Source organism: Nocardia brasiliensis, from assembly GCF_042691675.1.
In the GTDB taxonomy this organism is placed as follows: Bacteria; Actinomycetota; Actinomycetes; order Mycobacteriales; family Mycobacteriaceae; genus Nocardia; species Nocardia brasiliensis_D.
On record NZ_CP170507.1, the window covers coordinates 5,235,561 to 5,290,831 of the forward strand.

Genomic DNA, 55,271 nt, shown 5'->3' on the forward strand with positions numbered 1-55,271 from the left:
CCTGGTTCACCGGACCGAAACGCACCGTCGAGGACGCGCCGGATGCCGGTGCGTCGGGCGACGAGACGACGGTCAAAGCCTGAGTGGACAGCATTATCGGAACCGAAACGACGGCGGATGCGGGGTTTGTCGGTGTCGGTCGCTAGGTTCGTCGGCATGGAAAGGATCGACCCGGAGCACGATCCGGCCGTCGGGCGGATTGTGTTTCCGGGAAACCCGTGGCCGGCCGGGCACGCGATCGAGGAGTTCGCGTGGACCGGGCGGATCGACGAGAACGGCAATTTATGGTTCGATCTGCACCTGCGGTCGGCGGAATATGTCGCCGAAACGGCCACGAAAGGCGCTGCGGAGGCCGATGATTGGTCCTCGCCGGAGGTGTGGCGGAACTACGGCGCCTGCACGTTGTCCTCCACCTACTGGGGCGAGGACGACGGCACCGGATTTCTCGCCGCCACACCCGGAAATCCATTTCAATTGAAAACGTTGACGCCGCAACGTCTGACGGCCGATCCGCTGCCCCTCCTCGATATCGATCAACTCGAATATCTGGCCTTCAATATCTATCTACTCGGCCACGATTCCGTCGCCGACCAGGAGGTGTTCTTCACTCGCCGGCCGGACGGCAGGCACGACATCGACTGGCACGGCCGCATCGCCCTCACCTGTGTCGGCGACATCGAATTCAGCCACCGATTCCAGGCCGAAATCACCGCGACCCTCGATTACATCCGCTACCCCACCTCGCTGTCGGCAGTAGAGGCACACGACCTGCTGCGCGCCGTCCTGGACGCGCCGGAGTTGTTCGAGACAGGACTTGTCGACGGGCAACCCGCCTGGGTGCCGAAACGTTAGCGTTCTCCGCTGGCCGTTCGACTACGCGGCCGGATGTCCTGGCAGCACACAGGCGGTGTCGAGGCCGAGGACGCGATTGAGTCGACCGAAGGCCAGCCAGGAGCCGATGCTCATGCTCAGTTCCACGACTTCGACCTGGGAGTATTCGGCCAGCATCCTGGTCCAGAACTCATCATCGATACTGTGGTGGTCCAGGGCGTAGCGCTCGGCGTATTCGGCGGCGAGCCTGGTGCGTTCGTCGAAGGATTCGGTGCTGCGCCACTCGGTGACGGCGTCCGCGAATTCGGGTTCGACCTTGACGCCGTCACGTTCGGTGCGCCAATCCTGACAGAAGAGGCAGCCGTTGATCTGCGCGATGCGCAGGCGGGCGGCTTCGAATTCGCGTAACCCGAGGGTGCTGTGCGCATACACCGACATCGAGAACTGGGCGGCGGCAACGCCGATGCCCGGCACCATCTCGCCCCAGACGTAACCGATCGGGTCCTTGCCCTCGGGGATGTCGATGATCATGGGTTTTTCCTTCCGAGTTTGCCGACTGCCGGACGCAGCGGAATATCGAGTGCGTCGTAGAGTCCGGGCTCGGCCGCGGCCAGCCAATCGATGGCACTTACCAAACGGCCTACGGCAGTGGCGTTTCCGCCCGCGGCGCGGTTGCCGTTCTCGTCCGTCGCCGCGACGGTGACCTCGATGCGCGGGCGACCCTCGATGATCACCCGATGCGCACCGTCGCCGTCGGCGGGCGCGGGCCAATCCGGCGCACAGGACGGATGGATGCGGGTGACATGTTCGACGATGATGCGCGGTTCCCCCGCGACGATGCCCTGCACCTCGAACCGCACCGCGCCCTGGGTGCCCGCGGTGAACTCGCCCATCGACCGGGTGGTGATGGTGGCGTCGAGCGGCCGTCGATCCAGGGTCTCCCGGATCTCCTCGAGTTCGACGCCGAGCGCACGCGCCATCAGTCGGATCTGCCCGCCCCACACCATGGTCGGCACGGTCGGCGCGAGCATGGGTGGTTGATACTCCATCGGCTGGCCCATGCCGACGAGGTAGCGGACCGAGTCCGGCTGGTCGTAGCTGGAGTAGTCGAAGATCTCCTGGCAGCGGATCACGTCCACGGTGCCGCCGAGGCCGCTGATCAACAGTGGCAGCACATCATTGCCCCAGCCGGGGTCGACGCCGGAGACGAAGAGGGAACCGCCGCCGTCCGCGATCGCGGCCAGCACCGGGCCGCGGACCTCCGCCGGTGCGTTGCGCGGGTCGTAGAGCGCGTACAGCGCGGGCGTGACGACCACCGCACCGGCCCGGATCGCCCGCACGATATCGGCGAGTGCGTCGTCGGGGCGGATGTCACCGGACGCGGCGTACACAACCGCGCGCGGACCAGATGCCAGCACCGCGTCGATGTCATCGGTGGCGGCGACTCCGAGGTGGTGGTCGAGGCCGCTCAGCTCACCGGCGTCGCGCCCCACCTTGTCCGGGTTGCGCACGAGCACGTTCGTGAGTTTCAGTGCCGGGTGTGCCTCGACGGCGCTGATGGCCGCCCGGCCGACATTGCCGGTGCCCCAGACCACCGTGGAGATCATGCGGCGAGCGTAACAAGCGCTTGGTCGGGTCGACCTGGTTATCGCGAACCTGCTCAGCGCTCGGTTTGCCGGGTCGCGGTAGCGCCTGATTCCGGCACCGGGTACGCTGTCAACATCTCCGGTGCCGCGTGATTCGATCCGCGACCGTCTTTCCTCCGCAGAGCCCTCCCAAAGTTATCTGTAACCGTCGGTTACAGATAAATCTGCCAGCCGCTCCCGAGTCGCCCGATTCACGGCGACGCGCCAACGACGTGGCGTTTCATCGTCGACAATGGCAAATCGCCTCGTCGGCGCGACGTCTGACCAGGCTAGGGACAGGTGGTCGCCAGCGGCCCACCCCGCAATGCGGAGTCGATCAGTTGTTGCACCGCGCCGTCGACGAGTTGGTCGCCATGGGCAACGCGTCGTCCGGCGCAGAACGATTGGACACTGGCGTTGGTCGCACCCGGCAACGGAACGTTCTCGAACGCGATTTCGGTGTACAGGTGGTACGCGGGAAGTCCCGGCGGGATCGCGGGCGGGGCATTGAGATCGCGGATGAATGCCGACCACGGCAGCAGATCACGGCACCCCGGATACCGGTCGGCGCACTCCAAGGCGAGCACGATCCCCAGCTCAGGCGTCCCGACGTCGACATAGGTACCGACCTGCTCGAGACCGCCGAGGAACTTGACGTAGTGACGCTGGGCGAGTCCGCCCATGGAATGCCCGACCAGATCGACCCGCTCCGCACCGGTCTGCCGCCGAATCGCCGCTACCCGCTCGGCCACCGCCTGGGCGGACTCCGCGATCGGCGCGCTGCCGAACGGTGCGTTCTCGGTCGGATGGGCGCGCAGCACCATCCAGTAGGCGGTATACCCCCGCGAACCGAGCCACGTTCGCAAGACTTCCAATGGACCCACGTCGGTGCCGATCCCGCCGACCACCAATACCGGATTCGCCCCGCCGGGAGCCGCACCGGCCGACCCCACCCCGAATCCGGCTATCGCACAACACATCACCACGATCACCCGGACGATCCGAACGAGCATGTACACCGACCTGCCTTCAGAAACGTTCGCCAACCGCCGCCCCGAACTTACCGCCCGCCGCGGCCCACCGCCCGCCCCCTATTCCCCTGACACCCACCCCACGGTCCAACGTTGCCGTGTGCAAAGGGTTCCAAAATGGGCGAGGGTAGATTTGGGGAGCTCGGGCATGCGCTGCGGGTGGTTTCCGGCGTGGTGGTGCGTTAGTTTTCTTGCGAGAAGGGTGGTGATGATGATGACGGCGAAACCAATGGCACTCGGGTACCTGCGGCAGGACATTTCGGGTGCGCACCGGGCATGGGACGAAACTCAGATCCGTAGTCTCGCTAAGCGACTCGGGTACGACCTGGTCGACACTGTCGTACTCGGCTCGGACACCGACCACCGAATCCTGCACCTGCTCAACGTCGTCCGGACCAGTGGCGCCGAAGCGGTGATTGCCCCCAGCCTCGACCATCTGGACGGCACCGCCGACCCCCTGGTCGAAACCTGCGACGTGATCACCGTACGTCCCGAAAATACCTACGCCCGCTGGGCCTTCCCCCGGGCCCAGGCCGACAACTGAGCCGCGTCCGCACTTACGGGCATTCGAGCAGCAGATCGGCGGCGCGGACGACGACTTCGTGGCGGGTTCGCTCGTTGTGGTCGGCAGCGAGGAAGTGATTACCGATGGCTAGGCAGAAGGCGAGCATACTGCGGGCTTCGACCTCCGCCGGATCCGAATAGAGACTGCCGAAGAGCTCGCGCGCGTAGGCCATCCGGTCGTTGTCGACGCGGCGCAGGCGTTCGGCGACCGCTTCGTCGCGACGGGCCCAGTCGCGGATCGCGAGATCGATCGGCAGCATCCGATCATTGGAGAAGGTGAGCAGTCCGGCGCGGCGGATCTTCGTTCGCGCGTCACCGCCTTCGCGTTCCACCTGGGCACGTACCTCCGCGGTACTTTCCCGCTCCCAGGTGTCCAGCATTTCGTCCAGCAGCGCGTTCCGGTCGGCGAAGTGTCCATAGAAACCGCCCTTCGTGACGCCGAGCGCTTGCGCGAGGCTCTCGATGCGGACGGCATCGGGCCCGCCGGTTGCCAGCGCCAGCAGGCCCTGCTCGATCCAACTGCTCCGTGGTGTGCGAGTGACGGCGACCATACCTTCAGTATCGCCGACGGTGTTGACACCGCCGCATCGCACGTTACGATCGAAGTATACGGCACCGTATATTTGAAAGCCGTTGGGAAGTAAGCGAATTGCGAGGGCAACGATGCCCTCGCCAGCGTCAGGAGCGCAAGATGACCGTCGGTTTCGTGGCCTTTCACTACCCCGCGCCCGCCCATTTCGAGGAGTTCGTCGACCGGGTGCGCAAGGTCAGGGAGGTGATGCGGTCGGCGCCGGGATGCCTGGCCGTCGATTGCTGGGTCAGCGCCGAGGGCGACGCCGTGATCTCGACCGGCCAGTGGGAATCCGAGGAAGCCTGCGCGGCATCGTTCGCCGCCGTCGCGTCCGCCGACGTGGACGTCGAGTTCGACGAGCGAGAATGCCGCCCGCGCCACATCGTCAAACTGCTTTCCGTCTAGCCGGAGCGAGCACATGAAGCTGCCGAATACCGCGCACACCTCGCGCCCCTGGCGCATTCACGAAGTCGCAGGCGATTTCGAGCTCGAAGACGTCTGGGCCCTACCCACCCCCGGCGGTCCCGACGACTTCTCGCGTCTGGTCCACCACATAGCGTCCGGCAAGGATTCGAGCCAGTCCTCCCCCGCCTACCGGATACTTTTCGCGATCCGGTGGAAGCTCGGAGCGCTGCTCGGCTGGGACAAGGAGGACACCGGCATCGCCGCCCGCGTGCCCTCGCTGCGCGACCGTTTACCCGCCGACCTCCGCGACGCCCCACCCGGCCCGGTCTTCGAAAGCAAACCCTTCCACTCGGTCTTCCTGACCCACGACGAATGGGCCGCCGAAATCGCCAACACCACCGTGCACGCCATCATGCACATCGGCTGGGTCCCCGACGAATCCGGCGGCTACCGCGGCCAAATGGCCGTACTCGTCAAACCCAACGGTCTGTTCGGCAAGCTCTACATGACCGCCATCCAGCCGTTCCGCTACCTACTCGTCTACCCGGCCCTCATGCGCGCCGTCGAACGAGACTGGCAAGCCCGAACCGCCTAGCACCTTCGGCGCGGCCGTGTCCCGTTCGCCGCTACTTGTCGATGATTTCCAGGACGTCTCGGAGGGAGATCATGACGAAGGTGTCCTTGCCGTAGTTGATGGGTGTGCCGAGGTCCTTCGCGTAGCGGATCATGTCGTCGGGTTGGACGTCGAGGTCGCCGGGCTCGTGCGGGCCCACGGCGATGACCTGGCCTTCTTGGCTGTCCGTGGTGGATTGGTCGAGCGGCCGGACCAGTACCTGGTCATCGAGTGGCTGCACGTTTTCGGTTCCGGCGGTCGTCATGTCCTTGCTCACCTCGACGTAGGAGTGCACGGCCCCAGGGTCCATGGACCGATTCGACGATACCTCGCAAGATATTGCCGCACTGGGGCTTCCGCACTTTCCAAGCGAACGTCCGGTTTCGCGAGGGCGGCGGCGATACGATGCGCAGATGGCGCACCCTGCCCCGCCGGTTCCGGGGGCGACGGTCGCATCGGACCGTTCGCCCGCGGGTTCGCGCGGCACCGGGGTCGCCGAGGTGGTCGAACGGTTTGCCGAAGCGTGGCGGGAGGAGGCCGGCCCGCCGGATCTACGGGCCTATCTGCCGGACTCGCCCGCTATTCGGCGGGTGTCGTTGATCGAGTTGATCAAGGTCGATCTGGCGAACCGCTGGGGCCGCGGCGCGGCGCCGAAACGGCTGGCGGACTACGTGGCAGACCTGCCGGAACTGCGGACCTGGCCGCTGCCGCCGGATCTGATCTACGAGGAGTTCCACGTCCGGCGGCGGGCGGGCAGCTCGGTCCGGGTCGAGGAGTACACCGCGGCGTATCCCGCGCAGGCCGAGCAACTTTCGGAGATGCTGGCGACGGACGACTATCACAGCACGATGATGGCGGCCGTCGAACCGGTCCGGCTCGACGATATCGAGGCGGGGCAGAAGATCGACGACTTCGACCTGATGACGGGGCTCGGGCGGGGCGCCTTCGCGCGGGTCTTCCTGGCGCGGCAGCGGTCGATGCAGCGACTGGTCGCGGTGAAGATCTCCCGCGACAAGGGCTCCGAGCCGCAGACTTTGGCGCAGTTGGATCACGACTACATCGTTCGAGTCTTCGATCAGCGGGTCCTGGAGAGCCGCAAGTTGCGGCTGCTGTACATGCAGTATGTGCCGGGCGGGACGCTGTTCACCGTGCTCGAGCGGGTTCGGGTGACCCCACCGGAACAGCGCGACGGCACGCTGCTGCTCGATGTCATCGACTCGGTGCTGGCCGGGAAGGGGGAAATCCGGCCGAGCGAATCGCCGTTGCGCGCGGAACTGGCGGCGCTGTCGTGGCCGGAGACCATCGCCTGGCTCGGGCGGCGGCTGGCCGAGGCGCTCGACTACGCGGGCAATGCCGGTGTGCTGCACCGCGATATCAAACCGGCGAACGTGTTGCTCACCGCGGACGGCATTCCCAAGCTCGCCGACTTCAATATCAGCTTCAGCGGCAATGTTTCGGGAGACAGCCCGGTCGCCTACTTCGGTGGCTCGCTCGCCTACATGTCGCCCGAACAGCTGGCGGCGGTGCATCCCGACCGGGCGAACACGGCCGCGGATCTCGACACTCGAAGCGATCTCTACGCGCTCGCCGTTGTGCTGTGGGAATTGCTCACCGGCCGAAAGCCTTTCGACGACGACTCGGTGACCGGCGGCGATCGCACGGCCCTGGACGGCATGCTGGAGCGCCGCTCGGCAGGCCCGAATGCCCTGCCGTATCAAGACCTTCCGCCGGACTGTCCGGCAGCACTGCGGCGCGCGCTGGTGCGCGCACTCGACCCGGACCCGGACAACCGCTGGGCGCGTGGCGCGGACATGGCCCAGCAGTTGGAGGTCTGCCTCGACGCCAGGGCCCGCGACCTCGTCGATCCCCCGCCGACCAGCTGGCGGCTGCGGGCCCGGGTACTCATGCACCCGATCATGGCGCTCGCCATCGCCGTGCCGAACGCGCTGGCGATCTGGTACAGCTACAACCACAATCGGACGCTGATCATCGACAAGCTGGACGAGCAGGCGCAACACCGCTTCGACCAGATCGCGCTGACCACCTACGGGCTGTGCTTCCTGATCGGCTTCGTGGTCACCAACGTGCTGGTCGCCCACCTGTGGTCGATTTCGCGCGGGCTGCGCAACGGACAGTCCTACGACGCGGACACCCTGGCTCGCGCGCGCAACGACACGTTGTTGCTCGGCAAGCGAAATGTGCTCACCTGCTTCACGCTATGGGTCATCGCGGGCGTCGCGGTTCCGGTCTCCGTGCAGGTCTCCGGTAACCACATCACGGCCGAGTCCTACCTGCACTTCTTCATCACGCAGATCGTCTGCGGCGCCATCGCGATGGCGTACCCGTACTTCATGGTCAATTTCTACGCGGTGCGCTCGCTGTATCCGATGTTCCTCCGGCACGGCGGGCTCGGCGCCCAGGACGCGCGGCGACTCCAGCAACTCGACCGGCACAGCACCTATTTTCTCGCCATCGCCGCCGCCGTCCCGCTGCTCGGTGTCGCGGGCGCGACCTTCATACCGCCGGAGGACATTCCGGCCGTCATCGTGGCCCTGCGGGTGCTGTGCCTGGGCAGCGCGCTCGCGTTCATCGGCGGGTATTGGCTCTTCCGCATGCTGGAGCAGGATCTGGCCGCGCTGGAACGCATCGTCGCCCGCTCGGCTTGATTTGCTGCGCCTTTCCCGGCTGCGGCGAGTACGGTATACCCCGCCGCAACAGCGCAGGGACGGCACGACGCTTTCGGCGGAAAGGCGGGCATTGCATGAACGAGCCGTATTCGTCATGGGCTGCGCGGAATTCGCCCGAAGACCTACCGCTCGCCGCCCGCTACCAGAGCGCCGACCCGATCGTGCTGCGCGGCAGCAAGGTCTACCCGATGTACACCGAGCAGGTCGGGCCCGCGCCGACGGCGGTCACCGTGACGCTGCTGTCCGCGGCACCGCCGGCCGGACTGCGCGGTCTCGGCATGGGACTGTCGGTCGTCGATGGCTACGTCGCGCTCAACGGTCGCCGGCTGGCCGGGGTGGACGTGTGGTCCGATGCCCTCGTCGGCGGCATCAGCTTCGACATCATCGGCACCGCCCCCGGCACCCTGGTGACCCTGACACCGGTCTGGGTCGACAGTTTCGGCGAACAGAAGTCCTGGGTCGGCAACTACGGCATCGTCATCGAGAACACGCCCGACGGCCGGATCGTCCTGTGGTGCAGCATCGGCGAGGGGCCCGCGAATTTCGCGAACCTCGTCGTCGAAGTGCGTACCGCGCCGGTCCAGCAGCACGCGGAGCCGGTTCCGCGGTCCGCCCCGGAGACGCCGCTCCGGTCGGCGCCGAACCTGCCGACGAATCCGAGCGGCGCCTACCCGTCGCCTACGCAGAACAGTGCCCATCCCCCGACCATGCAGTCGGCACAGACGAACCCGGGGTACGCGCCGAGCGCGCAGCCGGTGCCGCTGGATGCGTATTCCCGTGTCACACAGCCACATCCGACCCCGGTATCGGAACAGCCCGGCCCCGCGCCCTACCTCGGCTCCGACGCCCAGTACGGCCCTGGTGTCCAGTCGGCGCCCACCCGGCCCATGCGGCAACCCGCCGCACCGGCCGACGAAGAGCCCGCCCCGGACACCAGCTATCGGACCGCCCTCTACGACCTAGGTGTCGCGATGTACAGCCGTGGCGAGGAGGACCAGGCGTGTGGTCTGTGGGCGCAGGCCGCCGACGCGGGTCATCCGGGCGCCGCCTACGACCTGGGCGTCGTGCACTTCCGCCGGGGCGACCTGGTGGACGCGGAACGGTGGTGGCGGGCCGCCGCGGACCGACGCGAACCGCGCGCGATGGCGGGACTCGCCGAACTCCTCGACCGCCAGGGCAATTACGCCGAGGCACGCGTCTGGCGGGCCTGCGCCGACGAAGAGCGCTCCACCAACGCCGATCAGGCCGTCGGGTCGGGTTGACCACCGCGTAGTTGCGCGCGTGCCTCCATCAACGCGAAACCCAGCAGGTTCGATCCCTGCCACCGGGCAGGATCCTCGGCCCGTGGGTCGTCGGCCGCCAGCCCGATACCCCAAACCCGGTCCACCGGACTAGCTTCCACCAGCACCCGCTCACCGGTCTCGAGCAGATACTCCAGTAGCTCCGCGTTCTGCCCGAACTTCGCGACATTGCCGCGCACCACGATCTCGTATCGGTGTGCGCTCCACACCTTCCCGTCGAATCCGCGCACCTCCCGTCCGAGCTCCTTGGCTGCCTTGGGCGTTTCCGCCGCAAGCACCCGTTCGGCATTCTCCGCGTCTGCGAACAGCACGGCCTTGCCCCACATCATGTAGTGCTCGGCCGATGCGAAGGTGTGCCCGTCCACCGTGAACGACGCGAGCCACCACTGACTCAAACAACTCGCCCCGACCCGCCCGGCACGCTCCGGCTGATGCCCCCAGAAGAACAGGAAGTCCAGCTTCTCGCCCGCACTTGTCACCCTGACCAGCTCGCTCACCGAACGCAGGCTCATGATCAGAGTGTGCCCTACGGACCCCAGCACCTGCCGCTGAATATTGGTGAGAGGCAGCGGACGGATGACCTGATCGCCATCCTCCGGCGGAACCTGCTCGACGCGGATGAGCTCGCCCACCGCTGATCAGGGGCGAATAATGCGGTGGCGGGAGGTGCGGGGCTGCGGTAGCTTGCGGGTATGGGCGGTTCAGAGATGAACGGGGCGTGCGCGGTCGGCGCGTATTTCATTCGGCTGCGCGCGGAGGCCTGGGCTCTGCCAGCGCACCGCACCGCCGCTGTGTCCCGACAGCACTGATCGGGAGCTGCGCCGGCGGTCGATGAGACCGCCGGATTTCTGTGCCCTGGCATGGGTCCGGGCGAATCACTTTTTCTGATTCGACCACTCCGTTCGGAGGACACCCATGTCCCGCAATCCCTCGCTGCCGCGTGCCCGCGATTCGCGTGCCGGTACTCGCCAGCGCTTGTCGCAGAATTTCCTCATCGATGTCGGCGCCGCCCGGTTGATCGTGCGCTCGTCCGGTGTCACCGCCGCGGATCTCGTGCTCGAGATCGGTCCCGGCGACGGCATGCTGACGAGGCAACTGCTCGGCGCCGCAGGCCGGATACGCGCCTACGAGAAAGATGGCTACTACGCCGAACGCCTGCGCAGGCGATATGCAGGCAACCATCGAATAATGCTGTTCCACAAAGATTTCCGGACCGTGCGCGCACCAAACGAACCGTTCGCGGTGGTGGCCAACGTGCCCTTCGCCGTCACGACCGACGTGCTGCGCTGGTGCCTGGCCGCCCGGCAGCTCACCTCGGCGACCCTGCTGACCCAATTAGAGTTCGCCCGTAAACATTCCGGCGACTACGGCCGGTGGACAAAGCTCACGGTCGCCCATTGGCCCACTGTCGCAACAACATTGGGCGCTCGCATCGGCCGCCACAGTTTCCGTCCGGTACCGAGTGTCGACACCGCGCTCTTGCGGCTGCACCGGCGCCCCCACCCACTCCTGCCGCACTCGGCACTCGACGACTATCGCCGGGTGGTGGAGCTCGGCTTCCGAGGGGTGGGCGGCTCGTTGGCGAGCTCATTGCGGACCCAGTTCCCGGCCCGCACCGTGCGGGCAGCGTGTACCGCAGCGGGGATCATGCTGGACGAACCGGTCGGTTTTATTCATCCGGACCGCTGGATGGCCCTCTACCGGGTATTACGTATCGAGCATCGCCAGGGCAACGCGCCCCGCTACACAAATGTATCGGATACATTCATGTATCAAACGCGGAAGGAAGCGATGTGACCAGCAATTTCGGTGACTACCAGTTCGAGATCTACTTCAAGGGCCTGAGCGGGGTGCTGCCCGAGCTGCCGATGACCTACGCGGAGCTGGAGGCCAGGGCGCAGCTGGCACTGCCGCCCGGCATCTGGTCCTACGTGGCGGGCGGCGCGGGCGACGAGTTCACCCAACGCACCAACGTGACGGCGTTCGAGAAGCTCGGGATCGTCCCCCGGATGCTGCGCGACACGAAGGTCCGCGACCTCTCGATCGAGCTGTTCGGCATGAAGCTACCCTCGCCCCTGTTCATGGCACCGATCGGCGTGATCGGGCTCTGCGCGCAGGACGGGCACGGCGATCTCGCGACCGCCGAGGCGGCGGCACGCACCGGCGTCCCGATGATGGCCTCCACGCTGACGGTCGACCCGCTCGAGGACGTCGCCACCCGCTTCGGCGACACCCCGGGCATGTTCCAGCTCTACACCCCGAAGGACCGCGACCTGGCGCAGAGTTTGGTCAGCCGCGCCGAGGCCGCGGGCTACAAAGCCATCGCGGTGACGCTGGATACCTGGGTACCCGGCTGGCGGCCCCGCGATCTGAGCACCTCGAACTTCCCGCAGCTGCGCGGACACTGCCTGGCGAACTACTTCAGCGACCCGGTGTTTCGCGGCATGCTCGCGAAGGCCCCCGAGGAGGACCTGCAAACCGCCGTCCTGACCTTTACCGCACAGTTCGGCAACCTGCTCACCTGGGACGACCTGCCGTGGCTGCGGTCACTGACCGATCTTCCCTTGATACTCAAGGGGATCTGTCACCCGGACGACACCCGCCGCGCCAAGGATGCGGGCGTGGACGGCATCTACTGCTCGAATCACGGTGGCAGGCAAGCCAATGGCGGCATCCCGGCGATCGAGCACCTGCCCGGCGTGGTCGCGGCCGCCGACGGGCTGCCGGTGCTGTTCGACTCCGGCGTCCGGTCCGGCTCCGACGTCGTCAAGGCGCTGGCACTCGGCGCGACCGCCGTCGGCATCGGTCGCCCGTACGCCTACGGGCTGGCGCTGGGCGGTGCCGACGGGATCGTGCATGTGCTGCGCGCGCTGCTCGCCGAGGCGGATCTGCTGATGGCGGTCGACGGCTATCGGACGATCGCGGACCTGGACCCGGCGGCGATCCGCCAAATGAACTGACGCATCGGCCGAGCTGGGCCCGGCGCTCAGCTCGGCTGAATCAGCGTGCGCTTCAGGATCTTTCCGGTCGCGTTGCGTGGTAGCGCGTCCAGAAAGGTCACGTCGCGCGGCACCGAGAATCGGCTGAGCCGGTGCCGGATGTAATTGCGGACCATGTCGCGATCCAGGCCGAACCCTTCGCGGGTCACCACGAAGGCGGCGAGCCGCTGGCCGTATTCCTGGTCCGGCACCCCGACCACCGCCACCTCGCTCACCTGCGGCAGATGCGACAACGCCTCCTCGACGGGACGCGGGAAGACGTTCTCACCACCGGAGATGATCATCTCGTCGTCCCGGCCCGCCACGAACAGCAACCCGTCGGCGTCGAGGTAGCCCAGATCGCCGGTGTCGAGCATGCCGCCCCACTCGGTGGGCGGCTTCGCGTCGGTGTAGCCGTCGAAGAGCATGTGGTTGAGCACGAAGATATGGCCGGTGACACCGCGCGGCACCGGACGCAAATCCTTGTCCAGCACAGCGAGTTTCGTGCCGAGCGGGGGGCGCCCCGCGGTGGTGGGGGCGGCCCGCAAGTCGGCCGGGTCGGCGATGGTGGCCCAAGAGACCTCGGTCGAGCCGTAGACGTTGTAGAGCACGTCGCCGAAGGTGTCCATGAACCGCAGGACCGTCGGACCGGCAAGGGGCGCACCGCAACTCGCGACCACCCGCAGGCTGGAGGTGTCATAGCGGTCCCGGACGTGCGCGGGCAGATCGAGAATCCGGTTCACCATCACCGGCACCACGACCAAGCAGGTGACGCCGTGCTGCTCGATCAGGCGCAGGCAGTCCTCGGCGTCGAACCGTTCCGGCAGCACGACACTCGCCCGGATCGGGGTGCTGATCTGCAATGCCGCCAGCCCCCAGGTGTGGAACAGCGGCGCGGGGATGAGCATGGTCTCGTCCATCCGCAACGGAATTCGGGACAGCAGCGCGGCCACGGTACCGAAGCCCTTGGGCTGCGGTCGTTGTGCGCTCTTGGGCGTCCCGCTGGTGCCGGAGGTGAGCACGATCAATCGGCCCGGATGCGCGGGCCTGGGGAAGGTCGGCGCGTCGAGGGCGATCAAATCGTCGACGGTATGGCGCTCGTACCCGGAGCGCGAGCTGGTGGCGAAACGCGGCACGCCGGACGGGACATATTTGGTCAGCGGCTCGTATTCGTCATCGAGAAAGACCGCGGAAAGTCCGTGCCGGTCGGCCACGTCTTCGACCTGCCGGGCGGACAGGCCGGTGTTCAGCAGCACCGTGTCCACGCCGAGTTTGCCGGTGGCAACCATGCATTCGACCATCGACACGCGATTGCGCGAAAGTAGCCCCACTTTGTCGCGCGCGCCGATGCCGAGCGCGGCCAGCGCCGAGGCGAGTTTGTGGGTGCGATCGTGCATTTGACCGAACGTATAAGCGGACACGTCGTCCACCACGGCCAGCCGCCGCGGCGAGTGTCCCGCGGCGGCCGCGTAACCACCGGCCAGGGTGAATCCCCAGCGGGCGAGCCCACCCATCTGTTTGAGCGCGCGGTCGGGGCGATAGGTGCGTACGACGCCGGTGCTCACCATCTGCTTCAACGTGCCGACCTGCTGTTTCGCCGCCGACTCCTCGCCGTTGACCAGCACCGACGTCGGCGCGCCGAGGATGGCGTCGACAATGCGGTCCAGCCCGGCCATGGTCCAGTCGATCACGTCGGCGTTGTCCTGCTCGGCGATCCACGGATGGATCCGGCCCGCGCCGAAGTAGGTGACGGTGATCCGGGTCTGTTCCTGCTCGCCGCGTAGCCGCACGGCGGCGAAACTGCCCAGGCCGGGGCACTGTAGCTCGAAGGTTTCCAGCTCCTTGCCGATCACCAGCTGTAGCGCGGGCACGGCGAGGTCGGTCCCGGCGTGCCTGGCACGCATCAGGAGAACGGGGTGCGTATCCGAGTTCTCGGCGCGCACACAGTCCCCGATTCCGCGGAACATCCTGGTGTAGGTCTGTGGGTCCATGAAAAAGTCCCACAGGGCTTTACGTGCGGCCGCGAACTCCGCATCGATAGTGATGACGTCCGTTACCAACTGCGTGCATTTCTTCATGGGCCGACCGAGCGGTCTGCGTCGGCATGGTTACGTAGTTGTACCCAGCGGTAACAATTAGGTCAAGCCCTCGGCGCATTGCCCACAGTTTGCCGTCGAATTGGTCAAACGACCACTTTTGTGCCAGGTCCCAATGCTCGGCAGCACACTGCACAATCAGCGGAAAAACACTTCGGGACCAGCACCGTTGCCGCGGTGGATCGAGAAGTCCACGCGCACAGCCTCGGTCGATGGCGCACGCCATCTGTTGGTCGACCAGCGGGCCCGCGGCAGTCGAGTGATCTTGTGGCGAACCCCGAGATCTGCGCGTTGGCCAGAATATTGCGCACGCCCAAAGAACTTTTGGCGGGACTTGACGGGACCCGGCCCCGAATCGGCGATGTGGACAGCCGCGGCACGATGGCCGACAGGATCGTACCGCCGATGGCCACCCCCCGCGCGCCGAACGTCAGCGCCTCGACTGGCCGACGCCCGTCGCACGGCCACCGCATACGAAAGGCGCCCTTCGGTCCGGCAAGGGTGGACCGAAGGGCGCCTCGGTGCGATTCAGGCCGACAGCGGCGTGAAGTCGCGGCTGCCGATGTAGCCGGGCCGCGGTGCGGGCGCGGCGAACGGCTCGACCAGCGTGTTCTCCACGCTGTTGAACACCAGGAAGATGTTCGAGCGCGGGAACGGGGTGATGTTGTTCGACGAGCCGTGCATCAGATTCGAGTCGAACAGCAGCGCCGATCCGGCCCGGCCGGTGAACTGGCTGATGCCGTAGCGATTCGCCAGCACGGTGATGTCCTCCTGGGACGGCACCCCGATTTCCTGCTCCTGCAACGACTCCCGATAGTGCTCGGCGGGCGTGCTACCCAGACAGGGCACGAACGTCCGGTGCGAGCCGGGCATCACCATCAGGCTGCCGTTGATCGGGTAGTTGTCCGTCAGCGCGATGGACAGGCTCACCGCTCGCGGCGCGGGCATGCCGTCCTCGGCGTGCCAGGTCTCGAAATCCGAGTGCCAGTAGAAGCCGGTGCCGCGGAAGCCTGGCATGTAGTTCACCCGACTCTGATGGATGTACACCTCGGAGCCGAGGATCTGCCTGGCCAGCCCGGCCACCCTGGATTCCCGGGTCAGGTCGGCGATCGCCGCGCTGAGACGGTGCACCTCGAAGACCGAGCGCACCCGGTTCGACGACTTCTCGACGATCAGCCGCTCGTCGTCGCGCAGGCTGGGATCGCCTGCGAGACGGCCGATTTCGGCGCTGAAGTCGGCGACCTCGGTGGGCGTGAGCAGTTCGTCGATGCTGGCGAAACCATCGGCGTCGAAGCTCGCCAGCTCCGGGCTCTCGACCGAACCCCACACCGTCGGGTCCACCCGATCCAGGTGCCGTCCCGGCGTGCTGAGCCGGGTCGGGTAACGGTCGGTCGCACTGACTTCCTGCCGAGTTTCCGTGTGCTGCAAAACCATTGCTACCTATCCCCCGATGGTCGCGGTGACCAGCGGGTACGCCCCAGTGCTGTCGTGGACCTCCTGCCCGGTGACCGGCGGGTTGAACACGCACATCATCCGCATCTTGGTGCGCGCCTCGAGCCGATGCCGTTCGTGTTCGTCGAGCAGGTACATCGAGCCCGGCGCGAGCTCGTAGGTGACGTTGTTGTCCAGATCGGTGAGCGTGCCCTCGCCCTCGATCAGCCACACCGCTTCCACGTGGTAGCGGTAGTGGAATTCGTGCACGCTGCCCGCGTCGATGGTGGTCTCGTGGAAGGAGAAGCCGACGCCGTCGCCGCCGAGGATGATCCGCTTGCTGCGCCAGCCCTCGCCCGCCACATCACGATCGGTGCCGGTGATCTCCGCGGTGCTGCGCACGATCATGCGATCGCCCCCATGCCGCTGCAGACGGTGTCGACCGCGCCGGTGAGGATGCCGAGACCGTGCTCGAGTTCCTGATCGGTAACCGTCAACGGCGGCAACAACTTCACCACCTCGTCGGTGGAACCGGAGGTCTCCACCAGCAAGCCGCGCTCGAACGCGACCTGGCAGACCTTGCCCGCCTGCGAGGCGTCGTCGAACACCACGCCGTGCACCAGACCACGCCCGCGGGTGGACAGGCCGGGCACGTTGTCGGCCAGCTCGCTGAGCGTCCGGGCGACCCGCTCACCCTTGGCCAGCGTCGCGGTCTGCAGCGCGCCGTCGGACCAGTAGTGCCGCAACGCGACTCCGGCCGTGACGAAGGCCGGGTTGTTGCCGCGGAAGGTGCCGTTGTGCTCGCCCGGCGCCCACTGGTCGAGTTCGGACTTGAACAGCACCAGCGCCATCGGCAGGCCGTAACCGCCGATCGACTTCGACAAAGTGACGATGTCCGGGGTGATCCCCGCCAGCTCGAACGAGAAGAACGGCCCGGTGCGGCCGCAGCCCATCTGCACGTCGTCGACGATCAGCAGGATCTCCCTGGCCGCGCAGAGCCCGGCGAGATGCCGAAGCCATTCGGCGCGAGCCACATTGACGCCACCCTCGCCCTGCACCGTCTCGACGATCACCGCGGCGGGACGGTCGAAGCCGGACGAGGTGTCGTCCAAAACCTTTTCCATCCACTGGAAGTCGGCGGTGGTGCCGTCGAAGTAGCCGTCGTAGGGCATGTGCGCCGCGTGCACCAACGGCACACCGGCGCCGGCGCGCTTGGCGGCGTTGCCGGTGACCGACAGCGCGCCCAAGGTCATGCCGTGGAAGGCGTTGGTGAAGCTGACGATCGTCTCCCGCCCGGTGATCTTGCGGGCGAGTTTGAGCGCGGCCTCGACGGCGTTGGCACCCGTCGGCCCGGGGAACTGGACCTTGTAGTCCAGGCCACGCGGCGCGAAGATGGTGTCGCGCAAGGTGACCAGCAGTTCGCGCTTGGCCGAGGTGGACATGTCCAGCCCGTGCGTGATGCCGTCGCCCGCGATGTAGTCCAGCAGCGGCTGCTTGAGCACATCGTTGTTGTGGCCGTAGTTCAGTGCGCCCGCGCCCGCGAAGAAGTCGAGGTAGTCCTTGCCGTCCTCGTCGCGTAACCAGCTGCCCTTGGCCTTGGTGAATACGGTCGGCCAGTTGCGGCAGTAGCCGCGCACATTCGATTCGAGACTCTCGAAAATGCTCGTGTCGGCGTTGATCATCGGTGGTCCTCCTGCGTGGTGCGAGCGGTCGGTGCGATGAGATAGAGATCCTCGGACGCATGGCTGTCCGGGAAGACGCCCGCGTCGAACAAGGGGCGCTTGGTGATTCGGGCGTCGCGTCGGCGCGCTACCGAGGTGAACAGGGCGATCGACGCGGCGTTGTCCGGCGAAATCGTCGTCTCCAGCGCCGAAACGCCCTGGGTCGCAACATTGTTCAGCAGTGCGTGCAGCAGCTCCGCGCCGGTGCCCCGGCCCTGCTGCGCCGGATCGACGGCTACCTGCCAGACGAACACCGTGTCCGGTGCCTGCGGCCGGACGAAGCCGATCACGTAGCCGACGATGCGGCCGTTCAGCTCGGCGACCACCGAGGTGTCCGCGAAGTCGCGACACCACAGCAGGTACGCGTAGCTCGAATTGGTGTCGAGCACGGTGGAGTCTTTCGCGATCCGCCACATCTGGGCGCCGTCGGCGACGCGTGGAGCGCGCAGGACCACGGCGGGTCCGGTCTGTTTGCGGGCCGGGGTCGAGCCGAGTGCGGCTGCGGCCTGTTCGACACGGGATCGTTCGATCTCCGCGGTGTTCGAGTTCGACGGTGACATACAACTCCCTGGTCGGTTGCAGTACTTATCCAGGCTTACGAACCAACTTTGAGGTAGCCCGGTCGACTTCATTACGGTTGTGTTACGGCTCGATTGCGTCGACGCCCGGCAAGGTGACGCTGAACCGGGCGCCGCCGCCCGGCCGGTCGAGGCATCGCACCTGGCCACCGTGCTTGGCGACGGTCTCGGTCACCAGCGCGAGGCCGATCCCGGTCCCGGTCGCCGAGCGACGGCCGGTGCGCGCGGTCGCGAAACGTTCGAAGATGCGCACGCGGTCCGCGGGTGGCACGCCGGGCCCCGCGTCGTCCACCACGATGACCGCCGCGCCGTCACGCCGATCGGCGGACACCGCCACCACGCCGCCGCCGTGCAAGTCGGCGTTCTGCAGCAGGTTGACCACCGCACGCTCCAACTCGAGCTTGCGGCCGAGCACGACGACGTCCTCCTCGACGGTCAGCAGATCCGGCGGATAGCGCCGTTCGGCCAACGTGTGGGTCAGCAGGTCGCGGATCGACAGCGGTTCCACATCGCCGCGATGCATGCCCGCCTCCACCCGCGCCAAGGCCAGCAGATCGTCGAGCAGGCGGCGCAGATGATCCACCTCTTCGGTGACCAGGCCGAGCGCCCGCTGCGACCGTTCCGGCAGATCCTCGCGGTGCCGGTTGAGCACATCGACACTGGCCACCAGCGTGGTCAACGGCGTGCGCAGCTCGTGACTGACATCGCCGAACAGCCGATGTTCGCGCTCGATGCGGCGCTGCAGCGAGTCGACCATGGCGTTGAAGGATTCGACGGTGATGGCCAGGTCCTGGTCACGGGTGGCGGACAGGCGCAGGTCGAGATCGCCGGAGGCGATCCTGGCCGCGGTCCCGGCCAACTGGTGCAGCGGGGTCAGGACGCGCCTGCTCGCCCACCAGCCGACCGCGGCGCCGATCGCGGTCACCGCCACCGCGCAGCCGATCAGCACATTGCGCAGCAAGTTCAAATTGGCTTGCAGATCGGTTTCGCCGACCTGCGCGCGTTGCAGATAGCTGCGGCTGATGGTGAACACCGACACGACGAGTACCAATGACATGAGCGCGGCGATCGCCGCGAACATGGCCGTCACCCGGCTACGCAAACTCCAACGTTGCGGATCGAACCAGCGCTCAGCGCTGGACATCGAGGCGATAGCCGAGCCCACGCACCGTCACGACGATCCGCGGATCGGACGGATCCCGTTCGATCTTGGTGCGCAGTCTGCGCATGTGTACGTCGACGATCCGCTCGTCACCGAAAAATCCTTGGTCCCATACGCGTTCGAGCAACACGGTGCGGCTGAACACCCGGCCGGGGGCCTCGGCCAGTTCACACAGCAGCCGGAATTCGGTGAGCGTGAGCCGGATCTCCTCGTCGCCGCGACGGACAACGCCGCCGTCCTGCGCGAGCACCAGCGGTGCGTGCGGATCGGCGTCGAGCACCATCTCCTGCGGTGCGTCCCGCTCGACGGACAGGCGGGCGCGGCGGCGCACGGCACGCATCCGGGCGGTGATTTCCTTGATCTCGAACGGCTTCGTCACGAAGTCGTCGGCGCCGGCCTCCAGCGCGGCCACCACATCGTGGGTGTCGTCGCGGGCGCTGACCACGATGATCGGCACGTCGTGCTCGCGGCGGATCTCGCGGATGCAGTCGAAGCCGTCCATGCCGCCGAGCATGAGGTCGACGATCATCACATCGGGAACGCCATTGCTGCGCAGATGGGTGAGCGCGTCCTCGGCCTCCTCCGCCTCCTCGACGTCGTAGCCCTCGTCCTCCATGGCGAGCCGCAGCGCACCCCGGACCCTATCGTCATCCTCAACGATCATCAGGTTCGCGCTCACGCCTCCACCTCGCTGGCGCTCGGTTCCGCCGTGACCGCGATGGCGGCTGTGCTCATCGTTCGCTCGCTGCGCTCGCTCAAATACCTATCCCTTTACAGACACGCGGACCCGCGTCACGGTGCGGAGATCGCATCCCCACACCGACGCGACATTCCGCTTGTTCGAGCACCTTGCCGACCACCCAGGTACCCGAACAAACCGTTCGGTAAACGTGGATCGGACGCTCGTTCAGTAGCCGGAAGCCCGACACCGATCGCCGCGGGAACGGTTCCGGCCGATGGCCAGCGTCTGGCTGGCTACTCCTCCACACTGGTCCTGCCAGGGGTCGTTACGCAACCGTTACGTGATGTCCGACACATTCTCTTTGCGAGCTGTTCATCTGCTCCCAGCGGGGTCGGGCGCGTCGCGATCGGCTCGACGGACCGGTGAAACAATCCTTGGCACAGTCTCATTCGAAACTGTTTGCGGCATTCGGCCCTGGGTAGCTGCCCGGTATGGGGTTTTCGGTAGGTGACGTACGGGCGCCGTGGTGGTTGGAGGCGCCCGCGAGCGCGATGGTGAAAGCAGCGAAGACCGGGGCGGTACTGACCGTCGGCGTGGGGTTGAAAGTGGCCGAAGCGCCGCTGCACGCACTCGAATCCGGGGCGAAGGCGGTCGAGGCGCCACTGCACGCACTCGAGTCCGGCGCACACGCCGCGGCGGACGGGTTGGCGTTGCTGCAACCCGGGCCGGAGACGACCTTGCGCGAGGAACTTGCCGCGCTGGTCGATCCGCACGCCGAACGTTCCCAGCGGCGGGTCGCGCTGCATGACGACCGGGCGACGGTGGAGGTCCGCGGACTGTCGTCGAGCAAGAGCGCGGCCGTCGCGCGGGCACTGGCCAAGAAGCTGGACCGTCGCGGCGATGTGCGCTGGTGGCGGGTCAACGCGGTGACCGGACGGGTGGTCGCCGCCTTGGCCGACGGTGCCGAGGACCTGCCCGAGTTGCTCGAAGCCATCGAAGAGGTCGAGGCCGAGACCCACGTCGACGACCTGGACTGGAGCCGCACGGTCGAATACCCGGCCGATCGGGAACCGTTGCTGGCGGCCGGAATTCAGGTCGCGGGCGATATCTGCGCGATCGCCTTGTCGACGGCGGGGGCGGTGCTACCGCTGCGCGGCCCCGCCGGGATGCTGCGATCGGTCGCTTCCGTCGTCGATACCCAGCCCCGGCTGCGCAGGCAGTTGGAGCACCGGTTGGGACGTACCAGAGCCGACCTGCTGCTCAGCATCGCGAACGCGGTCGGCAACGCGTTCGGCACCCAGGCGTCCGAGGGCGTGGCGAATCTCGTCGCGGACACCGCGCAACGCAGTTTCACCCTGGCCGAGGCGGTGGCCCGGCACCTCCAGTGGCAGCAGTGGGAGCCCGCGCTGAGCCGGCGCCCGGCCGCCGCGGTGTCCGATCCGCTGCCGCCGTACACCCGGCCGGGCGACCTGCCGCAGGGGCCGGTCGAACGCGTCGCGGACGAAGCGGCGACCGGCTCGACCGTCGGTGCCGTGGCCGCGGCACTCGGCGGCCGCGGCCTGTCCGAATCCGCGGATATCTTGGCGCTCGGTGCGCCGAAGGCCGCCAGGGCGGGCCGGGAAGTGTTCGCCGCCACCGTGTCCACCGCGCTTTCCCGCGACGGGGTGCTGACGTTGCACCCGGCGATGTGGCGGCGGCTGGACCGATTGTCCGCGTTGGTGATCGACGGGGAAGCTTTGCTGACCAGCCACCGGATGGTGCTGGATGCGGAAGGCGGCGACGAGTGGCCCGCGGCGCGGGTATGGAGCGCCGCACAACGCTTGCTGTGGTCCTCGGCCGATGAGCCGGACGCGCGGCAGAGCAAGCTCCGCCTCGTGCACCCCGGCACCGGAACCCGGGACCGCGGCGCCACGCTGCGGCCGGTGTGGCGCGAGCTGCGCGAGGGCGACCATACCGTCGGTCGGGTGCTCGTCGGCCGCGAGCTCGATCGCCGCGCGCACGCGGTGCTGAGCGAGGCGCGCAACGCCGGCCTGCGGGTGATCCTGGTCGGCGGCCAGGACGCGGCCGAATTGTGCTCGCTGGCGGACGAATTCATTTCCAACGGCGTGTCACTGAGCAAACTGGTCCAGGGCTTGCAGCAGGACGGGCACGCGGTGGCCGTGCTGAGCCCGCGGGCGCACAAGGCCATGTCCTGGGCGGATGTGGCCATCGGCCTGGTGAGTCGCGACAACGGCGAAGCGCAGGTGCCGTGGAGCGCCGATGTGGTCTGCCGGGAACTGACCCAGGTGCACCGGGTACTCGCCGCGATCACGCCCGCCCGGCAGGTGAGCGAGCGGGGCCGGTCACTGGCGCTGTCGGCGTGCGCGCTCGGCGGGCTGCTGCTCGTCGCGGCGCCCGGCGCAGCGGGTCGGCTGTCGCCGATGACCGCCGCGCAGTACACCGGCGTGCTGAACGGCGCGCTCACCGGTTGGCGGGTCGCCAGGATGCGGCCGCCCGCGGTGCTCGCACCACTGCTGCCCTGGCACGCGCTCGAGCCGGGCGAAGTGCTGAGCCGGTTGCCCGATCCAGGTCCGGTCGAGGAGCGTCCGGAACCGGGCGGGCGGAGTCGAATCGGCGCACTGACGCCGCTGGTTCCGATGTCGTCGTTCCTGCACCACCTGCGCCGCGAGCTGGCCGATCCGCTCACCCCGATCCTCGGTGTCGGTGCCGTCGCCACCGCGATTCTCGGTGCGCCGTCGGACGCGGTGCTGCTGTCGTCGGTGCTGGCGGTCAACGCGGTCGTGTCGGCCCGGCAACGTCAGCGGGCGGAGGGTGCGTTGCATCGGCTGCTGGAGGGTGAACAGCTCACCGGTCGCCTGGTCGGCCGCGACGCGGTGCGGAACTTCGACGCGGACGAGGACATCGTGCCCGCCGATCGGCTCGCGGTCGGTGACCTGCTGATGGTCCGGGCCGGTGATGTGGTCCCCGCCGACGCGCGCCTGTTGCGTGTCGAAGATCTGGAGGTGGACGAGTCCGGCCTGACCGGCGAATCGGTGACCGTGTCCAAGCGGACCGCCGCCACGCCGGGCGCCGTGCTCGGCGAGCGCGCCTGCATGGTGTTCGAGGGCAGCACGGTCGTCAACGGGGCCGGGCTCGCGGTGGTCGTCGCGGTCGGCGACGACACCCAGGCCGGGCGGGCGACCGCGGGTGCGATGCCGCCCGAAAAGGGTGGTGTGCAGGCACAATTGCGGCAGCTGACCGATCGCGCCCTGCCGCTCACCTTGGCGGGCGGCGGCGTCGTCACCGTGCTGGGGATGTTGCGCGGCCGGCTGCTGCGCACCGCCATCGCCGACGGGGTCGCGGTCGCGGTGGCCGCGGTGCCGGAAGGGCTGCCGTTGGTCGCCACTGTCGCCCAGCTGGCGGCGGCCCGGCGACTGTCCCGGCACGGTGTGCTGGTCCGGGCCAGCCGCACCGTCGAGGCGCTCGGCCGGGTCGACACCCTGTGCTTCGACAAGACCGGCACGTTGACCGAGGGACGGCTGCGCTTGGTCACGGTGGCGGACCTGAACGAGCAGTGGAACCCCGACGCCGATGCCGACGATGCCCGCAGGTTGCTGCGCGCCGCCGCCCGCGCCTGCCCCGATCCGACCGAAGGCCCGGTCGTGCACGCCACCGACCGTGCCGTCCTGGAGGCCGCGGAGATCCTCGGCGACGATGCCCACAAATGGGATCCGATCGAGGAGATACCGTTCGAATCCAACCGCGGTTATGCCGCCGCGCTCGGTCACACCACGCACCGGCTCCGTCTGGTGGTGAAGGGCGCCCCCGAGGTGGTGCTGCGGCGCTGCACCCGAGTGCGGCAGGGTGAGCCGGTCCCGCTCACCGACGAGATCCGCGAGCGCGCCGAGCGGGTGATCCAGGATCTGGCCCGGCAGGGCTTGCGCGTGCTGGTGGTCGCCCGCCGCGATCTGTCCGAGACCCCCGCCGATATGGAGGGCGCGGTCGGCGAACTCACCCTGCTCGGCTTCCTCGGGCTGGCCGATACGCCGCGGCCGCAGACCTACCCGTTGGTGAACGCCTTGCAGCGCAATGGAATCAGTGTCCGGATGATCACCGGTGATCATCCGGCGACCGCCGCGGCGGTGGCCGAGCAACTCGGCATCGAGGTCGGTTCGGTCGCCACCGGCGCGGATCTCAATCGGCTCGACGAATCCGCCCAGGCCGACCTCATCGAGCGCAGCACCGTGTTCGCCAGGGTCGATCCGGAGCAGAAGGTGCGCATCGTCGCCGCACTGCGCCGTGCCGGTCACGTGGTCGGCATGACCGGCGACGGCGCGAACGACGCCGCCGCCATCCGCACTGCCGACGTCGGCATCGGTATGGCCGCCCACGGTTCGGCCGCGGCACGCAATGCCGCCGACCTCGTGCTCACCCGGCCGGATCCGCTGGCGCTGCTGCACGCGCTCGTCGAGGGACGCGGCATGTGGCAGCGGGTCACCGACGCCGTCGGTGTGCTGGTCGGCGGCAACGCGGGCGAGGTCGCGTTCACGCTGTACGGGACCGGGGTGAGCGGGCAGGCCCCGCTCGGGACCCGGCAGTTCCTGCTGGTGAACATGCTCACCGATATGTTCCCCGCGATGGCTCTCGCGCTCTCCCCCGACGGCACCGGGCTCGATCCCGACACCGCCGACGATCCACAGGCGCAAGCCGAACAGCGGGCCGCCCAACTCGCCGAGATCCCGCCCGCCCAGCTCGGCAGCGACCTGCTCCGCACCCTCGCGGTACGCGGAATCGCCACGGCCACCGGCGCTTCCATCGCTTGGACGCTAGGCCGCTACACCGGAACCAAGCGCCGCGCCGAAACGATCGGCCTGGTCGCGCTGATCGGCACCCAGCTCGGCCAGACGCTCATCTCCGGTCGGCACAGCCCGCTGGTCTGGCTCACCATCGCGGCGAGCGGCGCCGTGCTCGGCGCGGTGGTCATGACGCCCGGTCTCTGCCACTACTTCGGTTGCACTCCGCTCGGCCCGGTCGGCTGGACCATCGCCACCAGCTCGGCGGTGGCGGCCACCGCGGGCGCCGCGGTGCTGCCCCGCCTGCTGCCCGCGAGCCTCAACCCTGCCGACGGATAAAGCGGGCTGCGCACATCGGACGTACACACGGCAAAGGCTCTGTGACCGGCGGTTCGGTCACAGAGCCTTTCGAAAGTTCAGCCCGTCGCTAGTTCGGCTCAGCGGCTGGTTCAGCTCAGCGCTGGATCAGTCCGCCGCTCGGCGCGTCCAGCGTTCAGTGGTCCTCGCGGGTCGGGCGTTCCAGGCGGTTGAAATTGCTCGGTGTCCCGTCGGGGCGCCGGTCCTGATAGCGGAAATGCAGGTGGCGCGCGTCGAAGGTGGCGAACCATTCGTCCCAATCCACCGGTCGCAGCACCGCGCCGCCGTAGCCGGGAAAGTCGAAGCGCAGCACGCCGAGCCGCCCGTTGTATTCACTGCCGGGCATGGTGGCTGGCCGCGCGCCCCGCCGCTCCGCCCACTGACGGATGATGTCGTGATTCCTGGTGACGCGCGTCCGGTTCAAAGTCCCGAGGCGCGGGGCGTCCATCCGCTCGAGCGATTGAAATTGTGGCGACGTCGCGCTTCCCGATCCGGCGTACGGATTCCGGGTGCCTAGTCGGTGGTCGTTCATAAACGAGCTCCTGAGCCATCGGCATCGTATGTCCGGCTTCCCTTCACGTACCCGACCCCGACTTCGTGCAAACCGCCAGTTGGTCACACGACTGCCATTTCCGGCAGAACGCCACCGGAAATGCTGACGAGCGGTGCGGTTGTGAGCCGAGTCACCCGCAACGAGCCAGCGATCGCGGCTGATTCGCCGGGCCCCGGCTGGGTAACGCCCAACCGAGGAGGAATACAGATGACCAGTCCAGTGCCCCCTGACCCCAGAACGAGCCAGCGATCGCGGCTGATTCGCCGGGCCCCGGCTGGGTAACGCCCAACCGAGGAGGAATACAGATGACCAGTCCAGTGCCCCCTGACCCCAGTCCGGTTCCGCCCACGCCGAATCCTGACCCGGTCCCGCCCACCCCGAATCCCGACCCGGTCCCGCCCACGCCGAACCCGGTGCCGCCCCGCCCGAACCCGAATCCCGACCCCGTCCCGCCGGTGCCCGGCCCCGATCCGGCGCCCGCTCCGCCGGACCCCGTACCGCCGGTGCCCGGCCCTGATCCAGCACCGGCCCCGCCCGATCCGGGCGGTCCGCGGCCGATCCCGCCGGTCCCGGATCCCGGTGGCCCGTTCCCGCCGACGGACCCCACCCCGCCGAATCCGCTCTGACGGCAAGCGATCTCGCGACGCGATCAGAATCAGTCGCGTAATGCCTGTTCGCGCAACTGATTCAGGGTTTTCGACAGAATCCGTGAGACGTGCATCTGGGAGACGCCGAGCACCTCGGCGATCTGGGTCTGCGTCTTGGACTCGAAGAACCGCATGATCAGCACCTGCCGCTCACGCTCGGGCAGCTCCTCGATCAGCGGACGAACGGCGAGGTAGTCCTCCACCAGGTGGTAGGAGGGCTCCTCCTCGCCCAGGCTCTCCAGCAGCGGCAGCGGCGCGTTCTCGATGTCGTCGCCGGCCACCGCGTCGATGGACGACGACTGGTAGGCGTTGCCCGCGATCAGCGCCTGGGTGACCTCGACGATGTCGACGTCGAGTTCCTGCGCGATTTCGCGGGCGCGCGGCATCCGGCCGAGCCGCTGCGACAGCTCCTCGACGGTCGCGCCGATGCTGAGCTGAATCTCCTTGGTGCGGCGTGGCACCCGCACCGACCAGGTGTTATCACGGAAGTGCCGACGTACCTCGCCCATGATGGTCGGCACCGCGAAGGACAAGAACGACGATCCCCGGGCGACATCGAACCGGTCCGCGGCCTGGACCAGGCCAAGCCGCGCGACCTGCAACAGGTCATCGAAATTCTCGCCGCGTCCGGCGAACTTGCGCGCGATGTGCTCGGCCAGCGGCAGGCAGCGGCCGATCAACTCCTCCCGCATCCCCTCGCGGCGCGGATCGTCCTCGTCCAGAGCGGCGAGTTTTTCGAAGAGGGGCTCGATATTGTCGTAGCTATCGCCGCGTGATCTCGATTCACCCGCCATCCGATGCCCCTCGTACCCAACTGAAGTCGACCACAGTCGGATACCCGGAAATCACCCCGTCGAACGGGGCTTGCGCGGCGGCGATGGAATGGGTCAGCGTCCGCACGATATGCCAGCCGAAACCGGCCTGCCCCACCACCGACTCCGAGGTGGCCACCGAGGCGACGTGGACGAACATTTGCCTGCTGTCGTAGGTGAATTCACAGTCGAGGTTGGAGCCGGGCACCGCGTCCAGGATCAGCGAGGTGGCGACCTCGTCCAGCGCGAGACGAATATCGGTGACCTCGTCGAGAGCGAAATCGGCGATGAGAGCGACGGTCTCGGCGAGCGCGCGCAGCATCGTCAGCTGCTCCAACTGCGCGGGGATTCGGACGCCGATTGTCGTTGTTTCCGTAGAGGATCGGGAAGTCCATTCCCCCATGCCCATCACCACCTTGCTCTCGCAGCCGACCCGGAGCCGTCACGTCACCGCCCGATCCGGGGTTTTGCGGGCCGCCCGCTGCCCAGCACCGCGGCAGGCTACAACTGGCGAGGCCGCGATGCTCCTCATCTCTACCGTCGTACCCGCCGCGGCAGGGGCGAAACGTCCGCGCGGAATCAGCCGGCCTGGATCCGCTCGTGCGCGGTGAGCAACAAGTGGTCGAACTGGGTGCGCAGCCCCACGGTCGAGTCGGTCAGCGAGTCGAGGTCGGCGACCAGCCGCGACGCCAGGGCGCGCAACTTGATGTTGGTTTCCTGCGAACGCCAGCTGAGCACCCGGAACGCCTGTTCCGCACTGACGCCGTAGACCAGCATCACCGCGCCTTTGGCCTGTTCGATCACCGCGCGCGAGGCCCACAGTTCGGGCAGCGCGTCGTCGAGCGCTTCCTGCCGGTGATGTTCGAGGGTATCGGTCACGTCGATGTAGTAGCCCGCGGTACCAACGACCTGACCCTCTTCATCGAACAGATGGTCGGCCACCACGATGACGTGATGGATATGGCCCGCGGTGTCGACGATCCGGTGCCTGCTGGAAAACGGGTCGCCCTCGTCGATGGACTTGGCCAGCGCGTTGGCCACCTGGGCGCGATCGTCGGGATGCTTGTGCGTCAGCAGCAGTTCGGTGGTCGGTACCACGCTGCCCGGCGAATAACCGTGCATCGCCGCCACCTCGTCGGACCATTCCCAACGCTGGTCGGCGAACCAGAACCGAAAGCTACCGACACTCTGCGGTGTCCCTAATCCGATCACCCGGTCCAGCGCTAGAGCATCCTCGGGCTGGGCCGGCCCCATTTCAGTCACAGCGCAAGTATCCGTCGTCGGCGTGCGGCACGCGAGCAGATGAGTCCGCGCCACGCCGGGATCGGCGACACCGGCGGGGATCAGGTGTGCCTCAGGCGTCGAGTGCGGCTCGCATCGACGGATAGGGACTGAACAGCGGTCGTACGCCGGAGACCTCGAGCGACCGCTCGATGGCCTGCCGCCCGGCGACGATGCGCACATCGGTCCCTTCGCACGCGGCTCGTTGTTTTACCGCGCCCAGCGTCGAAGCGGCTCGCAGGCTCAGGAATCGCGCCGCGCGCAGATCGATCACCACGGCGTGGCAGTTCGAACGGACCGCCTGTTCGACCGTGGCGAAGAAATCCGGGCAGGCGACGGCGTCCAATTCACCTTCAACGCGGACCACCACACATTCGTGGCGGCGATCGACGCGCTGCGCCCAGGACTGACTGTCGTGAGGTCCCGGCCTCGAGCCGTTCCGGTGCACGCCCTCGGCGTGCTCATGCAGAGCGGAACTAGCGGACATAACTGACCTCCCGTAGAGGGGGGAATCCAGTCCTACGCGACAGACGGTCGACGAGGGGAAAGGGGAGCGAGCAGCTGTCGCAGCGCTGCGAATCGGCTGTCACTACGGATCCCATCGACCGGCTCTCCGGCGGGTGTGGGGCGCCATGCGTCGAACCGGGGTCGGCTGTAGTCTCAACCTCTTACAGTGTGGCACGGCCCGTCGTCGATGTCACAAATTCATGCGAAAACCCCAGGTCTCCCGCTGCTGTTCGGCGGCGCGCAGCAGTCTCAGATCCCGACTGCCCGCAATTCAGGTGCGCAAACCACCCTGGATTGACCGTCTCGAGACCGGGTACGCCCTGCATATGGAAATTCTGGTGATCATCGGGATCGCGGTGCTCGTCGGCGCCGTCGTCCTCTATCGCAGAAAGAACGGCAGTCGGCCGAATTCCCCGGAATCTCCGGGCAACGACGGAGAGTGAGCGCGATGGCCACCATGGATCCCGACCCCGCAACGACACCGGACCTCGAACAGGGCGGCGGGGTGCCGCCCGGCTCCACCCCGCCGGAGACCGCGCAGACGTCCGGCCTGTCCGCACCCGAGCCATCGACCAGCCACCACTTCCCCGGCACCGGCGTCGCCGCGATCATCGCGACGGTACTGCTCGTGGCGGTGTTCACCGCGGTGGCGATCGGGATAATCGTGTCGATGATCTGACTACCGTCGCGTATCACGAAGTGGGGACAAGGGTTTCGTTCGCCGGCGCACGGGCATAACTGGGACATATCCGAATGCGGAACTCGCACGCGATGCCTGGTCGCGGGCACCGCGCAGCGCTGCCGCATGTCCGTCACCCGTGGTGAGAACGGAGCACATCGTGAAGATTGCCATGGTTTCCGAGCACGCGAGCCCACTGACGGGGCTCAGCGGAACCGACGCGGGTGGCCAGAACATCCATGTCGCGGAGTTGGCGGCGGCCTACGCGCGGCGCGGGCACGAGGTCACCGTGTACACCCGCCGCGATGCGCCGAATCTGCTGCCGGAGTTGATCACCGACGCGGGCTATCGAGTGGTGCATGTGCCCGCCGGACCGGCTCGGGCGCTGCCGAAGGACCACAGCCTGCCGCATCTCGGCGATTTCGGCAGCTTCCTGCAACGACAGTGGGGCCTCGATACCCCCGACATCGTGCACGCGCACTTCTGGATGTCCGGTCTCGCCGCTGAGCTGGCGGCCCGGGCGCACGGCATCCCGGTGGTGGTCACCTTCCACGCCCTCGGCACCGTGCGGCGGCGCCATCAAGGCCTCGCCGACACCAGTCCACGCTCCCGAATCCGCTTCGAACGGCTGATCGCCGGGCGCGCCGCACACATCGTGGCGACCTGTTCGGACGAGGTGGTGGAGCTGACCAGGATGGGAGTTCCCCGGTTCCGGATCTCGATCGTGCCGAGCGGCGTTGACCTTTCGACCTTCACGCCCGAGGGCCCGGCCGCCGAACGCCCGCAGCGGCACCGTAGGCATCGGCTTCTTTCGGTGGGAAAGCTGGTGCCGCGCAAGGGTTTCGACGTCGCCATCAAGGCGCTGCCGGACCTGCCCGACACCGAATTGGTGATCGCGGGCGGACCGGTCGGCGACGATGTCGCCGACGACAGCGAAGGCCGGCGACTGCGCCGGGTCGCGGTGGATTGCGGTGTGCAGGAACGCGTTCGGATGCTCGGCCAGGTTCGCCGCAGTGAGCTGCCGCGCTGGTACCGGTCCGCGGATGTGGTGCTGAGCACCCCGTGGTACGAGCCGTTCGGGATGGTCCCGCTGGAGGCGATGGCGTGCCGCAAGCCGGTGGTCGCCACCGCGGTCGGCGGCATGCTCGACACCGTGGTCGACGGCGTCACCGGCAGGCTCATCGCGCCGCCGGACCCGCTCGCCGTGGCCAGGGCGGTGCGGCCGCTGCTCGCGGATCGGACACTGCGCGACACCTGGGGCGCGGCCGGGTATCAGCGTGCCGCGAGTCGCTATGCCTGGGATCAGATCGCCATCGACACGCTGACCGCCTATCACCGGGCCGCGCCCGCGCACGCCGGGGAAGTCGTCTCGGCACAATAGGCGACAGTCCGCCTCAGCTGTCCCTCTCGCCGTTCTGGCTCGGGCCGCGCCAGAACCACGGGGTGATCAGCCAGGCCGCCAGGAACAACACGGCGACGGCCACCCCGGCGATCACGCCCTCCGCTGTCCCGGCGACCATGCTCATCACCAGCACCAAGGCGCCGGTCAGCGAGATGCCGAGCAGGCCGATTCCGGCCATCGCGCACCGGTGCGCCGCGGCCACCACATTGCCGAGCCGGTGTCGGCGGAACAGAATGCGATGCCAGGAGACCGGCGCGACCAAAAACACCGTCGCCCCGACGGCGGCGGCGAGAGTGATCAGATAGAGCACCCGCTGCGTCTGCGACAGTGTCGCGAACGACGGCTGGAACGGCACGATCAGCAGCGCCGAAATGAGGAACTGGACGCCGGTCTGCACGACCCGCAGTTCCTGGATGAGATTGCTCCAATTGCGGTCGAGCCGTTCGGTTTCGGTTTCACCACGAGCTTCCCGATTCCACGCCTCGTCACGTCGAGCCCGAGCAGCCTTCCGGTCGACTCCCTCGATTGCCGAGACGGCCCCATCTTCGGCCATCCGCGTCTTGCCTCTTCCCTGATCCAACCGGCGCGCGACCCGCTACTCAGCGTCCGAACGCCCCCGACCTAGCCCTACGGGCTATTCCGGTACCTGTTCGGTTACCCCATCCGGCCACGATTAACCAGGTGCGCGCCGGGTACCACCGCAGCATGGTGGCGACCATGGAAGAACTGCTACACGCGCTGACTCGCGCGGTGAACACCCTGTCCGACACCGACATCAGGTTCGCGGTGGCCGGCGGTTGCGCGGTGTACGCCCGTGGTGGGCCCACCACGGAACACGATGTCGATATCTTCGTCAAACCGGCCGATACCGACCGGGCCGTCAAGGCGCTCATCCAGGCCGGGCTACGCGCCTGCGACCCGCCGGAGGACTGGCTGCGCAAGGTCTATGACCGCGACGTCCTGATCGATGTGATCTTCCGGCCGAACAATCGGGAAGTGACCGACGACCTGCTCGACCGCGCCGAGGTCATGCGGGTCGGCCCCACCACCGCACCGGTGGTGAGCGCGACCGATCTGATGGTGGACAAACTGCTGGTGTTCGACGCGCACCGGCTGGACCTGAGCCCGCTGTTGCACATCGCGCGCGCATTGCGGGAGCAGGTGGACTGGCCGGTCGTGCGCGAGAAGACCCAGGAGTCGCCGTACGCGCGGGCGTTCCTCGGCCTGCTCGAGGATCTCGGCGTCACCGATATCGGAAAGGCGAAGTAGATGGAGCAACCGCAATACCTCGTCGCCCATCTGCGCCGGGCACTCGCCGAAGATCCGCGCACCGCCGAACTCGGTGTGCACGTGACCATTCGCGGCGATGTCGTGGTGCTGGGCGGCGAAGTGAGTAGCGAGCAGCGCAAGCAGCAGATGGAAACCGTGGTGCGCGAACAGCTTCCGCAGGCCCGAATTCACAACGACGTGCACGTCACCCGGCCCACCGCGCCCGCGGAGTGCGAAGATCTCGGCCCTGCCGAAGAACGAAGGAGTTGACCTCATGCGGATCGCGGCGGTAGGGGATGTTCATCTCGGCGCCGAGTCGGGCGGTCAACTGCGGCCCGCGCTGCGCGAACTGCCCGAGCGCGCCGATGTCCTGTTGCTGGCGGGTGACCTGACCAGGCACGGCACCCTGGACGAAGCGCAGGTGGTGGCAACGGAGTTCGCCGATCTCGGCGTGCCCGTCGTCGCCGTGCTCGGCAACCACGATCACCACAGTGACCTCGAGGACGATATCGCCAAACTGCTCACCGATCACGGGATCACGGTGCTCGAGGGCACGGCTGTCACGTTCGATATCGATGGGCAGACCCTCGGGGTCGCCGGAACGAAAGGCTTCGGCGGTGGGTTCGCGGGCAAATGCGCCAGCATCTTCGGCGAGCGGTTGATGCGCGAATTCGCCGGGCACACGGTGGATCTGGCGGATTCGCTCGGTTCGGCGCTGGCCGAATTGTCCACCGACATGACGGTGGTGCTCACCCACTACTCCCCCGTCAGCGACACGCTGCACGGCGAGCCGCGCGAGATCTACCCCTTCCTCGGCTCATACCTGCTCGGTGAGGTGATCGACGAACACGGCGCCGAACTGGCACTGCACGGCCACGCCCACGCGGGCGCCGAACGCGGAACGACACCGGGCGGCACCCGCGTCCGCAATGTGGCCCAGCCGGTGATCCGCGCGGCCTACGCGGTCTACGAATTGCAGCCCGCCACACTGTAACCGGACGTTGGTCCAGACCGGGCGTTTCGGATTCGACCACGCGGGCACCCGGTCCGTATGGAAGCTCCGACGACTGATCCGAACGGGGCGGCCGGACCGCTGAACGTTCTCGTCTGGCATGTGCACGGCCCCTGGATGACCTCGTTCGTCCAGGGCAAACATCGGTACCTGGTGCCTTATGACGGCCGCGACGGTGCACCGGGCAGCGAATGGGCGCGGGGACGATGCGACCGACCCTGGCCCAACGCGATCGACATCGCACCAGCCGATCTCGCCGACGCGAACATCGATGTCGTTGTTCTACAACGCCCCAAGGAACTCGACCTGGTGTCGCAATGGCTGGGCAGATCACCCGGCGCCGACCTGCCCGCGGTGTACGTTGAGCACGAAACTCCGCGCGAGCACGCGGCACTCACCAAGCATCCGCTGGCCGAGCGCACCGATATCCCGCTGGTCCACGTCACCTCCTTCAACCGGCTGATGTGGGACAACGGCCGCTGCCCGAACACGGTGATCCCGCACGGCGTGCTCGACCCCGGCTACCTGTACACGGGCGAACTCCCCAGGGCCGCAACGATCATCAACGAACCGGTGCCGCGCTGGCGGATCACCGGCACCGATCTGCTCGCGCCGTTGTCCGAGGCCGCCCCGATCGACGTGTACGGCACCGGGACCGAAGGCGTGCACACCGCGCTCCGGGTTCCGCCCGAACGAGTCTGCGGCGCGGGCGATCTCGTGCAGGGCCGGTTGCACGGCGAACTGGCGCGACACCGCGTGTTCGTGCACACGCCGCGCTGGACGTCGCTCGGCTTGTCCGTGATCGAGGCGATGTATCTCGGCATGCCGATCGTCGCGCTCGGCACCACCGAGGCGTCCGCATCGATCCCCGCCGAGGCGGGCATCGTCTCCACCGAGCCGGACATCCTCGCCGAGGCGATCAGGCAGTTCATTCACGAGCCGGGCTTCGCCGAGCTCACCGGCAAGGCCGCGCGGCACTGGGCGCAGGCGAATTTCGGCATCGACGATTTCCTGAGCCGCTGGGACCGGATACTCGCCGACAGCGTCGCCGCGCACCGAGCGTTGCCCACCCGATGACCGGCCACGTACTGGTGGCGCGGCTGGACAGCGCGGGCGACGTTCTGCTCACCGGACCCATGGTGCGCGCCGTCGCGCGGGTAGCCGGGACGGTCAGCTATCTCGCGGGCCCACGCGGCAGTTCGGCTGCCGCGCTGCTGCCCGGCGTCGACCGGGTGCTGCAATGCGAAGCGCCCTGGGTCGACACCGATCCGCCGCCGCCGACCCATGCCGCCGTGCGCGCCCTGGTCGAATGCCTGCGCCTGCTGGGCCCGGACGAGGCGATCATCAGCACCTCGCTGCATCAGTCCCCCTTGCCGCTCGCCCTGATCCTGCGGATGGCGGGCGTGCCACGGATCAGTGCGATCAGCACCGACGCGGCGGGCTCGCTGCTCGATGTCCGCCATCGTGTTCCCGACGCCATGCCGGAGCAGATCCGGGCACTGTCGTTGGCCGTCGCGGCCGGTTACCCGCCCGCCGGGCATCAGCTGCGCGTGCGGGAAGATCTGCCGGAAGTCACCGAATTGACCGGCGGCCCAGGCTATGTGGTGCTGCACCCCGGCGCCGCGGAACCCGCCCGTCGGATGTCGGCGCGGCGCAGCAGGCAGGTGGCGGCGGCGTTGGTCGACGCGGGCCATCGCGTCGTGGTGACCGGCAGCGCGGCCGAACGGGAGCTCACCGGCGCCGTCGCCGACGGGCACGCCCGTGATCTGGGCGGCGCCACCGATCTGGCCTGCTTCGCCGCCGTGCTGCGCGACGCCGACGCCGTGGTCGCCCCGAACACCGGTACCGCACCGCTGGCCGCGGCGGTGGCCACGCCGGTCGTTTCGCTGTTCGCACCGGTCGTCCCGGCCCGGCGCTGGGCGCCCTACGGGGTGCCGACCGTGGTGCTCGGCGATCAGACCACGCCCTACGGCAGGCACGGCCTCGATGCCATCCCGGATACCGCGATCGTCTCGGCCACCGAACACCTGCTTCGGGCTGCCGATTGATCACTGTTCGACCGGGTATTCGAACGAGAGACCCCTTTTCCGGTGGTTGGACCAGAAAGGATCCCTATGCTTCCCGGACCGAACGAAACGACCTCGGGACACGGCGGCGCCGAGCACCACGGACGTCCCGACGAAGACAACTTCCCGGATTACACCCGCACCTCCCGCAGCCACGTCGGGGAATCCATCGAGGACACCCGCAATTGGCCGGGCATCATCCTGGTGGGCCTCGGCCTGGTCGGTCTCGGCCTGACCCTGACCGCGGCCGGATACGGCTTCGAAGGCTGGGCCCTGATCGGCGGTATCGCGACGGTGGTGTGCTTGGTGGTCGGCTTTGCCTGGGTGATTCTGGAACATCGGCGAGTCAAGAATCAGGAAGGCCGGGGTCTCAGCGACCCCGCGGGTCACTGATTGGGCATCGGGGACCCGGGTATTGCGGATCGTGATGCCGCCGTGCCCGGCGGTCCCCCTCCGGAGGAGAAGACATGACAGATCATCGCCATCGGCCCGTGCTGCGCACCTTGCTGATCGCCGGTGCGCTAGCTGCTGCTCCGCTGCTCGCCGCATGTTCGGACACCGACGACCCGGACCCGGCGGCCCCGGCAACGCCCGGCGACAGCACGATCTCGCTGTCGATGCCGTCCACCACGGCTCAGGTTCCGGACCCCGACGACGACGTCTCCCCCGCGGCGGCAAAACAGTTGTGCGACATGATGAGTCCGGAAATCGACAAGTGGCGCACCGAAGGCGCGGCGCTCGGCCGCGTGGCCTTCAACGGCACCGTGCACAACTGGGCGGCCCGCAACGGCGGCCTCAACGACACCGTGCTCAAGGACCGCAGCGTCATCGACAAGATCACCACGCAGGCCTGCCCTGACGTGCGTCAGCAGGCGATCGACGTGCTCGACTCCGCCGACCTCGCCTCCGCCCTCGCCGGATTCGGTGGTTGATCATGACAAAGACAAGCAAACTGCTGGTGTTCGCGTCGGCCGCCGCGTTACTGCTCGTCGGTGGCTGCGGTGACGAGCCGGAAAAGCTCGTCAACAAGGGCGGTGACACGCCATGCAGCGAATTCAGCGCGCAGGATCCCGACAAGCAGCGGATCACCGTCACCAAGTTCCTGGAGCAGGAACGCGGCGGCGATGCCCCGCCCACCCAAGACCGGACCGTCGACGCCGCCATCGCCTCGATCAAGCTGATGTGCGCGGCCCAGGCGAACCCGGACACCCCGATCAAGAAGGCCGATCTGACCGGCATCCTGGTCCCGAAGTAACCGATCCACCATTCCGGCACGAACGAGGTAGCACATGACATCGAGTCACCACAGAAACGTCGTGGAACTCCTTGTTCTGCAACACAATCGGATGCGCGAACTACTAGACGACATGCTCTCGACGGCGGGCGCCGACCGTAGGGAGTCGTTCGAGGAGTTCGCGCGCTGGCTCGCGGTCCACGAGGCCACCGAAGCGGAGTTGATGCAGGACACCGTCAGTTCGCGGTGAGCAACTTCAGCACCTCCCGCACCGGCATCGCCGGCGAGCGATGGCCGCTACGACCGACCATCGTCTCGCCGGCGAAGAGCACGTTGACCACCGCCTCCTCCACCACCTGGACGACCGCGTCGTAGAACGGGTTGAGCTGACCCCATGGAATGAATGTCAGCTGCTCATAAGGAGTTTCACCGGTGGGATAGGTGCTGGTGAGCGCCCCTTCGTTGGCGGTGGAGAAGGCGAGGAAGATGTCGCCGGAGAAGTGCGAGCCGGTGGTGCCGGTGCGGGCAAGGCCGAGCGGCACCCGCCGGGCCAGCGCGGTCAGCTGCCCAGGCAGCAGCGGCGCGTCGGTCGCGATGACGACGATGACCGAGCCCGAACCGGACGGGGCGGACCACTCGCCCAACGGGTCGTCCTCGCTCAGCCGGGTGCCCAGCGGGACACCGCGGATCGTCAGCTCCCGGCGCGAGCCGAAATTCGCCTGTACGAACGCACCCACCGTGTAGCGGTCGCTGCCGTAACCGACCACCCGGGATGCGGTGCCGCTGCCACCCTTGAAGCCGTAACAGTTCATTCCGGTGCCGCCGCCGACACTGCCCTCGGCGATCGGCCCGCCCGCCGCGGCGTCGATTGCGGCCACCGCGTCGGCGGCGGTGACGTGTGTGCCGTTGATGTCGTTGAGGTAGCCGTCCCAGGTCTCGGCGACGACCGGCAGCGACCAGTCGTCCGGCAGCTCGGGGAACGCGCCGACCAGCCAATCGATGATGCCCCGGTGGCAGGTGCCGACCGCGTGGGTGTTGGTGATGAGCACGGGCAGTGACAGCGAGCCGGTTTCGCTGAGCCAGGTGGTTCCGGTCATCTCGCCATTGCCGTTGAGCGAGTACCAGCCCGCCGCGCACGGCGTGAACACGCGTTCGCGGCCGCGCGGCAGGATCGCCGTGACGCCGGTGCGCACGTCTTCGCCGCGGATCAGCGTGGTGTATCCGACCTCGACCCCCGGTACGTCGGTGATCGCGTTGAACTCCCCCGTGGCCCCGGGGAACTCGACCCCGTGCTCCCGCGCGCGCAGACTCATGAGTCGAGCCTAGGGAAGGAAGCCGCACCGCGTACATACCCGGTTTCGGCCCGACAACCGGTGCGTTTGCGCACCCGCGCATCGGTTATGCCCCAGTTATGACGTCCCTATGGTTGAACGACGCCGAAGTCCCGGCACGGCTGCGACTCACCCCCGGATCACGCTTCGACACCGTCGTGGTGGGCGGTGGGCTCACCGGCCTGGTGACCGCCCTGCTGCTCGCCGAGAGCGGCGTCCAGGTGGCGGTGGTCGAGGCCAGGCGCGTCGGCGCGGGCACGACCGGAGCGAGTACCGCGAAGATCAGTCTGCTCCAGGGGACCCGTGCCCAGCAGATCCGGCGACGGCACAGCGTCTCGACATTGCGCGACTACGTCGAGGCGAATCGGGACGGGCAGGAGTGGTTGTTGCGCTTCTGCGCGGAGCGCGGCGTGCCGGTGCAGCGCGTCGCCGCCCTCACCTACGCGCAGTCCGAAGCCGACCTCGGTCAGGTTCGCGCCGAACAGAAGGCGACCCAGGAGGCGGGGTTGCCCACCGAATTCGTGACCGAGCTCGACGTGCCGTTCCCGTCGTACGGCGCGGTGCGGCTGGCCGATCAAGCACAGGTCGATCCCATGGCCGTGCTCGCCGCGCTGGCCGCCGAGGTGGAATCGCACGCCGCGCCGATCTACGAATCCACCCGGGTGCTCGGCGTGCACCGCGGCTCCGACGGTGAGCTCACCGTCCAGACCGAGCACGGTGATCTCGGCGCGGGCACCGTCGTCTTGGCCACCGGGACACCGATTCTCGATCGCGGTGGCTTTTTCGCCCGGCTCACCGCCCAGCGCTCGTACCTGGTCGCCTTCCGGATGAACGAGGCGTTTCCGCACGACATGTACATCAGTGCCGGTCAACCGACCCGGTCGCTGCGCTACGCACCGAGCCAGGACGGCGATCTGTTGCTCGTCGGCGGCAACGGCCACGCGGTCGGGCGGACCAGCGAAGCGCGCAAGAAGGTCGACGACTTGATCAGCTGGACCCGCACCTGGTTCCCGACCGCGGAGCCCTTGCAGGACTGGTCGGCGCAGGACTACCAGCCGGTCGGGCAACTCCCGTACGTCGGCCCCCTCTTGCCAGGGCAGGACAACATCCTGCTCGGCACCGGATACGCGAAGTGGGGCATGACCAACGGGGTCGCCGCCGCGTTGGCGCTTGCCGGTCGGATCACCGGCAAGTCGCCGCGGTGGGCGGGTGCGCTGGCCAGCTGGCGTCCGGGCGAGCTCAAGGCGCTGCCGTCCGCCACCCTCGCGAATGCCGAAGTCGCCCAACAACTCACGACAGGTTGGCTGCGCGTGGCCGCGCACAGTTCCGACGAGGTTCCGGCGGAGGGCTGCGGCACCGTCCAACGGCACGGCTTGCGCCCCACCGCCACCTGCACGGTCGACGGCACCACCACCGAACTGTCCGCCGTCTGCCCGCACCTCTACGGCATCGTCCGCTGGAACGATGCCGAACGCTCCTGGGACTGCCCCCTGCACGGTTCCCGCTTCGCCCCCGACGGCACCCTCCTGGAAGGCCCCGCCACCAAGTCACTGACCCCGCTCAACGTGCCCCGGACGCCGTAGCCCCCGGGTGGGGTCAGCGGGACAGCGGCTCCGCGCGGGTCAGGATCTGGTCGACGGTCTGCTCGACGGTGAGATCGGAAGTGTCGAGCCATAATCCGAGGCGAGGGGTGCTCTCCCGCAACGCCGTGTCCAGGTCCTCGACGGTGAACGAACCGTAGGCGACTTTGCCCCGGCCCGCCTCGCGGGCGGCGACGGCTTGTGGTCGTGGGGCGAGCACGACCACATACAGCGGCTCCGTTTCGATCTGATCGATGGTGTATTGCAATAGTTCGCCGAGCACGGTGTCCTGCAGGATGGTTGTAAACCCGGCCGCCGCATAGGCGTCCGCGGTGTTGGCGGCGAGCCGGTGCCGCAGGCACAGCTGCTCCAGCGCCTCCTGTGACGGTTCCCGACTCATCTCCTCGCGCCCACCTACGACGAACCGGCGGAAGGTATCCCCCCGCACGTGCGCCGACCGCGGTAACCGCTCCGCCAGCGCCTGCGCGACAGTCGATTTCCCTGCGGCCTGAATGCCGGTGATGAGGTAGACCGAAGGAGCCATGCTGATCATGATCCCATCCGACGCAAGCGGGTTTCGGCGCGCGATAGCTCGGCTGGTCAGAGGAGGGTGCCGCCGGAGGCGTCGATGTAGGAGCCGGTGATCCAGCGGGAGTCGGCGGATGCGATGAAGGCTACGACGTCGGCTATGTCGGAGACCTCGCCTACTCGGTTGAAAGCCGACCAGGCGGACATCTCCGCGACGGTGGCGGGGTCGTCGAAGACAGGGTCGCCGTTGTTGGTGACACCTGGGGCGACGGTGTTGATGGTGATGCCGCGGGGAGCGATGTGCAGCGCCAGTTGCAAGGTGATCTGTTCCAGCGCGCCTTTACTCATCGCGTAGCAGATCTGCGACGGCAGCGAGGTTCGTGTCATGCCGGAGGAAATATTGATGATGCGACCACCGGACGGCATCAGGTCCAGTGCGCGCAGGGTGAGGTAGAAGGGCGCCTTCGCGTTCACCGCGATGTGTCGATCGAACATTTCCGGTGTGACGTCCTCGGGCATCGCGCCGGTGAACCCCGCATAGGCCGCGTTGTTGACCAGAATGTCCAGTCTCGGAGTGCCGATGCGGGCGCGCAGTTCCGTCTCCAGCCCCCCGAAGAGCTCCGAGACCGCTTCTGGCGCACCGAGTTCGGCGCGCAACAGGAAGGCCTGGCCGCCCGCCTCCTCGATCTGGCGCACGGTCTGCTTACCCGCCCGCTCATTGCTCGAATAGTGCACCGCGACCAGTGCACCGTCGCGCGCCAGGCGACAGGCGATGCCACGGCCGATGCCGCGACTGGATCCGGTAACCAGAGCTACTTTGCTCTGCAGCTTGTCCATTGCTTCCCCTCAACATCTACTACGTTCTGTAGTAAATCGTAGCGAGTTACGCTCCGGGGACAATCCCGGCATTTGGTGCCAAATGCCACAGCCCGAAGGTGTTGCGAGAAAACAGATCATCTGCCTTGGTCGGTGCGACGCGCCCGCAAGGTCAGATAACTCGGCCGCTCCGGATCCAGCACGACCGTCTGGCCGGTGATCGAACGTTGCCGCCATGGCGAAATGAAGTGACGCGGAAAACTACCGCGGCTCACCGCGACCCGCAATCGGTGGCCGGTTCGCAGCAGCGCTTCGGTCGGGTTGATCTCGATGTCGATGACGAAGGGCTCGCCGGGCAGCACCGGCAGCACGGACTCGGCGGTGAGCGTATGCAAGGCGAACACCAGTTCGCCGGCTACGTATTCACTGCCCTCGGTGTCGATCGCGCGCAGGCTGGAAAGTAGTGCGCCGCGGGTGATCGGTACCGAAGCCCCGCCGGGCTCGACATCGCAGACAGTCACCGACCAAAACGCGTCCGTACCTTCGGCTTCCACACTCAAGCGCAGGTTCATCGGGCCGGAGACGACCGTGTCCTCGGGGAACGGCGCGCTGGTGAAGGTGATCGCCCCGGCCTCGGCGCGCCGGTCATCGGTGCCGAAGCGGCGCCCGAACAGCAGGGCCACGCCCATACTGAGCACGCCGGTGTTGTTGGACGCCATACTGATTCGGCCTGCGGGTAGCGGCAGTCGAGAGGCGACCTCGGTTGCTTCGGTCGACAATCCGGCGTCGGTACCGGCATGCGCTGCCGCACCGGAGGTTTCGGCGTTCAGATAGAAACGTTGCAACGTGGCGGCCGGGTCCGGGAACACCGGATGCCGCAGCCACCGGCCGTCACCCTGCCGACGAACAGTGATCGGACCGTAGCCGTCGATACCGTTGTCGATGTCCTTGACCCACCGATCGAACCAGGCGCATTGCAGTTCATCGATCGCCTGCGGACTGTCCGGTGCCCCGAAACCCGAACCGATGGTGAGGTGGTAGGAGTCGTCGACCAGCACCTGTTTCGCCCCGCCCGACACCGGGATTCGGTCGAACATCCGAAAGTTGGACCGGTTGTAGACGTCGTGCCAGCCACCGTGGATCCAGGTCGGCGCCGTGATCTTCTCGAAGCGGGCCAGCTTGCCCGCCCACATCGGGTTGAGGAAGCCGTCAGGATGCCGCTCGGTGAGCCCGATCTCGATCGCGTGCCGTACCCAGCTGGCCGGGTCGGCGATCCGGTCGCGCAGAAACTGTTCGGTGATCCCGGCCCGGAGCAGGCCGGGCAACGACGGCAGCCATTTGAAACCGTTGACGGCGAGGATCCACAGCAGCATCCCCGGCGTCGGCACGCCGCCGGTCAGGCCGAGTTCGCGGATCGGGTCCTCGCCCGCCTCGATGGCGAAGACGGCGCGCAGCCCCGGCGGCCGCAAACCTGCAGTGATCAGCGCGGAGATCGCCCCGTAGGACACCCCCGTCAGCGCGAATCGGCCGTTGCACCAGGGCTGTTCACGCACCCACGCGATTGCTTCCAGGTAGTCCTGCTGCTCGCGCGGCTGGAAGAAGTCCCAGCTACCGGTCGAGCTGCCGGTGCCACGCACATCGATCATCAGCCCGACGTAGCCGCGGCGCACCGCGGTCCGGTTGATCGCGAACGGTTCCAGGATCCCGCCCGCGGGCGTGTGCAGCACATCGCGCGCGGTGAACCGCTGCCGATCCGAGGAGCCCACCCGCTCCCCTAGCGCGCGCAGCGGGTTATTCCAGCGCATGCCGCGGCGGCTGAAAATTTTGTTGTACGGGGTGAAGTTGATGATGGCGGGCAGCGGTTCGCGCGCGGGCCCGGCTCCGTCGCCGGGTCGAAGAATGTCGGCGGTGAGGACGGCGCCGTCCGACATCGGAATCGGAACCGTGTTGGCACCGAACAACTTCGGATACCGGGTGGGCCCGATATCGAATCGGTGGTTAGGCGGCACCGACACCGCGGTGGGGCTCAGCGGCAGGGCCATGGCAGGGTCCTCTCGACGTCAGCGCACGGCGGTTCTCGTGGCCGGTTGTTCTATGAAACGGCCCATAGCCCAGTTCAGACCGCGCATGGCGAGGTGGTAGGACGGCGGGAAATATCGTTGCGTCGCCATCGCACCGGGACAGACCAGACTCACCCGAATGCCGTGCTGGCGCAGATCGAATCGCAACACCTCGGAAACCCCGCGCAGGCCGAATTTGCCCGCACTGTACGGGGCATGCCATGGCAGCCCGAACAGCCCGGCGGCCGAGGACACATTCACCAGATGACCGCCGCGGCCCGCCGCGATCATCGGCGGCAGGAACTCCTCGATGACGTGAATCGGGCCCATGAGATCGATGTCGATGGTGCGCCGCCACTGCGCGTGGGTCAGCCGGTCGACGGTGCCCCAGGTCGCGATCCCGGCCACGTTCATGACGATGTCGACGCTGTCCACCTCGTCGTGCGCCCTCGCCGCCAGGGCGACCACCTGCTCATAATCGCTGACGTCCGCGGTCGCCGCGAGATGCACCGTCGCGCCCGCCGTGCGGGCCAGCGTCGCGGTCTGCTGTAGTCCTTCCGCATCGATGTCGGTCAGGATCAGCGAGGCGCCTTTGGCCGCGGCCGCGAGGGCGGTGCTGCGGCCGAGGCCGCCGGCCGCCCCGGTGATCAGGCAGCTCTTGCCGCCGAACGTCGTCATAACTCACGACGATAGGCGCAAATGAACACTGATGTCTATAGAACTCGCAAGGCTGTCCCAGACGCAAAGCGGTTGGCGCTCAGGCCGGTTCGGTCACGGACGGTTCGGTCGCGAACACGATGGTGGTCCAGCCGCCGAGATGGATGCGATCGCCGCTGCGCAGTGGGATCGGCACCTTGGCGGGAATGAGGTCGTCGCTGCCATTGATGCTGGTGCCGTTGGTGGAGCCCAGATCCGTGACGGTGAGCCCGTTGTCATCGATATGGATCATCGCGTGCGCTCGGGAGACACCGACATCGGCGGGTGCGATGCCGAGATCGATATCGGGCGTCAGACCCTGCGAGACGCTGCGTTTACCGATCAAAATATCGTTGCCGCGCAAGGTGATTCGTCGCTCGGGATAGAACGTGGGGAACCCGACCTGATCGGCGTCGGGGCCTTTGCGGGCGATCACTCGGTCGTAGAATTCGCGATCCGCGGTAATAGTGGCCACCCAGGTGACGGCGGGCGGTACGGGCGCGGCCTCGCGCGACACCGGGACGGTTACCGCCACCGGACTGGGCCGAGCCGCCGGTGCGGGCAGCGCCGAATCATGCCCGCACACTTCACAGAAGCGCCCGGTGCTGGGCGCACCGCACGACGGGCAGAGCGCGACCGGCCCAGCCACGGTCGCCGCGGCCGCACCGATCGGCGCCCCGCACACATCGCAATAATCGGTCGCGTTCGACTGATGTCCTTCGGGACAGCTGACGCCCACTACCCCTCCTTCCGCACCCTGGCCGTCTTGGTGGAGCGAGCGTCCAGAGCCATCTCGTCGGCGGCCTCGACACTGGCGCGCAGCCGCACTGTCCCCTGGCGCTCATCGACCTCGACGACGCCACGCAACAGTTTCGCCGTGCTCTCGTTGCCCGACTCCGCCGCGAGCTCGACCGCGCGCCGCAGCTTCGCCGTCGCGGTATCGGTGTCGCCACTCTTACGCGCGGCCAGCCCCTCCCGCACCGCCTGTGCCAATTCCACCTGACCGGTGTAATGCGCTACCCGCCTGCTGATTCGGGCCGACAGCTCGGTGTCGGTGGTCCACACCGCCTTCACCAGCCCCTGCCCGAGCACTTCGTCGCCGTTGACCACGCTGACCCGCGCGGCCAACTTCTCCCGGCCGGGTGCGGCCGGTTCCACTTGGACCTGGACGTGGTACTCGCGCTCCTCCGCACCCCACGCGCCGAGCGGGTACTCCCCCACCTGCGCGGCGGTGTCCACCCGCCGGGCGGTGAGATCCTCGATGGTCGGTGCGACCTGTTTGACGAACCGGACCTCGGCCCCTGCCGGGGTCCAAATCCGCAGCGTCAGTTCCGGAATCGCCTTCGCCATCGAGCCCTGCATCATCGCGGCGAAGTCCTCGGCCAGCCGGGCCGGGTCGGCGACGATGTCGACGGTGCCGTGCAGGGCCGAGGCGATGGCGCGCAATTCGTCGACCCGCCAATCGGTTCCGACGCCACGGCAGTCGCAGGTGAACACGCCCTCGGACTGTTCGATCTCCGCGGCCAGCGCCTCGGGTTGCTCGTGCTCGTTCTTGCCGTCGGTGAGCAGAATGGCGTGCACCATCGCCCCGGGATGCTTCTTGGCCAGCTGCCTGGTCAGGCCGAGCCAGGTGCCCATCGCGGTGCCGCCGCCGGGCTTCAGCTTGTCGAGCGCGCGGCGCGCGGCGGCACGGGAGTCCTGATTCGCGGGCAAGGACGGTACATCCGAGGGAAAGGCCAGCTTCGCCATCGAGGTGCCCTCGATGATCGCGAAGTTGGTGCCATCCGCCATCACGTCGAGCGCGCCGAGCGCCGCCTGGCGGGCGCCGGGGAACTTGCGGCCGGTCGCCATCGAGCCCGAGCAGTCGAGGATGAGGATCTCCAGCCGTTCCCGCGGCGCGGCGGCCACCACCAGGTCGGCCGCCGTCTCGACGGTCAGCACGGCGTCGACCGTGCCGACCCCGTCGGCCAGATACTCGTTTTGGTCGACGACTACCGAAATGCCATTGCCTGCAACGGAACTCACTGTACTTCTCCTGGCTTTCCGGACCATGGAACGGGAACGATCGCGACGGTGATGTTGTCGCCGCCGCCGCAGCGCAGGGCGAACTCGACGAGTTCGCGGGCAGCGACCGCGGGGGCGGTCGCGGTGGCGACTTCGGCGAGTGCGGTCGCGTCGGACAAGTAGTTCCAGAGGCCGTCACTGCACAGCAGCAGCACACCGGGCCCGGTGGTGCGCAGCGTCCGAAGGCAGCTGTCGGACCACGGTTTCGCCGGGCTGTCCGCGCCGAGCCAGCGGATCAGCGTGTGCGCCCGCGGGTCGTTCATGGCGGCCTGCTCGTCCATCGCGCCCGCGTCGATCAGGGCTTGGGCCCAGGAGTCGTCTACCGTGAGCCGCTGGGAGGGCGGGTTGCTCGCGTCGTCGGGGGCGTCGGCGTGCAACCAATAGCCTCTGCTGTCACCGACATTGACGACGGTGATCTCGGTGCTCTCCGGGCCCGCCTGCACCACGGCGGATACATAGGTGCACGACGGCGCGTGGCCATCGGACACCGCGACGGCGCGGACCGCCTCGGCCGCTGCCGCGAGTCCGGCCATGGCCGCCTCGGCCGCGGGCCGTCCGTCCAGCAGTGCGGCGCGGCAGGCATCGACGCCCGCCCTGGCCGCCGCGCCCGAGGCCGCCTGGGGATTCTCCGAGGTCGACACCCCGTCTGCGATGGCGATCACGGCGGTCGGGGGCAGCCCGCCGGTACCGTCCAGCACGGCCGCCGCGACGGCGTCCTCGTTGCGCGCGTGCGCGATTCCGCGATCGGTGACCACCGCGACGGCACCGAGGTCGGCATCGAACCGATCCGGTACCCCGCGCAGTTGCCCGCAGTCCGCGCAGTAGCCGTCGGCGTCGTAGCGAAGGCCGCCGCAGCCTTCGCAGGCGGTCGGCGGACCGGGATCGTGGTTCGGCAACGCGATTCGCCTGCCGCCCAGCTCATGACCGCAGTTCTCGCAGAAACGATCCTGCTGGTGCACCTCCTCGGCGCAACCCGGACAGTGCAGGCCGACCGGCGCACTCATAAGGTGGTCCTCGGCCGGACGGTGTTCGCCTGCTCTACCAATGCGAATCGCTCCCACATGTCGTCGGTTTCCCGCGCCAGGTCTCGATAGCAACGCTCCAATCCGGTCCGAACCCCCTCTTGATCCAGGTTCGCGCCGAGCAACGGATCCGATGCTGCCGGAACGTGCCCCGCGCGCAGCCAGTCCAGGGCGGCGCTCAGCACCCGCAAACGCACCTGGGCGGCACGGCGTTTGGCGTCCAGCCGTAGTCGCGCCACCCGCTCGCCCGCGTCGCGCAGGATCGGCTCGGTCAGGTCGGCGGGCGAGCGGCCGTCCAGCATCGTCTCCACCGCGGCGATTCTCGCCTCGGTGAACAGGGCCGAACCCGCGTCGACCTGATCGAGCACGCGCACCGCGTCGTCCCGGTCACCGGCCGCCGCGCGCAGCCTGGCCAGGCCGAAGACCGCGCTGAGGTAGCTGCGATCGGTGCGCCACACCGTCTCGTAATAGCGTGCCGCCCTGCGCTTTTCCTGCGCGGCATCGAAACCTGCGGCATCGGTGGCCGCGGCACCGGCCAGCTCCGCGGTGGCGGCCAGGGCAAGTTTGGGCGCGGCTTCCCCGGGCAGCGCGGCGTACACCGCGTCGAATTCGGCCGCGGCCGCCGGGAAATCACCGGCGAGCAGCCGGGTTTCACCGCGATACCACGCCAGCCGCCAATCCCCCTGCATCGTCGCGGCGACCTCGGCCAACCGTCGTTCGGCGGCCGCGGTGTCACCCACCTCGAGCGCGGCCCGGATGAGTCGCAACGGAATCTCGGTCGACGCGCCCTGCCCGGTGACGACCGAGCGCAGGCCCGCCTCGAAGGCCTGCGCCAATTCCGCCGGGTCGGTGCCGCTGGTGGTGGCAAGCAAGGCGGCCGCGCTGTCGGTCGGATCCACCAGCGGAACCGGCAGGGCGGCAATGACATTCGCCGCACCCACCGGCGTGCCGACGCCGAAGACGCCACGGGGTGGGCCGAAGTAGGTCGACATACCGGGGCGCGGTACGCCGTCATCGACGGACAGGACCTCGCGCAGCACCCCGGTCAGCTGGTCTGCCATCTCCTCCGTCGAGACGAACCGTGCGTCGGGGTCGTCGTCGGTGGCGCGCAACAGGAAACGGTGCAGCGAATCGTAGGTGGCCAGCAACGGTTCGGCGGCCGGACCGGGCAGCTCGCCGAAATACCCGCCCTGCTGCGGCACATTCATCAGCAGCACGGCCAGGGTGCGCCCGACCGTATAGACCTCGGTGGCAATGGTGGGGCCGGTTTCGGCGATCTCCGGCGCCTGATAGCCGATGGTGCCGTAGATGGGACTGTCCTGATCGTCCATGGCGATCACGGCGCCGAGGTCGATCAGCTTCAGCTGCTCATCGGTCTGCATCACGTTGTCGGGCTTGAAATCACAGTAGGCGAGGCCGAGGGAGTGCAGGTAGCCGAGCGCGGGCAGCATCTCCAGCACGTAGGCGATCGCCTGGGCGGGCGGCAGGAATCCGCCGACGGTGTCGCGGTGGCGGCGCAGGATCTGTTTGAGCGAGGTGCCGCCGACGTACTCCATCACGATGTAGCCGACCGCGACCCCGTCCGCGCCCGCGTGCTCGACGAAATTATGGATCTTGACGATGCTCGGATGCTCGACCTCGGCGAGGAAGCGCTTCTCCGCCACCGCGGCCAGCATCGCGTCGGTATCGCCCGCGTTGAGCAGACCCTTCAGCACCACCCAGCGGTCGCTGACATTGCGGTCGGTCGCCAGATAGATCCAGCCGAGCCCGCCGTGTGCCAGGCAACCCGCCACCTCGTACTGGCCCGCGACCAGATCGCCCTTGAACAGCTTGGGAGCGAAGGAGAACCGGGTGCCACAGTTGGCGCAGAATCCCTCGACCCGGCCGGGCTTGCCGTCGCGACCCCGGCCCACCGGCTTCTCGCATTTACCGCAGAACCGTTTGTTCTCCGGCACCTGCGGATCGGTCAGCACGGCCGTCACCGGATCGATGCGCGGAACGCGGGGCACCTCGACCATGCCCGCGCCCAATCGACCGCGGCGGCTCGACCGGGACGAGGATCGGCCGGTGCGCACCGAGCGCGAGCTACCCCGGCTGCCGCGGGCGCTGCCGGACGCCATCGCGGCAGTCTCCGGCGAAGGCGCAGCAGCCGTCGAAGACGCAGCAGCCGTCGAGGGTGCGGGCGCCGTGCCGCACACCTCGCAGTAACCGTCGATAACCGTTCCGCCACAACCGGGTTCGGTGCACTGCTGGGGCACCGACTCGACCGTCGGCGCCTCCGCTGGGGGCACCTCGGCCTGCTGCGTTTCCGACCGCAGCGTCGTAGCCTCCGCCGGGGCGGTCCCACACACCGCGCAGTAACCGTCCTCGATGGTGCCGGTACAGCCGGATTCGGTGCAGGTACTCATGACGCCACCTCGCTCGCTCATGGTCGCCTCCCCGATTTCTCCGCGATGAGTTGCTGATAGTCGGCGACGGCGCGGGTGACCGCCGCCAGATCGCAGGGTGTGCGCGCGAGCAGCCCGGCCGCGATCTGGTGGGCGGCGAGCAGGTCGCGATCCTCGCCGACACCGAGGCGGGCCGCTTTGGCCTGATAGGCGGCCAGCCTGCCACGCAGCTCGCCGCGACGATCGAGCAGGCCCTGGGCCAGATTCTCCGCCGCGGCGGCGGCCGCGCTCGCGGCGTCGATGCGGCGACCCAGTGCCAGCAGAGCCGCTGCCGCACCGGGATCGGCCGCGACGGCATCCAGTTGCGCACGTAGTTGGCCGACATCGTCGGTGGGCACCGGCAGTGCGCCCGACAGGATGGTGGCCTCGACTTTCGCCCTGGCTTGCGCCGCCCGCTCCCGCGTTGCCCGCAACGCGTCCAGCTTCGTGCGCGCGCCCGCGATCGCCGCCGGCCAATTCGCCGCCATCACGCCGAGTTCGGCGAGCACGGCCGCCTCGCGTCGCATGGCGGCGCTGAGTTCGGCGAGGCGTGCGTCGATTTCGGCGGCGGTCAGGGCGAGCGGGTCGATGGCCGAGCGGCTCAGCAGATCGGCGATCCCGGCGCCGATGGCGCGCAGTTCCGGGGTGACCGCCCCGGCCTTGTCCAGATTGTCCTGTAGCGGCGCGAGTCCGGACATCACGCGGGTGTTCACCTGGTCCACCGCGTCGAGGAATTCGGCGATCATCGGGAACGTCGCCCGCATACGATCAAGCGTATCGGCGAGGCCGACGAACAGCACGTGTTCGCGCGGACCGGTGAGCGAACGTTCGGCAAGCGGAATCGGCGTGCGCGACACCTCATAGGGGCGGCCGCGCAGCAGCTCGGTCAGCTCCGCCCGCTGCCCGTCGTCCAGCTTGGCCCGGTTGCCGCGCGCCGCGCGCGCCGCATCCAGGATCGCCCGCATCCGGCCCAGGTCCTCCCACATCAGCGCGAGCGCGTCCCGCACGGGCAGCCAGCGCGCCTCGGTCAGCCCCGACGGCGGAAAGCGGCGGATCAGCGTGAGCCCCGGGTGCTTGTCCAACTCCAGCATGGTGGCGACGATCGCGTCGACTTCGGTTGCGCGCCGGGATAATTCTTGATCGATCTCGACGACGGTGAGCAGCTGCATGGTGGTCCGGCTCATCCCACATACCGGGGCTCGGGCGGGCTCTGTGCCTGCCCGAGGGCGCCGAGCCGCTCGGCGGAGATGCGCTGCCAGGTGCCGTCGGACCGCATCCGCTCCAGCACGCCGTTGACGAAGCGAACCAATTCGTCGCTGCCCTTGGGGAGGCCGACCGCGTAGGCGCCGTCGCCGATGGGGGTGCCGACCACCGCGAGATTGTTGTCCTGCGCGGCCAGGCCGGCCAGGATCGGATCGTCACCGCTGATCGCGTCCACGTGTCCCTGCTGCAGCGCCACCAGGCAGTCGGTCCAATTGGTCACGCCGATGACGGTGGGGCGCCGCGGGATAGCGAACAGTGGGGCAGCAGCGGTGGTACCGCGGGCCACGCACACCCGTTTGCCGGCCAGGTCGGCGCCGGATTCGATGCCGGAGCCGCGCGGAGCCAGAATGCGTTGCGCCGCACGGTAATAGACGGCGGAGAAGTCGACCTCCTTGCGCCGTTCACAGGTCGCCGAGAAGGTCCGCACGATCATGTCGACCTTCTTGTCGCGCAGCGCGGAGATGCGTTCGGCGGCCGTCACCGAGCGCAGTTCGATCTTGTTCGGGTCGCCGAACAGGTCCTTGGCGATCTCGCGGGCGATATCGATGTCGAAGCCGACGAGTTCGCCGGTGCTCGGGTCGCGGAAGCCGAACAGGTAGGTGTTCTGATCCACGCCGACGCGCAGCCGGCCGTTCGCCACGATCTTCGCCATCGCCGAACCGGGTGGCATGGCGCCGGGTCTCGGCAGCGGGCCGGGCCGCAGGGTCGCCTCGTCGTCGCAGGCATCCGCACCCTCGGCGGGCGGCGTGGCGGTGATCTCCGCCGCGCCCGCGGGTTTCGGGTTCATCGCTGCCAGCGTGCTCGGTGCGGGGAGTTCGCCCGACCCGCAGCCCGTCAGCAAGGTCGTCGCCGCCACGAGCGCGGCGAGCAGCAGGCGTGTGTTCACAGGAACTCCTTCAGCCGTGGCCACACCCCGACGACCACGGCGGCCCCGGCGAGTACCAGCAGCACCAGCGTGCCGGACGGGCTGAGGAGCAAGGCCGTACCCGCGGCGTGCAGGCCGTCGCGCAGGTCACGGCGCGCCTCGGCGATGTTGTCGTTCAACGAGCGGTCCAGCGCGGCGAACCGGGCGGCCGAGGAATCGGGCGCCGTGCCGATCGCCTGCGCGACCGCGGCCCGGTAGTTCGCCGCCTGATACGCCTCCACCTGCGCGCGGTGTCCGGCCGTCCATTTGGTGAGCTCTTGCGCGGCAACCGAGTCCGGGCTGACGACGGCGCCGAGGCGGTCGCGCAGTTCGGTGGCGTGTTTGAGGTAGAGCTCCTCACCGGCCGCGATGTCGCCGCGGGTGACGAGTTGCAGCGTTTCTTCGGTGCGCGCCTGTTGCGCCGAGATGCGCGCCTTCGCCAAAGTTTCGAAGCGGTTGCTCGCACCGGACGCACCGGTATCGAGGACATTCGATGCCACGCCCGTCGCGGTGATCAGCCACAGCAGCGCCAGCGCCGCCAGCCCGGCGGCCACCACGACGCCCATGTTGGCCCGGCGGTTGGTGCGCTGCAACAAGATCCACGATCCCACCGCACAGGCGACGAGTACCAGGACGACCAGCACGATGCTCACCATCGGCAGCGCGGCGATGGCTCGCTGGTCGGCACGCACCGCGGCGAACCTGTCCGCGGTCAGCCGTTCGGCGTTGGGCAGCAAGGAAGTCTGCATCACCTCCGATGCCTCCCGCAGATACGACGATCCCACCGGAAAGCCTTGCCGATGATTCGCCCGGGCCACCTCGACGAGCCCGGCATAGACGGGCAGGTCGGCGACGATCCTGGCCACGATCTGCCTGGTCTGCTCGTCGGACACGCCGACCGTCGCCTCCGACAGCGCGGCCGCGGCGTCGGCGAGCGATTGCTGATACTGCCCGCGCACGGCGGGCGCCTCGATGCCGCCGGACAGGAACGCGGTGGCCGCGGTCGCGTCCGCGGCCGAGAGCGCCACGTAGAGCCGCTGCGCGGCGAAGGCGAGCGGCTCGGTGCGTTCGAGCGCGACGTCGCGGCGCGCGCTCTTGCCGCTCATCTGGTTCACACACGCCAACCCGGCGAGCAGGCACAACACCACCGAAACGACGACGACAACAGCGACCACCCCCGGCGTCGTTCCGGCGAAGCGTCGCAACCACAAGGTCCCGTTGCGGATGCGAGTTCCCACACCGTCCTCCTAACATCTCCCCGGCCGGTGTATCCGATCGCGATAGTACGGGAGGAGGATTCGGTGCGCCGACCGATTGCCCAGGTAGTGGGCAATCGGAGTTTCAGACGTGGGCGCGAACCGCCTTGGGAGCGGTGCTGATTCGGGCGACGACCAATGCGGCGACACACAGCGCGGTGATGGTCAGCCAGCCGAGGTGGGCGGGCGGCCGGAAGGCCGCCGCGGCAGTGAGGGCGCCGGGATGGCTGGCGAGGAGCGAGCCGATGACCGCAACCCCGAGCGACTGCCCGATCTGTCGCGACGTGGTCGCCAAGCTGGCCGCGACGCCCGCCTGCGCGGGCGGCAGACCCGCCACCGCCGTCGCGGTGATCGGCGTGTACAGCAGGCCGATGCCCGCGCCGAACAGCGCATAGCCGATGAGTAGCAACAGCTTTCCGCTGCCGTCGAAGGTCACCGTCAGCACCGCCGCCGCGGCGGTCGCCAGCACCGCGCCCGCGGTGAGCGCGCTGCGTGCGCCGCGGTTCGCGACCAGGCGGCCCGACATGGGCCCGAACACGAACATGGCCGCCGCCATCGGCAGCAGGGCCAGCCCGGCCGTCAGCGGGGAGTCGTGCCGAATCTCCTGGAGGTAGAACGTATTCAGGAACAAGAACCCGCCCATCGCGGCGAACGCGAGTATCGCGATCACGAACGCGCCGGTGAACGGCGCCGACCGGAACACCCGCGGGTCGATCAGCGGCTGCGGGTGCCGCGGCGCGTACCGCAGCAGCGCGCCGAGGCACACTGCCGACCCGGCGAAGCAGCCCACCGTCACCGCGGCGAGCCAACCCCGGTGCGGCCCTTCGATAATCGCGAATACCAGCAGTCCGAGCAGACCGATCACCAGCAACTGCCCCACCGGATCGAGCGCCCGCGGCCGATCCGACTTCGACTGCGGAACGACGAAGAAGGTGAGGGCCAAGGCCACCACCGCGATCGGCACATTGATCCAGAACACCGCTTCCCACCCGATCGCGTCGACCAGAAACCCGCCGACCACCGGACCGCCCGCCATGCCGATCCCGATCGACCCGCTCCAGACACCGATTGCCCGGACCCGCCGACCCGGATCGGCGAAGACGGACGAAATGATGGCCATCGCCACTGGAGTGAGCATCGAGCCGCCGACGGCCTGGACGACCCGGAACGCGATGAGCCAGCCGATCGAGGACGCGAGACTACACGCCAGCGAACTAACGGCGAATATTGCCAGGCCGAGCTGGAAGACGGTCCTCCGACCGATCCGGTCGGCCAGCGAACCGGAAAAGGTCAGCAGGCACGCCAAGGTCAACGTGTAGGCGGCAACCACCCACTGCGCTCCCGCTAGCGAACCACCCAGCCCACGACTGATGGCCGGTAGGGCGACGTTGACGGCGGTGGTGTCCACGTTCGCCATCACCACGGCGGCGCAGCAGACGGCCAACACGGTGGCCTGCCGGATCGTCCTCGGCACACTCGGCGCGACAGGAGCGCTGATCGACATTCCAGCATACTTACAGCATCCACCCGTTTCGCACAGGTAGACACGAGCAACGGGCGACCTGCAAGTTCGAACGCGTTCGGTGGCCAACGGTCGTCGGCGCTGCGAGCTAGTGGACGCCTGCCGGTACCGGGTCCACCCGCGGCGCGAGCGACCGGGTTTCGTGCAGCCGGAACTCCTGCGGCGGGCAGCCTTTCCAGCGCCGGAAGGCGCGGATGAACGAGGCCGCCTCCGCGTAGCCGAGGCGGGCGGCGACCTGCTCGGTGGTCATATCGGTGTGCGCGAGCAGTTGTTCCGACAGCAGCTGCCGGACCTCGTCGAGCAAGCCGCGGAACGAGGTGTCTTCCTCGTTGAGCCGGCGCGAGAGGGTGCGCGGGCTCATGAACAATTCGTTGGCGACCGCGATTTGATCAGGGATTTCCCCGGGGTTGCGGACGAGCAGATCGCGGACCGCCCCCGCGACGCCGGACCGCGTGCGGTGCCGGTCCAAAAGGTCACGGCAGAGCTGCGCGCAGCTGCCGCGCGCCCGTTCGCTGGATTTCGGCATCGGCAGGTCGAGAGAGCGACCGCTGAATACCACCACATCGGCGTCCGCGCCGAAAACCGGCTCCACACCATAGATCTCGCGGTGCCGCACGCTGCTCACCGGCGCTGGATGCCGGAATTCGATCCGCTCGACCGGAATTCGGGCCTCGAACAGCTCGCCGCCCATCGAGGTGACACCGGCGAGGATTCGTTCGGCCAGAAATGCGCGCAGTTCGGGCGGACTTTCGCAGTCGACGAATCGCAGACGTAGCGCACCGCGGGTCGCCTCGGCGGTGAGCCGACCGGAAACGCAGGCACGGTCGAGGTAGCGCACCACTACGTCGACCGCGTCGCGCCGGGTGCGGCTGCTGAGCAGGGCCAGACCCCATGGCCCGTACAGCGGAATGTCGGATCGGCTGCCCGCTTCGGCAC

At 68.1% G+C, this 55,271-nt stretch carries 57 protein-coding genes (2 of these 57 cut by a window edge); 24 read left to right on the forward strand and 33 right to left on the reverse strand.

The window, feature by feature from the left end; genetic code table 11:
• Positions 1-83, forward strand: partial view of an amino acid permease gene (locus ACFK0J_RS24015; protein ID WP_378730908.1) — the 3' end only. 1,483 nt of this gene lie to the left of the window's left edge; only the last 83 of its 1,566 coding nucleotides appear in the window; the start codon falls outside the window, past its left edge; the stop codon is at positions 81-83.
• A 73-nt stretch (positions 84-156) separates the two neighbouring features.
• Complete coding sequence (locus tag ACFK0J_RS24020) at positions 157-852, forward strand: hypothetical protein (RefSeq protein ID WP_378730910.1); 696 nt, start codon at positions 157-159, stop codon at positions 850-852.
• A gap of 21 nt (positions 853-873) precedes the next feature.
• Here the strand turns inward: ACFK0J_RS24020 and ACFK0J_RS24025 are convergent, their stop codons facing one another.
• From ACFK0J_RS24025 to ACFK0J_RS24035, 3 genes are all read right to left on the reverse strand, one after another.
• Positions 874-1,362 carry a carboxymuconolactone decarboxylase family protein gene (locus ACFK0J_RS24025; RefSeq protein ID WP_378730912.1) on the reverse strand — a complete coding sequence of 163 codons (489 nt, stop codon included), beginning with the start codon at positions 1,360-1,362 and terminating at the stop codon, positions 874-876.
• A complete protein-coding gene (locus ACFK0J_RS24030) occupies positions 1,359-2,438 on the reverse strand; it encodes a dihydrodipicolinate reductase (protein WP_378730914.1) in 1,080 nt (359 codons plus the stop codon). The genes ACFK0J_RS24025 and ACFK0J_RS24030 overlap by 4 nt, the downstream gene beginning before the upstream one ends.
• 308 nt (positions 2,439-2,746) lie before the next feature.
• Complete coding sequence (locus tag ACFK0J_RS24035) at positions 2,747-3,469, reverse strand: esterase/lipase family protein (RefSeq protein WP_378730916.1); 723 nt, start codon at positions 3,467-3,469, stop codon at positions 2,747-2,749.
• Positions 3,470-3,701: 232 nt separating this feature from the next.
• Here ACFK0J_RS24035 and ACFK0J_RS24040 point away from each other — a divergent pair, with 232 nt between their 5' ends.
• On the forward strand, positions 3,702-4,031 hold the full coding sequence (locus tag ACFK0J_RS24040; protein ID WP_378730918.1) for a hypothetical protein: 330 nt from the start codon (positions 3,702-3,704) through the stop codon (positions 4,029-4,031).
• 13 nt (positions 4,032-4,044) lie between these two features.
• Here ACFK0J_RS24040 and ACFK0J_RS24045 read toward each other — a convergent pair whose 3' ends face one another.
• Positions 4,045-4,602: a TetR/AcrR family transcriptional regulator gene (locus tag ACFK0J_RS24045; RefSeq protein WP_378730920.1), complete on the reverse strand. Its 558-nt coding sequence runs from the start codon at positions 4,600-4,602 to the stop codon at positions 4,045-4,047.
• 140 nt (positions 4,603-4,742) lie between these two features.
• Here ACFK0J_RS24045 and ACFK0J_RS24050 point away from each other — a divergent pair, with 140 nt between their 5' ends.
• Positions 4,743-5,027, forward strand: a complete 285-nt coding sequence (locus tag ACFK0J_RS24050; RefSeq protein WP_378730921.1) for an antibiotic biosynthesis monooxygenase — start codon at positions 4,743-4,745, stop codon at positions 5,025-5,027.
• A gap of 13 nt (positions 5,028-5,040) precedes the next feature.
• Positions 5,041-5,622 carry a DUF2867 domain-containing protein gene (locus ACFK0J_RS24055; protein WP_378730923.1) on the forward strand — a complete coding sequence of 194 codons (582 nt, stop codon included), beginning with the start codon at positions 5,041-5,043 and terminating at the stop codon, positions 5,620-5,622.
• 31 nt (positions 5,623-5,653) lie between these two features.
• Here ACFK0J_RS24055 and ACFK0J_RS24060 read toward each other — a convergent pair whose 3' ends face one another.
• Positions 5,654-5,950: a hypothetical protein gene (locus tag ACFK0J_RS24060; RefSeq protein WP_378730925.1), complete on the reverse strand. Its 297-nt coding sequence runs from the start codon at positions 5,948-5,950 to the stop codon at positions 5,654-5,656.
• A 103-nt stretch (positions 5,951-6,053) separates the two neighbouring features.
• On the opposite strand from ACFK0J_RS24060, the gene ACFK0J_RS24065 reads away from it, so the two are divergent.
• Positions 6,054-8,306, forward strand: coding sequence for a serine/threonine-protein kinase (locus ACFK0J_RS24065; protein ID WP_378730927.1), 2,253 nt, complete (start codon positions 6,054-6,056; stop codon positions 8,304-8,306).
• A 95-nt stretch (positions 8,307-8,401) separates the two neighbouring features.
• Positions 8,402-9,589: a hypothetical protein gene (locus tag ACFK0J_RS24070; RefSeq protein WP_378730930.1), complete on the forward strand. Its 1,188-nt coding sequence runs from the start codon at positions 8,402-8,404 to the stop codon at positions 9,587-9,589.
• Here the strand turns inward: ACFK0J_RS24070 and ACFK0J_RS24075 are convergent.
• Entirely contained in the window at positions 9,568-10,260 is a 693-nt protein-coding gene (locus tag ACFK0J_RS24075; protein ID WP_378730932.1) for an NADAR family protein, read from the reverse strand. The two genes, ACFK0J_RS24070 and ACFK0J_RS24075, sit on opposite strands and share 22 nt — an antisense overlap.
• 283 nt (positions 10,261-10,543) lie before the next feature.
• On the opposite strand from ACFK0J_RS24075, the gene erm reads away from it, so the two are divergent.
• Entirely contained in the window at positions 10,544-11,425 is an 882-nt protein-coding gene (gene erm, locus ACFK0J_RS24080; RefSeq protein WP_378730934.1) for a 23S ribosomal RNA methyltransferase Erm, read from the forward strand.
• Entirely contained in the window at positions 11,422-12,588 is a 1,167-nt protein-coding gene (locus ACFK0J_RS24085) for a lactate 2-monooxygenase (protein ID WP_378730936.1), read from the forward strand. Before erm ends, ACFK0J_RS24085 begins: the two co-directional genes overlap by 4 nt.
• A gap of 26 nt (positions 12,589-12,614) precedes the next feature.
• On the opposite strand, the gene ACFK0J_RS24090 is transcribed toward ACFK0J_RS24085, so the two are convergent.
• The 7 genes from ACFK0J_RS24090 to ACFK0J_RS24120 form a co-directional block, all read right to left on the reverse strand.
• Entirely contained in the window at positions 12,615-14,666 is a 2,052-nt protein-coding gene (locus ACFK0J_RS24090; RefSeq protein ID WP_378742973.1) for an AMP-binding protein, read from the reverse strand.
• 564 nt (positions 14,667-15,230) lie between these two features.
• On the reverse strand, positions 15,231-16,136 hold the full coding sequence (thpD, locus tag ACFK0J_RS24095) for an ectoine hydroxylase (RefSeq protein WP_378730938.1): 906 nt from the start codon (positions 16,134-16,136) through the stop codon (positions 15,231-15,233).
• A gap of 6 nt (positions 16,137-16,142) precedes the next feature.
• Positions 16,143-16,541 carry an ectoine synthase gene (locus ACFK0J_RS24100; protein WP_378730940.1) on the reverse strand — a complete coding sequence of 133 codons (399 nt, stop codon included), beginning with the start codon at positions 16,539-16,541 and terminating at the stop codon, positions 16,143-16,145.
• Positions 16,538-17,815, reverse strand: coding sequence for a diaminobutyrate--2-oxoglutarate transaminase (gene ectB, locus ACFK0J_RS24105; RefSeq protein WP_378730942.1), 1,278 nt, complete (start codon positions 17,813-17,815; stop codon positions 16,538-16,540). The genes ACFK0J_RS24100 and ectB overlap by 4 nt, the downstream gene beginning before the upstream one ends.
• On the reverse strand, positions 17,812-18,414 hold the full coding sequence (gene ectA, locus ACFK0J_RS24110; protein WP_378730944.1) for a diaminobutyrate acetyltransferase: 603 nt from the start codon (positions 18,412-18,414) through the stop codon (positions 17,812-17,814). Before ectA ends, ectB begins: the two co-directional genes overlap by 4 nt.
• Before the next feature lie 82 nt (positions 18,415-18,496).
• Entirely contained in the window at positions 18,497-19,576 is a 1,080-nt protein-coding gene (locus ACFK0J_RS24115; RefSeq protein ID WP_378730946.1) for an ATP-binding protein, read from the reverse strand.
• Positions 19,563-20,273 (reverse strand): response regulator transcription factor, encoded by a 711-nt coding sequence (locus tag ACFK0J_RS24120; protein ID WP_378730948.1) that lies wholly within the window; start codon positions 20,271-20,273, stop codon positions 19,563-19,565. Before ACFK0J_RS24120 ends, ACFK0J_RS24115 begins: the two co-directional genes overlap by 14 nt.
• A gap of 494 nt (positions 20,274-20,767) precedes the next feature.
• Between ACFK0J_RS24120 and ACFK0J_RS24125 the strand changes: the two genes are divergently transcribed.
• Positions 20,768-25,387, forward strand: a complete 4,620-nt coding sequence (locus ACFK0J_RS24125; RefSeq protein WP_378730951.1) for an HAD-IC family P-type ATPase — start codon at positions 20,768-20,770, stop codon at positions 25,385-25,387.
• 154 nt (positions 25,388-25,541) lie between these two features.
• Here the strand turns inward: ACFK0J_RS24125 and ACFK0J_RS24130 are convergent, their stop codons facing one another.
• Complete coding sequence (locus tag ACFK0J_RS24130) at positions 25,542-25,853, reverse strand: hypothetical protein (RefSeq protein ID WP_378730953.1); 312 nt, start codon at positions 25,851-25,853, stop codon at positions 25,542-25,544.
• 410 nt (positions 25,854-26,263) lie between these two features.
• On the opposite strand from ACFK0J_RS24130, the gene ACFK0J_RS24135 reads away from it, so the two are divergent.
• A complete protein-coding gene (locus ACFK0J_RS24135) occupies positions 26,264-26,584 on the forward strand; it encodes a hypothetical protein (RefSeq protein ID WP_378730955.1) in 321 nt (106 codons plus the stop codon).
• 29 nt (positions 26,585-26,613) lie between these two features.
• Here ACFK0J_RS24135 and ACFK0J_RS24140 read toward each other — a convergent pair whose 3' ends face one another.
• The 4 genes from ACFK0J_RS24140 to ACFK0J_RS24155 all read right to left on the reverse strand — a co-directional run bounded on the left by ACFK0J_RS24140 (position 26,614) and on the right by ACFK0J_RS24155 (position 29,185).
• On the reverse strand, positions 26,614-27,399 hold the full coding sequence (locus ACFK0J_RS24140; protein ID WP_378730957.1) for a SigB/SigF/SigG family RNA polymerase sigma factor: 786 nt from the start codon (positions 27,397-27,399) through the stop codon (positions 26,614-26,616).
• Complete coding sequence (locus ACFK0J_RS24145) at positions 27,389-27,820, reverse strand: ATP-binding protein (RefSeq protein ID WP_218469802.1); 432 nt, start codon at positions 27,818-27,820, stop codon at positions 27,389-27,391. The genes ACFK0J_RS24140 and ACFK0J_RS24145 overlap by 11 nt, the downstream gene beginning before the upstream one ends.
• Positions 27,821-27,996: 176 nt before the next feature.
• Positions 27,997-28,671 carry a PAS and ANTAR domain-containing protein gene (locus ACFK0J_RS24150; protein WP_378742975.1) on the reverse strand — a complete coding sequence of 225 codons (675 nt, stop codon included), beginning with the start codon at positions 28,669-28,671 and terminating at the stop codon, positions 27,997-27,999.
• A 100-nt stretch (positions 28,672-28,771) separates the two neighbouring features.
• Positions 28,772-29,185, reverse strand: coding sequence for an STAS domain-containing protein (locus ACFK0J_RS24155; RefSeq protein WP_218469803.1), 414 nt, complete (start codon positions 29,183-29,185; stop codon positions 28,772-28,774).
• A gap of 346 nt (positions 29,186-29,531) precedes the next feature.
• Here ACFK0J_RS24155 and ACFK0J_RS24160 point away from each other — a divergent pair, with 346 nt between their 5' ends.
• The 3 genes from ACFK0J_RS24160 (at position 29,532) to ACFK0J_RS24170 (ending at position 31,265) form a co-directional block, all read left to right on the forward strand.
• On the forward strand, positions 29,532-29,648 hold the full coding sequence (locus ACFK0J_RS24160; protein ID WP_378730960.1) for an LPXTG cell wall anchor domain-containing protein: 117 nt from the start codon (positions 29,532-29,534) through the stop codon (positions 29,646-29,648).
• Positions 29,649-29,653: 5 nt separating this feature from the next.
• On the forward strand, positions 29,654-29,884 hold the full coding sequence (locus ACFK0J_RS24165) for a DUF6480 family protein (RefSeq protein ID WP_218469805.1): 231 nt from the start codon (positions 29,654-29,656) through the stop codon (positions 29,882-29,884).
• 160 nt (positions 29,885-30,044) lie between these two features.
• Entirely contained in the window at positions 30,045-31,265 is a 1,221-nt protein-coding gene (locus tag ACFK0J_RS24170; RefSeq protein ID WP_378730962.1) for a glycosyltransferase, read from the forward strand.
• A gap of 13 nt (positions 31,266-31,278) precedes the next feature.
• Here ACFK0J_RS24170 and ACFK0J_RS24175 read toward each other — a convergent pair whose 3' ends face one another.
• The gene (locus ACFK0J_RS24175; RefSeq protein WP_378730964.1) at positions 31,279-31,839 is read right to left on the reverse strand and encodes a DUF6328 family protein; all 561 of its coding nucleotides are present in this window, start codon (positions 31,837-31,839) and stop codon (positions 31,279-31,281) included.
• Between the two features lie 128 nt (positions 31,840-31,967).
• Between ACFK0J_RS24175 and ACFK0J_RS24180 the strand changes: the two genes are divergently transcribed.
• From ACFK0J_RS24180 to ACFK0J_RS24220, 9 genes are all read left to right on the forward strand, one after another.
• Positions 31,968-32,555, forward strand: coding sequence for a nucleotidyltransferase family protein (locus ACFK0J_RS24180; RefSeq protein WP_378730966.1), 588 nt, complete (start codon positions 31,968-31,970; stop codon positions 32,553-32,555).
• On the forward strand, positions 32,556-32,825 hold the full coding sequence (locus ACFK0J_RS24185) for a BON domain-containing protein (protein WP_218469808.1): 270 nt from the start codon (positions 32,556-32,558) through the stop codon (positions 32,823-32,825). It abuts the gene before it with no gap.
• A 4-nt stretch (positions 32,826-32,829) separates the two neighbouring features.
• Positions 32,830-33,549: a metallophosphoesterase gene (locus tag ACFK0J_RS24190; protein WP_378730969.1), complete on the forward strand. Its 720-nt coding sequence runs from the start codon at positions 32,830-32,832 to the stop codon at positions 33,547-33,549.
• Positions 33,550-33,606: 57 nt separating this feature from the next.
• Positions 33,607-34,644, forward strand: coding sequence for a glycosyltransferase (locus ACFK0J_RS24195; RefSeq protein WP_378730971.1), 1,038 nt, complete (start codon positions 33,607-33,609; stop codon positions 34,642-34,644).
• Positions 34,641-35,615, forward strand: a complete 975-nt coding sequence (locus tag ACFK0J_RS24200; protein WP_378730973.1) for a glycosyltransferase family 9 protein — start codon at positions 34,641-34,643, stop codon at positions 35,613-35,615. The genes ACFK0J_RS24195 and ACFK0J_RS24200 overlap by 4 nt, the downstream gene beginning before the upstream one ends.
• 66 nt (positions 35,616-35,681) lie before the next feature.
• A complete protein-coding gene (locus ACFK0J_RS24205; protein WP_378730975.1) occupies positions 35,682-36,026 on the forward strand; it encodes a hypothetical protein in 345 nt (114 codons plus the stop codon).
• Positions 36,027-36,100: 74 nt separating this feature from the next.
• Positions 36,101-36,565, forward strand: coding sequence for a hypothetical protein (locus tag ACFK0J_RS24210; RefSeq protein WP_378730977.1), 465 nt, complete (start codon positions 36,101-36,103; stop codon positions 36,563-36,565).
• A 2-nt stretch (positions 36,566-36,567) separates the two neighbouring features.
• Entirely contained in the window at positions 36,568-36,888 is a 321-nt protein-coding gene (locus tag ACFK0J_RS24215) for a hypothetical protein (protein WP_218469814.1), read from the forward strand.
• A gap of 61 nt (positions 36,889-36,949) precedes the next feature.
• Entirely contained in the window at positions 36,950-37,117 is a 168-nt protein-coding gene (locus ACFK0J_RS24220) for a hypothetical protein (RefSeq protein ID WP_218469815.1), read from the forward strand.
• Here the strand turns inward: ACFK0J_RS24220 and ACFK0J_RS24225 are convergent.
• Entirely contained in the window at positions 37,104-38,180 is a 1,077-nt protein-coding gene (locus tag ACFK0J_RS24225) for a P1 family peptidase (protein WP_378730979.1), read from the reverse strand. The genes ACFK0J_RS24220 and ACFK0J_RS24225 overlap by 14 nt on opposite strands.
• A gap of 98 nt (positions 38,181-38,278) precedes the next feature.
• Between ACFK0J_RS24225 and ACFK0J_RS24230 the strand changes: the two genes are divergently transcribed.
• Positions 38,279-39,781: an FAD-dependent oxidoreductase gene (locus ACFK0J_RS24230; RefSeq protein ID WP_378730981.1), complete on the forward strand. Its 1,503-nt coding sequence runs from the start codon at positions 38,279-38,281 to the stop codon at positions 39,779-39,781.
• Positions 39,782-39,794: 13 nt separating this feature from the next.
• Here ACFK0J_RS24230 and ACFK0J_RS24235 read toward each other — a convergent pair whose 3' ends face one another.
• The 13 genes from ACFK0J_RS24235 to ACFK0J_RS24295 form a co-directional block, all read right to left on the reverse strand.
• Positions 39,795-40,322: an AAA family ATPase gene (locus ACFK0J_RS24235; protein ID WP_378730983.1), complete on the reverse strand. Its 528-nt coding sequence runs from the start codon at positions 40,320-40,322 to the stop codon at positions 39,795-39,797.
• A gap of 56 nt (positions 40,323-40,378) precedes the next feature.
• Positions 40,379-41,143 carry an SDR family NAD(P)-dependent oxidoreductase gene (locus ACFK0J_RS24240; RefSeq protein ID WP_378730984.1) on the reverse strand — a complete coding sequence of 255 codons (765 nt, stop codon included), beginning with the start codon at positions 41,141-41,143 and terminating at the stop codon, positions 40,379-40,381.
• Positions 41,144-41,259: 116 nt separating this feature from the next.
• Positions 41,260-43,164 (reverse strand): CocE/NonD family hydrolase, encoded by a 1,905-nt coding sequence (locus ACFK0J_RS24245; RefSeq protein WP_378730986.1) that lies wholly within the window; start codon positions 43,162-43,164, stop codon positions 41,260-41,262.
• A gap of 18 nt (positions 43,165-43,182) precedes the next feature.
• Entirely contained in the window at positions 43,183-43,860 is a 678-nt protein-coding gene (locus tag ACFK0J_RS24250) for an SDR family oxidoreductase (RefSeq protein ID WP_378730988.1), read from the reverse strand.
• A gap of 79 nt (positions 43,861-43,939) precedes the next feature.
• Entirely contained in the window at positions 43,940-44,617 is a 678-nt protein-coding gene (locus ACFK0J_RS24255; protein ID WP_378730990.1) for an FHA domain-containing protein, read from the reverse strand.
• Positions 44,617-45,903, reverse strand: coding sequence for a VWA domain-containing protein (locus tag ACFK0J_RS24260; RefSeq protein ID WP_378730992.1), 1,287 nt, complete (start codon positions 45,901-45,903; stop codon positions 44,617-44,619). The genes ACFK0J_RS24255 and ACFK0J_RS24260 overlap by 1 nt, the downstream gene beginning before the upstream one ends.
• Positions 45,900-46,946: a PP2C family protein-serine/threonine phosphatase gene (locus ACFK0J_RS24265; protein ID WP_378730994.1), complete on the reverse strand. Its 1,047-nt coding sequence runs from the start codon at positions 46,944-46,946 to the stop codon at positions 45,900-45,902. The genes ACFK0J_RS24260 and ACFK0J_RS24265 overlap by 4 nt, the downstream gene beginning before the upstream one ends.
• Positions 46,943-49,372: a tetratricopeptide repeat protein gene (locus ACFK0J_RS24270; RefSeq protein WP_378730996.1), complete on the reverse strand. Its 2,430-nt coding sequence runs from the start codon at positions 49,370-49,372 to the stop codon at positions 46,943-46,945. The genes ACFK0J_RS24265 and ACFK0J_RS24270 overlap by 4 nt, the downstream gene beginning before the upstream one ends.
• A 17-nt stretch (positions 49,373-49,389) precedes the next feature.
• A complete protein-coding gene (locus tag ACFK0J_RS24275) occupies positions 49,390-50,574 on the reverse strand; it encodes a hypothetical protein (RefSeq protein ID WP_378730999.1) in 1,185 nt (394 codons plus the stop codon).
• Positions 50,571-51,539, reverse strand: coding sequence for a glutamate ABC transporter substrate-binding protein (locus ACFK0J_RS24280; protein ID WP_378731001.1), 969 nt, complete (start codon positions 51,537-51,539; stop codon positions 50,571-50,573). The genes ACFK0J_RS24275 and ACFK0J_RS24280 overlap by 4 nt, the downstream gene beginning before the upstream one ends.
• Positions 51,536-52,795 carry a hypothetical protein gene (locus ACFK0J_RS24285; RefSeq protein WP_378731003.1) on the reverse strand — a complete coding sequence of 420 codons (1,260 nt, stop codon included), beginning with the start codon at positions 52,793-52,795 and terminating at the stop codon, positions 51,536-51,538. Before ACFK0J_RS24285 ends, ACFK0J_RS24280 begins: the two co-directional genes overlap by 4 nt.
• 103 nt (positions 52,796-52,898) lie before the next feature.
• A complete protein-coding gene (locus ACFK0J_RS24290) occupies positions 52,899-54,317 on the reverse strand; it encodes an MFS transporter (protein ID WP_378731006.1) in 1,419 nt (472 codons plus the stop codon).
• Between the two features lie 106 nt (positions 54,318-54,423).
• Positions 54,424-55,271: the 3' portion of an AraC family transcriptional regulator gene (locus ACFK0J_RS24295; RefSeq protein WP_378731008.1), read on the reverse strand. It continues 196 nt past the right edge of the window; 848 of the gene's 1,044 nt are visible here — the last part of the coding sequence; its start codon lies off the right edge, out of view; its stop codon occupies positions 54,424-54,426.

What these genes read in the sequence shown, in the direction of transcription:
- ACFK0J_RS24020 (WP_378730910.1), top strand. Translation starts at nt 157, where the DNA reads ATGGAAAGGATCGACCCGGAGCACGATCCGGCCGTCGGGCGGATTGTG.
- ACFK0J_RS24025 (WP_378730912.1), bottom strand. Translation starts at nt 1,362, where the DNA reads ATGATCATCGACATCCCCGAGGGCAAGGACCCGATCGGTTACGTCTGG.
- ACFK0J_RS24030 (WP_378730914.1), bottom strand. Translation starts at nt 2,438, where the DNA reads ATGATCTCCACGGTGGTCTGGGGCACCGGCAATGTCGGCCGGGCGGCC.
- ACFK0J_RS24035 (WP_378730916.1), bottom strand. Translation starts at nt 3,469, where the DNA reads ATGCTCGTTCGGATCGTCCGGGTGATCGTGGTGATGTGTTGTGCGATA.
- ACFK0J_RS24040 (WP_378730918.1), top strand. Translation starts at nt 3,702, where the DNA reads ATGACGGCGAAACCAATGGCACTCGGGTACCTGCGGCAGGACATTTCG.
- ACFK0J_RS24045 (WP_378730920.1), bottom strand. Translation starts at nt 4,602, where the DNA reads ATGGTCGCCGTCACTCGCACACCACGGAGCAGTTGGATCGAGCAGGGC.
- ACFK0J_RS24050 (WP_378730921.1), top strand. Translation starts at nt 4,743, where the DNA reads ATGACCGTCGGTTTCGTGGCCTTTCACTACCCCGCGCCCGCCCATTTC.
- ACFK0J_RS24055 (WP_378730923.1), top strand. Translation starts at nt 5,041, where the DNA reads ATGAAGCTGCCGAATACCGCGCACACCTCGCGCCCCTGGCGCATTCAC.
- ACFK0J_RS24060 (WP_378730925.1), bottom strand. Translation starts at nt 5,950, where the DNA reads ATGGACCCTGGGGCCGTGCACTCCTACGTCGAGGTGAGCAAGGACATG.
- ACFK0J_RS24065 (WP_378730927.1), top strand. Translation starts at nt 6,054, where the DNA reads ATGGCGCACCCTGCCCCGCCGGTTCCGGGGGCGACGGTCGCATCGGAC.
- ACFK0J_RS24070 (WP_378730930.1), top strand. Translation starts at nt 8,402, where the DNA reads ATGAACGAGCCGTATTCGTCATGGGCTGCGCGGAATTCGCCCGAAGAC.
- erm (WP_378730934.1), top strand. Translation starts at nt 10,544, where the DNA reads ATGTCCCGCAATCCCTCGCTGCCGCGTGCCCGCGATTCGCGTGCCGGT.
- thpD (WP_378730938.1), bottom strand. Translation starts at nt 16,136, where the DNA reads ATGGTTTTGCAGCACACGGAAACTCGGCAGGAAGTCAGTGCGACCGAC.
- ACFK0J_RS24100 (WP_378730940.1), bottom strand. Translation starts at nt 16,541, where the DNA reads ATGATCGTGCGCAGCACCGCGGAGATCACCGGCACCGATCGTGATGTG.
- ectB (WP_378730942.1), bottom strand. Translation starts at nt 17,815, where the DNA reads ATGATCAACGCCGACACGAGCATTTTCGAGAGTCTCGAATCGAATGTG.
- ectA (WP_378730944.1), bottom strand. Translation starts at nt 18,414, where the DNA reads ATGTCACCGTCGAACTCGAACACCGCGGAGATCGAACGATCCCGTGTC.
- ACFK0J_RS24115 (WP_378730946.1), bottom strand. Translation starts at nt 19,576, where the DNA reads ATGTCCAGCGCTGAGCGCTGGTTCGATCCGCAACGTTGGAGTTTGCGT.
- ACFK0J_RS24125 (WP_378730951.1), top strand. Translation starts at nt 20,768, where the DNA reads ATGGGGTTTTCGGTAGGTGACGTACGGGCGCCGTGGTGGTTGGAGGCG.
- ACFK0J_RS24130 (WP_378730953.1), bottom strand. Translation starts at nt 25,853, where the DNA reads ATGGACGCCCCGCGCCTCGGGACTTTGAACCGGACGCGCGTCACCAGG.
- ACFK0J_RS24135 (WP_378730955.1), top strand. Translation starts at nt 26,264, where the DNA reads ATGACCAGTCCAGTGCCCCCTGACCCCAGTCCGGTTCCGCCCACGCCG.
- ACFK0J_RS24140 (WP_378730957.1), bottom strand. Translation starts at nt 27,399, where the DNA reads ATGGCGGGTGAATCGAGATCACGCGGCGATAGCTACGACAATATCGAG.
- ACFK0J_RS24145 (WP_218469802.1), bottom strand. Translation starts at nt 27,820, where the DNA reads ATGGGGGAATGGACTTCCCGATCCTCTACGGAAACAACGACAATCGGC.
- ACFK0J_RS24150 (WP_378742975.1), bottom strand. Translation starts at nt 28,671, where the DNA reads ATGGGGCCGGCCCAGCCCGAGGATGCTCTAGCGCTGGACCGGGTGATC.
- ACFK0J_RS24155 (WP_218469803.1), bottom strand. Translation starts at nt 29,185, where the DNA reads ATGTCCGCTAGTTCCGCTCTGCATGAGCACGCCGAGGGCGTGCACCGG.
- ACFK0J_RS24160 (WP_378730960.1), top strand. Translation starts at nt 29,532, where the DNA reads ATGGAAATTCTGGTGATCATCGGGATCGCGGTGCTCGTCGGCGCCGTC.
- ACFK0J_RS24165 (WP_218469805.1), top strand. Translation starts at nt 29,654, where the DNA reads ATGGCCACCATGGATCCCGACCCCGCAACGACACCGGACCTCGAACAG.
- ACFK0J_RS24175 (WP_378730964.1), bottom strand. Translation starts at nt 31,839, where the DNA reads ATGGCCGAAGATGGGGCCGTCTCGGCAATCGAGGGAGTCGACCGGAAG.
- ACFK0J_RS24185 (WP_218469808.1), top strand. Translation starts at nt 32,556, where the DNA reads ATGGAGCAACCGCAATACCTCGTCGCCCATCTGCGCCGGGCACTCGCC.
- ACFK0J_RS24190 (WP_378730969.1), top strand. Translation starts at nt 32,830, where the DNA reads ATGCGGATCGCGGCGGTAGGGGATGTTCATCTCGGCGCCGAGTCGGGC.
- ACFK0J_RS24195 (WP_378730971.1), top strand. Translation starts at nt 33,607, where the DNA reads ATGGAAGCTCCGACGACTGATCCGAACGGGGCGGCCGGACCGCTGAAC.
- ACFK0J_RS24200 (WP_378730973.1), top strand. Translation starts at nt 34,641, where the DNA reads ATGACCGGCCACGTACTGGTGGCGCGGCTGGACAGCGCGGGCGACGTT.
- ACFK0J_RS24205 (WP_378730975.1), top strand. Translation starts at nt 35,682, where the DNA reads ATGCTTCCCGGACCGAACGAAACGACCTCGGGACACGGCGGCGCCGAG.
- ACFK0J_RS24210 (WP_378730977.1), top strand. Translation starts at nt 36,101, where the DNA reads ATGACAGATCATCGCCATCGGCCCGTGCTGCGCACCTTGCTGATCGCC.
- ACFK0J_RS24215 (WP_218469814.1), top strand. Translation starts at nt 36,568, where the DNA reads ATGACAAAGACAAGCAAACTGCTGGTGTTCGCGTCGGCCGCCGCGTTA.
- ACFK0J_RS24225 (WP_378730979.1), bottom strand. Translation starts at nt 38,180, where the DNA reads ATGAGTCTGCGCGCGCGGGAGCACGGGGTCGAGTTCCCCGGGGCCACG.
- ACFK0J_RS24230 (WP_378730981.1), top strand. Translation starts at nt 38,279, where the DNA reads ATGACGTCCCTATGGTTGAACGACGCCGAAGTCCCGGCACGGCTGCGA.
- ACFK0J_RS24235 (WP_378730983.1), bottom strand. Translation starts at nt 40,322, where the DNA reads ATGGCTCCTTCGGTCTACCTCATCACCGGCATTCAGGCCGCAGGGAAA.
- ACFK0J_RS24240 (WP_378730984.1), bottom strand. Translation starts at nt 41,143, where the DNA reads ATGGACAAGCTGCAGAGCAAAGTAGCTCTGGTTACCGGATCCAGTCGC.
- ACFK0J_RS24245 (WP_378730986.1), bottom strand. Translation starts at nt 43,164, where the DNA reads ATGGCCCTGCCGCTGAGCCCCACCGCGGTGTCGGTGCCGCCTAACCAC.
- ACFK0J_RS24250 (WP_378730988.1), bottom strand. Translation starts at nt 43,860, where the DNA reads ATGACGACGTTCGGCGGCAAGAGCTGCCTGATCACCGGGGCGGCCGGC.
- ACFK0J_RS24265 (WP_378730994.1), bottom strand. Translation starts at nt 46,946, where the DNA reads ATGAGTGCGCCGGTCGGCCTGCACTGTCCGGGTTGCGCCGAGGAGGTG.
- ACFK0J_RS24270 (WP_378730996.1), bottom strand. Translation starts at nt 49,372, where the DNA reads ATGAGTACCTGCACCGAATCCGGCTGTACCGGCACCATCGAGGACGGT.
- ACFK0J_RS24275 (WP_378730999.1), bottom strand. Translation starts at nt 50,574, where the DNA reads ATGAGCCGGACCACCATGCAGCTGCTCACCGTCGTCGAGATCGATCAA.
- ACFK0J_RS24290 (WP_378731006.1), bottom strand. Translation starts at nt 54,317, where the DNA reads ATGTCGATCAGCGCTCCTGTCGCGCCGAGTGTGCCGAGGACGATCCGG.